Source organism: Pectobacterium brasiliense (genome assembly GCF_013449685.1).
GTDB lineage: Bacteria > Pseudomonadota > Gammaproteobacteria > Enterobacterales > Enterobacteriaceae > Pectobacterium > Pectobacterium brasiliense_A.
Genome location: NZ_JACDSF010000050.1, coordinates 1 through 57,671 on the forward strand (window position 1 = coordinate 1; position 57,671 = coordinate 57,671).

Below are 57,671 nucleotides of genomic sequence, written 5' to 3' on the forward strand. Positions count from 1 at the left end.
TCATGTTCCTGATTGTACAAAAAATAGTTACGGGACACAGCCTAGACCCAGAACGAGGCCTGCACCACGTCATGCTATTGATCGATGGCAATAAAGGCCAGCATCGTTTCGCTGCCGTCCAGAATATCGGATTGGATGGCCTGTCGAGCGGCGCTGACATCGCGCTGCTGTAGCGCCGCGAAGACCTCTTCGTGATGTTCGATCGCCATTTGCACAGAAAAATGCGCATAGGCCTGCGCAATCAGCGGGCCGGTGCGCATCCACAGGCTACCGATAAACTGCGTCAGCAGCGGCATACGCGCCGCCTGCGCCAGAAACAGGTGAAATTCGCTATTTAACCGCAGCGCTTCGCGTAGATTTTTCTCGTCAATCGCCAGACGATTCTGGCGAATATTCTCTTCGATCTGCTCCAGCATCTTCGGCGTAATGTGCGCAGCAGCCTGCTCGGCTCCCGTACCTTCCAGCGCCAGCCGCAATGTGCGGATCTCGATAAACTGGGCTTCGGTCAATTGAGGGACGCGGATATCGCGCGGCGTCTTGAGCACCAGCGCCTGTTCTTTAGCCAGTTGCAGGATCGCATCTCGCACCGGCGTGACGCTGGTGCCCACCTGTGCGGCGAGTTCCCGTATTCTCAGGCGATCGTCCGGTTTGAGTTGGCCGGTAATTAATGCCTCACGCAGCATGGTATAAACGCTGGAACCCAGATAGCTGTGATTAATCTGCCCAATTGGATAATTCACTGTTCCCCCAGAGAGAAGCGCCACGCAACGTGATGAGATAAACATGAGTTCGCACCGCAACGACCCGCGGTGATGAGGCGTTAATATACAATATGATGCATCAACGAGGCTATGGGGTGAGATCTCGCATGGGTGAAGAATCGACAAGAAAAGGTCATGAAATACGCAGTAGGGTATGATAAGGCGTAAATTAAGCGGGTATGAACCTTCATTAGCTGAAAAGTTAGCTTTGTCACCTCAAGACATTAAATCTGATGTCTTTCAGTCAATGAGTGATAAATATAGTATTTCTATTGCGGTAGGTTATCCTGTCAAATTCAGCGATGGGATAAGAATAACCATGATTATCTTTCAGCCTGAAAAAGAGACGTTATTTTATTCAAAGCAGTTCTTCATCCTGATGAAATACCTTTTCCTGATGGCAAACGCGGTTGGTAAAGCCGATAATTTTATCTGTGCAGGACAATCGGCGATTTGGGATCGTGAGGGGAAACTTCTCATACAGGTTAATGCGACACAAGAAGCCTTGCTTGTTCTGGATACCGAGACCGGTAAGGTAATGATGATTGAAAAGGATCATTGTTCCCGATCTGAATAGTCACCATATGAATATTAACACTTATGTATTATTGCATTCGGTGGTTATTATGATTATTGATGATATTATTAAAATTCGAATGATTGCGATAAATAATCCAATCCTATATTTTTATATTGCATTTGTCCCCACATGAAAGCGTAATTTCATTTTAGCTATTCAATATTTTTAACTATATCGTTCACTTTTTCTTCCTATGTGTTTTTATTTAATTCTGTAAACTCGATGCGAATTATCCCAATGGAAACGGGGAGACGATCCTCTAACGTCGATCCAATCCTGCGCGTCGCTGACTTGCGATTCGCTGGCTACACCGTTGCCGTTTTAACGGCTGCTATCTGTCGTTTGTCGGTACGGGTTTTATTCATTAAGTGAAGGAAATCACAATGCAATACACTGGGAAGTACCTGAAGAAAACAGTGCTGATGCTAGCCATGATGGCCGGTCTCAGCGTCGGACAAAGTCAGGCGGGCGTCGAAATTGAGACGCGTTCGCTGGATCAAATCTATCAGAGTGCGTTGAGAGAAGGCGGTACGGTCACCGTGTATGCCGGTGGCGATGTGCAGTCACAGCAGGCTGGCTTCAAGCGGGCATTTGAGACGCGTTTTCCTGGCATGAAACTGAATGTGATTGTCGATTACAGCAAATACCATGATGCCCGTATCGATAACCAACTGGCGACCGGCACACTGATTCCTGATGTGGTGCAACTGCAAACGGTGCAGAACTTCCCGCGCTGGAAAAAAGAAGGCGTGTTGCTGAACTACAAAGCGCGTGGCTGGGACAAAATCTACCCGGAATTTCGTGATGCAGATGGTGCCTGGACTGGCGCCTATGTCATCGCATTCAGTAATTTGGTCAACACCCAGCTTCTCGATGAAAAATCTTGGCCGCGTGAGGTTAATGATTACCTTCGTCCCAATCTGAGAGGCAATTTGATTCTGGCTTATCCGAACGACGACGATGCGGTGCTGTTCTGGTACAAGCTGGCCGTGGATAAATACGGCTGGGATTTTGTTAAAAAATTGCAGGAGCAGGATCCCGTCTACGTGCGCGGCACCAACGTACCCGGTGCTGAGATCGCGACAGGAAAATATAGCGCGACGTTTACCAGTTCCGGTGCGCTCGTTCCAGCAGTTGATGCTGTGACCCGCTTTGTCCTGCCGAAGTCCGATCCTTTTGTTTCCTGGGCGCAACGTGCTGCTATCTTCAAACAGGCTAAACACCCGGAAAGCGCCAAGCTGTACCTAAGCTGGGTGCTGGATCCGCAAACGCAAACTCAGGTCTCACGTATGTGGTCGGTGCGTACCGATGTTGAGCCGCCAGTGGGCTACAAACATATCTGGGAATACCGTAACACGCGTCCTCAGGCTTTCGCTGATTTCATGTACGATCGCGGTACGGTCGAACGTTTTCGCGCACAGCTGAGTTTGTATGTAGGGGAAGCGAAAGGAGAACCAACGCCGGGCTGGCTCGGCGTGCACCCAGAGGTGCCTCTGGTTAACTAACGCTTGAAATTATTGCGTTACTCCATGCTGGTCACGTTCATCGTGGCCGGCATTACGTTCTGTAAGTTCCACATGTTAAGCACCATACGATTAAGAATCACGCCCGATAATGGCGGTCTTGTTCGGTGAATGGTTGAGCAGGATCACAAGAGGGGATTGCCAATGGCAGCGAACCACCATTGGCGTGTTGAGGAGTAATGCTTACTTCTTATTGTTGGGTTTCAAGGTTTCGCCAACGTTCAACAGGAAGATCTCGTTATCGCGAGTGGACACGCGGGTTGAGCCATCTTCCATGCGGTAGCCGCCTTCGGTGAAGCCCGCACCATTCAGGAACGGTGCAACGGATTGTGGTTTATTGCGTACCGCCGCTTCCAGCGCTAACAAAGCGTAAGGCTCGATGGTATCGACATCGGCATATTGTCGGTTGGGATCGGCCATGAAGAAACCGTTTTGATAACGCGTGCTGATAATGTTATCGCCCACTTTTTCCGCCAGCGACAAATAGTCTTTCACTTTACTCGCCTGATACAGATCCAGCAGCGCGAACAGGGCGTAAGGATCGTTGTTCTTGGTGGCGAGATCGACTTTGACATCTTTACCCGGTGCTGAACCTAACTCACCCAGCCCCTGTGCGCGAGCGATGCCGCGTGCGACACGCCACAGCTCGGCGTCCGGTAAAACGGTATAGGCACGAGAATACGAAAGCAGGAATGAATTATCCGCAGGATAAGGCTTGATCACGGTGCCTTTTTTGCCGTAGTAGCCATCACGCGGCAGCACATAATTGGAGAGATCTTTGCCGTTAGCGAGCATCGGGCGGAACGTGTTATCGGACTCGTTGTAGGCATATTTGGCAAAGGCTTTCAGGCCATCGGTTGTCCACGTCAGAAGTTCCTTGCCTTCCGCACCTAAATCTTTACCCAACTGGAGCTGCATGAGCGCATTTTCGGAATAGATCGTACTGGTGCGTCCTTTCAGCATCATATTGCCTTCCAGCGCGCTTGGACCAAACTCTGGGCCGAACTGACGCTGGGCGCGATCGCCGTATTTGGAATGCGTATCGGCATCGTCGGTGGTTTCATCGCGCTTCAGCGCCTGCGTAAACTGATACACGCCGAGTCCAGTCGCTTTATCCCGCGGCAGCACATACTGCTGTGCCAGACGTTTTGCCCAGACCAGCGCGCCGTCTTCTTTATTGTATTTGTACAGCAGCGAGGCGGAATAGATCAGATCGTTACCCGCATTCAGGAAGCTGAGGCCTTTGGTGGCGAAGAAGGGCGGCTGTTGCTCAAACGGGCTTTGCCAGAGCGCACCCATTTTTTGTCCGTATTTACCGTGGCGACTGGTTTCCATAATCTTCCAGTCATAAACGTGCGCATTCCAGAAACCGCGAATAAAGCGTGCGGTTGCATCTTTATCGACGCTGAACATCAAATCGTAGTAGGGATAGGCATTTTTCAGCTCATGCACCATCTCTTTTTCGCTCGGGCCTTCCGGCTGTAGCGTTTTTAGATCCACAAAACGGTGACCGCCCCAAATCAGCAGGCCGCTCTCATCCTGATAATGTTGAAAGTGATACTTCACTATCGCTTCGGCACGCTGCTTATAGCTAGGGTTGCCGCTCAGGTTGCTAAGCCCGACCAGTACGCGCATCAGGTTCTGTTGTGCGGAGAAGTTGGAGAGCACGGCCTGACGACCATCAGGGAAAATCCACTCCATCTGTTTGCCCGTACGCGGATCGACACCATCCGCAAGTAATGGCGTAGGCGACTGACCGTGATAGTGGTCGCCAGCTTTGGTCAGCACGTTATCAACATACTGATTGACGATGGTGAGACGGTCAGGCGTAGCGGCGCTGGCCTGTAAAGCAACCAGACCCGCAAGGAGCGATAGCGCAAATCTTTTCATGTTATCTACCTGTAACTGTAACGATGATTCATCCAGAGCTGTAATAAAGGGATCCCGCTTGATGAACAGGAGCCCCGAGAAAGATGGCATAACAGTAAGCTGTTGTTAGAAAGGTAAGCCGTGGTTAGAACGTATAGGTGAAGCCGACTTTTCCTTTCCCTTCACGCGATTTCACATCGCGTCCGCTGGCGACATCTTCAACGCCAACGTGTGCGGTCCAGTTGTCGTTGATGGTGTAAGACACGTCGAAATCCTGTTGGTAGTCATGCTTTTTGTTGTTTTGCAGCACGTAATCCGCGTGATAGTAATAAGCGGTGTACGCCAGCGTGAAATTGTCGAAACCTTTGTAGGCCACGCCCGCTTCATAGCGGTGACGGTGAGTGTCGTCATCCGTACTGGTACGTTTGCTGCGGGTAATTTTTCTGAGGTCATAGCGATATTGCGCATGAAGATCCGTCTTGTCAGTCACCGACCAGGTCAGTTTCAAACCTGGCGTATAGCGTGCACCGGAACTCTGGCTAGCGCCGATATCACCCACGGTACCTTCGCCGCTGGTGCCGCCAGAATAGAAGCGCGCTTCCAGATTCGGCGTCAGGGTTAACTCAGGCGTTAAGTTGTAAGCATAGCCGGTATAAAAAGCATAAGAATTCGAGACGACATCATCGATGGTCAGATCTTTATTCTTATTATAAAAATTCAGCTCAACGCCAACGTACAGGCCATTATCCATAAAATGCCGCATACCAATTTCATCACCGTGATAGCGATTCATTGTTCCCCAGCTATGTTCATAGCTGAGTTTGGTATCAGAGGCAGATGCGGAAATAGCATAAATTTGGGCAAAGAGAATACCGGCCACAAGGTAGCGTTTTTTCATTATGGGCACCATTAATATTGTTCGTTAATTATGAAAATTGTGCGCTGATAGACAAAATTCATTCATGAATTCATTTTTTTCATCAACACGGCACGAAATACGGTGTATTTCCTTTATAAAATTCTGTGTTTGTTAGAAAACGTAGTTAAAACCAACTTTGATTTTCCCCTGACGGCTTGATGATGTGCTGGATTGGCTAATATCATCATATTCAATGTAGGGAGTTAGCTTTTTGTTTAACTTATATTGAACTTTGAACTGATGTTCATAATCTGTTTTCCCATTATCGTAAACCGCGTATTCTCTTTCCGTGAATTCACCTTTGCTGTATTTGTACGATTTGGTGGTATTATCCCCAATATAGTAGTTGAACACGTAAGTCAGATTAATATTATCCAAGCCAGAATAGGTTACCCCTGCATCCAAGCGGTGGCGTCCAGTGTCCGATTTTGACAAATAAGATTCCCCTGCGTAACCATATTTGTCAGATGCGGAAATGGTCGAATAACGCGAACTGCGAGAGGGCTTTTTATATTCATAGCGGTAGCGGCCATAAGTGGACCAGTCGCTGTTAATTCGGTAGTTATATTTCAGCCCCGGCTGGTACATCATGGTTGAATTGCCGATGGAGAATTCGAAGCTCGGCGTTAAGGTGGCGGCTTTGCTTAACTTGAAGTCTTTACCGATCACCATGCCGCCAGAGCCGCCCTGCATATCGTCATAGGCAACGTCGTAGTTGCTGTTCCCGCCCGCTGACGTACTGAATTTGACTTCGTACGACCAGCCGTTAGTTTTCTTATGAATCAGCTTGATAGAGTCTGAGTGGCGGCGGTCTTCTGTCTTCCAGTTGTGTTCATATTGGAAGGTGGTTTTGCCGTCGGTTTGGGCCTGGACGAGGAACGGCGTGAATCCGGCACAAACGAGGAGTAGGTTACGTGTATCTATTTTCATTCTGTCTTTCTCTTTTTTGATGAATAAATAATATTATTGGCGAGCGCAGTCTCTATCTTTAAAACCAGACAGTTGATGTCATTTTTTGGGCGTAAAAATAGAATCACCAGAAATGATGATGACGCCATTTATAATGTCAGACAGGGCTTTCTCCCTGGTAAATCAGGTTGCTATCAATGCATTGATGACTCCTTATATACGACGTAGCTTATACGTATTTCAATCAGCGAAATGGATTATGCTGATGAGTAAATGTTGATAATTCACACCGCTTACTGGTTAATCTAATTATCAGTAGACTTGATAATTAGGATGAGTGGCATTATGGTGAAAAGGAAACATTGTTTCATTTATGCAGATCACACATTTGGTTACTTTTTGAAATTTTTTGTAATCATTTGATCTGATTATTGTAAGCGTCAGGAATAGACGTAACGGAGAAAGTAGCTGTCAGAAAAGGGGAGGTATCTCTTGAATGTTAATGATGATAGTGATATGTAATTTAGCAGCGATTAACCTGCGATCTGCCTTATTTCCCCACTATCATTCTGAGAATATTTTGTGGAAAGCGATTTCCATAAAAAATGAAGAGGTCGCTATAAATAGCTAATGGTCGTCAAACATCCCTGAGAATATTCAGGGAACGTCCGGTATCGTTATCCCCAAACGCTGATATGTCGGCATCAATTTCAACGCTTAAATCTCGAAGGCTTAAATTTCGAAGCCTGGGGCGACTTCTTTTACTGGTTTTTTACACGCTTCTGGCTTGGGTTGATTCGCCGAGAGGTTTTTACAGTCAGGCGCAAAAGGATTCAGCGCATCGCGATTCAGATAGAGTACAAACAGGATCAGAATGATAAGGGGGATCAGAATGCGTTTTCTTTTCATGGTTATCTTTAGTTGCGTTGCGGAACATGTGGATATGTTAAAAAAACAGGAAAAATTCTAACGCGTTGCGCGGCTTTTGTCTTTAGCCCGCTCGGTTTCCGCCTTATTGTAGTGGCTCGGCATGATGATATCGGCAGAGGTGAAGGTGAAAAAGATTCGATTTGCAGCGATTGGGTTAGCGCACAATCACATTTATGACATGTGTCGGCAACTGGTTGATGCGGGCGCGGAACTGGTCGGCGTGTTCGAGTCCGATCCCAATAATCGGGAAAAATTCATCTCACTGTTCCCCGCCGTTCCTTTTGCCGATTCTGCGGAACAGCTGATTGCTGACGCGTCTATCGATCTTATTGCCTGTGCGGTGGTTCCCTGTGACCGAGCCGAACTGGCGCTGCGCACGCTGGATGCGGGTAAAGACTTCTTCACCGCGAAACCGCCGCTGACCACGCTGGAGCAGTTGGATGCCGTCCAGCGTCGGGTTGCCGAAACCGGCCGCAAGTTTGCCGTGTACTTTAATGAGCGAATCAATGTGGATAGCGCGCTGTTTGCCGGTGAACGGGTGCAACGGGGCGAGATCGGGCGAGTGATTCAGACGATCGGCGTGGGTCCCCATCGTGAACGCGGCGCGCGACCCGACTGGTTTTATCAAAAGCGGCAGTACGGCGGGATCCTCTGCGATATCGGCATCCACCAGATCGAACAGTTTCTTTATTTTACCGGCAATACCAACGCGCGAGTGGTGGCCAGCCAGACGGCGAACTATCACCACCCGCACCAGCCAGAGTTTGAGGATTTTGGCGATGCCATGCTGCTGGGCGACAATGGGGCAACCGGCTATTTCCGCTGTGACTGGTTTACGCCGGATGGGCTGAGCGTTTGGGGCGATGGTCGCCTGACGATACTGGGGACGGAAGGCTATATCGAAATCAGGAAATATGTCGATCTGACGCGCGACGAAAGCAACGTTGTTTATCTGGTGAATGGCGAGGGCGAACAGCGCTTTACTCCCGCAGGCAGCGTCGAACGCACCTTTTTCTCGGATTTCCTTCGTGACTGTCGTGAACGTACCGAAAGCGCGATGTCGCAAGCGCATATCTTCAAAGCGACGGAACTGTCGATTCTGGCGCAGCAGGCCGCGAAGAAGATCGTTTAAACGAACGCTGCCCCTGCGCATTAACCACAGCAACCGTGCTCCGCGATGGCGCACGGTTGTTCCTTTTTTGTGCATGGAAATTGAGCGTCTCAGCCTAATTTCATAAAAATCAACAGGGTAAAAGCTGGCATGGTTTTCGCTTTAGTGAATTCAATCTTGTATACCAGATGGGATTCACATCATGCCAAGAATGACAGGACTCACGCTTCAGGAATGGAAACAGCATTATCAACAGCAGGCCGATCGCGTTGGTGAAACACTAGGCGCGTTGCTCGCCAGCTTGTCGCCGGACGATCCCGCATGGATCGCACTAGCGACACCTGAACTGCTTCAGGCTCAGATTGCGGCGCTATTGCCTCGGTATCGTGACAATCCAGACGCACTGCCGCTGTTCGGCATTCCTTTTGCCGTCAAAGACAATATTGATGTCGCGGGCTTTCCAACAAGTGCGGCGTGTCCGGCATTTACCTATCTGGCTGATAAGGACGCGACTGCCGTTGCCAAACTGAAAGCGGCGGGGGCGATTGTCATTGGTAAAACCAACCTCGACCAGTTTGCGACCGGTCTGGTCGGCACGCGCTCACCGTTCGGTGCGGTGCCAAACACCTTTAATGCGGAATACATCAGCGGCGGTTCCAGTTCAGGTTCGGCTTCGGTACTGGCGCGTGGGCTGGTTGCTTTCGCGCTGGGAACCGATACCGCCGGATCGGGGCGCGTTCCTGCTGGGTTTAACAATATTGTCGGCCTGAAGCCGACGAAAGGGTGGCTATCGGCAAGCGGTGTCGTACCGGCCTGTCGCCTGAATGATACGATTTCCGTGTTTGCGCTGGCCGTCGACGATGCATTTACCGTCGCTGAACTGGCTGGCGGGTACGATGCAACGGATGCCTACTCGCGCAGCCATCCTGCCAGTACGCCTGCGGCGCTGCCAGCGAATCCGCGTTTTGCTATTCCCAGCGATCCCACTTTCTTTTCTGATGCTGTCGCGCAGGTGGCATGGCAGCACGCGCTGGTTGAATTGGAAGCAGCGGGCGCGACGCTGCACCCGATCGATTTCAGTATCTTCACGCAGCTAGCCGATCAACTTTATCAAGGCCCTTGGGTAGCGGAACGTACCGTTGCGGTGGGCGACATGCTGCGGCAACCCGAAAACATGGATCCTGTGGTGCACGGTATTGTGGCGAGCGGCGAACGCTTCAGTGCGGTAGAGGCGTTTAAAGCCGAGTACCTGCGTGCTGAACTGGCGCGTCAGATTCAGCAGACGCTGGCGTCGTTTGATGCGTTAGTCGTGCCGACGTCGCCGACCATCCACACGCGTGAAGCGATGAAACAGGAACCGGTGCGCTACAACTCCCAGTTGGGAGCCTACACCAACTTTACCAATCTGGCCGATCTCTCGGCACTGGCGCTGCCAGCCCCTTTCCGCACGGATGGTCTGCCTGCGGGAATCACACTGATTGCACCCGCCTGGCACGACCGTGCATTAGCGAGCTTCGGCTTGCGCTGGCAGGCACAGCTGGCGCTCACGCTGGGAGCAACAGGAAAAACGCTGCCTGCGGGACCGGCCACCTTACCGCCTTCCGCATTACACGTTCGTCTTGCCGTCGTCGGTGCGCACCTGACGGGCATGCCGTTGAACTATCAGCTGACCCACCGTGATGCCGTACGGGTGGAAGAGACGCGCACGGCGGAAAACTATCGTCTTTATGCGCTGGCGAATACGCAACCGGCGAAACCCAGTTTAGCGAAAAGCACCGATGGCGCGGCGATTATCGTCGAGCTGTGGGACATCCCGCTGGCGCGTTTTGGTGAGTTTGTCGCAGAGATTCCGGCGCCGCTGGGTATTGGCACGCTGACGTTAGCCGACGGACGGCAGGTTAAAGGCTTTATCTGCGAACCGGCTGCGCTGAGCGACGCCGTGGATATCACGGAATTCGGCGGCTGGCGCAACTGGCTTGCCCGTCAGGAGGCGTCTCATGTTTAAGACCGTACTGATCGCTAACCGCGGTGAAATTGCCTGCCGCGCCATACGCACGCTGAAGCGTTTGGGGATAACCAGCGTAGCGATTTATTCCGATGCGGATAAAAACGCACAGCATGTGAAAGAGGCAGACATTGCCGTATCCATTGGCGGCGAGAAAGCCAGCGACAGCTATCTGTGTATCGATAAGGTACTGGCCGCCGCACAGCAGACAGGGGCCGAGGCTATCTGGCCGGGCTACGGTTTTCTGTCAGAAAGCCTGCCGTTTGCCGCCGCGTGTGAAAAGGCTGGCATCGCGTTTGTCGGGCCAACCGCGCAGCAAATTGGCGAGTTTGGCCTGAAACACCGCGCCCGTGAATTGGCCGCTGCGGCTGGTGTGCCGATGACGCCAGGAACGCCGCTGCTGGCCTCACTGGAGGACGCGCTGGTCGCCGCCGAAGACATCGGCTATCCGGTCATGCTGAAAAGTACCGCGGGGGGCGGCGGCATTGGCCTGACGCGCTGCGCGGATGCAGAAGCACTACAGGCTGCCTGGGAAAGCGTGCGCCGATTGGGCGAACAATTCTTTAGCGATGCAGGCGTTTTTCTTGAACGCTGCATCGATCGGGCGCGTCACGTCGAAGTACAAATTTTTGGCGATGGTAAAGGCCGCGTGGTCGCGCTGGGCGAACGCGATTGTTCACTGCAACGCCGTAACCAGAAAGTCGTGGAAGAAACCCCCGCACCGCATTTGCCGGACGCTACGCGAGCAGCGCTGCTGGACTCGGCGGTGAAACTGGGCGAACTGGTTAATTACCGCAGTGCGGGAACGGTGGAGTTTATCTACGACGCCGAGCGCGATGCGTTCTTTTTCCTGGAAGTGAATACCCGTTTGCAGGTTGAACATCCGGTGACGGAGTGCGTCACCGGGCTGGATTTGGTCGAATGCATGCTGCGTGTCGCGGCGGATGAACCCTTAGACTGGGCGCAACTGATGCAGGCTCCGCGTGGCGCCGCGATTGAGGTGCGTATTTACGCGGAAGATCCGCTGAAAAATTTCCAGCCTAGCCCCGGCGTGCTGACCGAAGTAGCGTTTCCCGATGGCGTGCGGGTTGACGGCTGGGTGAGCACCGGCACCGAAGTATCGGCGTATTACGATCCGATGATCGCCAAACTGATCGTTCACGCGGAAACCCGTGAACTGGCGCTGGAGAAGATGCAGCAGGCGCTGAGTGCCACGCGTTTGCACGGTATTGCCACCAATCTGGATTATCTGCGTCAAATTATCGCTACCGATGCGTTCCGCAGCGGAACGGTGTGGACGCGGATGCTCGACAGCTTTACGCCGTCTGCGTCAGTGGTTGAAGTCATCCAACCCGGCACCTGGAGCAGCGTGCAGGACTATCCCGGACGCCTTGGCTATTGGGATATCGGCGTGCCGCCGTCTGGCCCGATGGACGACTTCGCGTTTCGGCTGGCGAACCGTATTGTCGGTAACGATGAAGCCGCGGCAGGGCTGGAGTTTACGCTGCAAGGCCCGACGCTGCGTTTTCACCGCGAGGCGGTGATTGCACTGACGGGCGCTGACTGTCCGGCGACGCTGGATGGCGAAACGGTGCCATATTGGCAGCCCGTGACGGTAACCGCGGGACAAACGCTGACGCTGGGGCGCGCGCAGTCCGGCTGTCGTACCTATCTGGCGGTGCGTAACGGTATCGATGTACCGCAATATCTCGGCAGCCGCTCGACGTTCGCGCTGGGGGAGTTTGGCGGTCACGCCGGACGAACGCTGCGCGTGGCGGATATGCTGGCGATTTCTCAACCCGACTTGCCCGCCTGCACCACGCCTGCGCCGGTGAGCGCCCCGCAGGCCGTGGACGCCGCACTGATTCCGCAGTACGGCGATGAGTGGCGGATTGGCGTGCTCTATGGCCCGCACGGTGCACCGGATTTCTTTACCCATGCGGCAATTGATGAATTCTTCGCAGCGGAATGGCAGGTGCACTACAACTCTAACCGGCTGGGCGTGCGTCTGGTCGGGCCGAAACCCACCTGGACGCGGGCTAACGGTGGCGAGGCGGGTCTGCATCCTTCCAACGTTCACGACTGTGAATACGCCATTGGCGCCGTGAATTTTACTGGCGATTTCCCGGTGATCCTCACGCGGGATGGGCCGAGTCTGGGCGGGTTTGTTTGTCCGGTCACCATCGCCAAAGCGGAACTGTGGAAAGTCGGTCAGGTTAAGCCGGGCGACCGTATCCGTTTCCATCCCATTAGCGCGGACGAAGCGCTGGCGCTGGAACAGGCGCAGTCTGCCTGCGTGTCCACGCTGGGTACGGCGCATTCGCCCACGTTTGATGTGCCTTCGTTGGCGACAACGGAGTACGGCTCTGCCACGGTGCTGGCTGCGGTACCCGCTATGGCGACGATACCCGCTGCCGTGTATCGTCAGGCGGGGGATAACTACGTTCTGATCGAATACGGCGAGAATGTGCTGGATCTGGCACTGCGACTGCGCGTTCACCTGCTAATGGCGGCGATCCGCGCTTCAGAGACTGCGGGGATCGAAGAACTGTCGCCCGGCGTACGTTCGCTACAGGTGCGCTATGACAGTCGGGTTCTCCGTCAACGTGCGCTGCTGGACGTATTGCTGCATCTGGAAAGCCAACTGGGTGACGTCAGCCAGATGACAGTGCCGTCGCGTATCGTCCATTTACCGATGGCGTTTGAAGATAGCGCCACGCTCGGCGCGGTGGAACGTTACTGTGAAACCGTACGCGCCAGCGCGCCCTGGCTGCCGAATAATGTCGATTTTATTCAACGCATTAATGGCTTGGCGAGCCGTGACGAGGTGCGCGACATCATTTTTGATGCCAGCTACCTGATTCTGGGGCTGGGTGACGTTTATCTCGGCGCGCCCTGTGCGGTGCCAGTCGATCCGCGTCACCGCTTATTGAGTTCCAAATACAATCCGGCACGCACCTTCACTGCCGAAGGCACGGTCGGCATCGGCGGCATGTACATGTGCATCTATGGCATGGATTCGCCGGGCGGCTATCAACTGGTGGGGCGCACGCTGCCGATCTGGAACAAATTCCTCAAAAACGATCAGTTCATTACGGGTGAACCCTGGCTGCTGCGTTTCTTCGATCAGGTGCGGTTTTATCCAGTCAGCGAAGCCGAGCTGACGGCGCTGCGTGATGACTTCCGTGAAGGACGCGCCGCGATCCGCATCGAAGAAACCGAGTTTGATTTTGCTGAACACACCCGTTTTCTGGCGGAGCAGGCCGATGATATTACCGCTTTCCGTCAGCGTCAGGCCACGGCGTTTGAAACAGAAGTCGCGCTGTGGCAGCAGGAGGATGAGAGTACACCGCAGGAAATCGTTTCGGCCGCGCCTGTGGAGAACGACGAGAGCGCGTTTCAGGTGAGTGCGGATATGAACGGCAACATCTGGAAAGTGCTGGTGAACGAGGGAGATGCCATCGAAGCCGGACAGCCACTGATTATCGTCGAAGCCATGAAGATGGAACTGACGATTAGCGCGCCGCAGTCTGGCCGGGTGAAACGCATCGGCTGCCAGCCGGGTCGACCGGTCAGCCCTGGCGATGCCTTGCTATGGCTGGAGTAAAAGACAGGCAGCAATAAAGGGACGCGCCTGAACCAACGGACGAACGGGAATAACGACGAGGCAGAGAAAACGATGCGAGCAGGCACACAAAAGAGCAGCAAAGATCGCCCGGAAGCGCTAGCGGAGCGGGTCTATCAAACGCTGAAAAACGACATTTTCGACTTTCACCTGATGCCGGGCGATCGCTTTAGTGAAAATGAAATTGCCGAGCGGATGTCGGTCAGTCGCACGCCGGTGCGTCAGGCGCTGTTCTGGCTGGAGCGGGAAGGCTATGTCGAAGTCTATTTCCGCAGCGGCTGGCAGGTTCGTCCGTTTGATTTCGCCTATTTCGAGGAACTGTATGACTTCCGCATCGTACTGGAGCGGGAAGCCATTCGGCGACTGTGCGGGATGCCGCCGGGGCGCTGCGCCGAGCTATTGGCTGACCTGAAACGCTTCTGGATTGAGGAACCGCGTCTGGATGACGGCAAGACCGTTTCCCGCTACGACGAAGGGTTCCATCGGGGGCTGGTGACAGCGGCGGGCAACAGCGAAATGGCGCGAGTTCACGGTGAGCTGACGGAGAAAATCCGCATTATTCGTCGTCTTGATTTCACCCGTGAGGATCGTATCGACGCGACCTATAAAGAACACGCCCGCATCCTGCTGGCGATATTGCAACAGCACACGGAGGAGGCGCAGCGCATTCTGACCGACCACATTGCCGTCAGTAAGGCCGAGGTCAGGAAAATTACCTTACACATGTTACAGCAGGCGCGGCCTCAATCGGTTTCAACGCAACCTGTTTCAACGGAAGTGGTTCCACCTGACGCATCACACGATTCCATTCTCACTCAACACGACTTAAGGGCTAATAAATGAAAAGACGTTCATTGCTAAAAGTTTTTGCGCTTTCTGCGACGGTGGTTGGCATGGGGTTGACCTGGAGCGTGCAGGCGGCAGACACCATCAAAGTCGGCATTATGCATTCGCTGTCCGGCACGATGGCGATTTCAGAAACGCCGCTGAAGGATGTGGCGCTGATGACCATTGATGAAATCAATGCCAAAGGCGGCGTGTTGGGTAAAAAACTGGAACCGGTGGTGGTCGACCCCGCCTCGAACTGGCCGCTGTTTGCCGAGAAAGCACGCCAACTGCTGACGCAGGATAAAGCAGCGGTGGTGTTCGGCTGCTGGACATCGGTGTCGCGTAAATCGGTTCTGCCAGTATTTGAGGAACTGAACGGGTTGCTGTTCTACCCGGTGCAGTATGAAGGCGAAGAAATGTCACCAAATGTGTTCTACACCGGTGCGGCACCGAATCAGCAGGCGATCCCAGCGGTGGAATACCTGATGAGTGAAGACGGCGGGGCGGCGAAGCGTTTCTTCCTGCTCGGAACGGACTATGTGTATCCGCGTACCACCAACAAGATCCTGCGCGCGTTCCTGCATTCCAAAGGCGTTCAGGACAAAGATATCGAGGAAGTGTATACGCCGTTTGGCCACAGCGATTATCAGACCATCGTTTCCAATATCAAGAAATTCTCGACGGGAGGAAAGACCGCCGTCGTATCCACCATCAACGGTGATTCCAACGTGCCGTTCTATAAAGAGCTTGCGAATCAAGGCATCAAAGCCACCGATGTGCCGGTTGTCGCGTTTTCTGTCGGTGAAGAAGAGCTGCGCGGGATCGATACCAAACCGCTGGTCGGTCATTTAGCGGCATGGAACTACTTTGAATCGGTCGATAACCCAACCAATGCCGACTTCGTGGAAGCCTATAAAGCCTATGCCAAAGCGAAAAACCTGCCGAACGCGGGCACGGTGGTGACTAACGATCCGATGGAAGCCACGTATGTCGGCATTCATATGTGGGCGCAGGCGGTAGAGAAAGCGGGCACCACGGACGTAGATAAAGTCCGCGCCGCGATGGCCGGACAGACCTTTGCCGCACCGGATGGCTTTACGCTGACGATGGACAAGACCAACCACCACCTGCACAAGCCGGTGATGATTGGTGAGATTGAGGAAAACGGTCAGTTCAACGTGGTTTGGCAAACCGATCAGCCGGTTCGCGCCCAGCCGTGGAGCCCGTACATCGCCGGCAATGATAAGAAACCCGATCATCCAATCAAAGCTGCGCAGTAAGCATCGGTCCTATACGCCCCGTCCAGTATGTCGGACGGGGATATTCCCTCTCTTATATGGCGGACATTGCGATGATGAGTCATCGATTATCTACGTTTGTGCTGTCGCTGTGTCTGATGTTTCCCCTGTTCGCGCAGGCCGGACCTGCGGCCGATTTCGCCGCCGCCAGCCGCACACAGCAGGCTGAACTGCTGCAACAATGGGCCGCTGCGCCGGAACCCGCACGCTTGCCGCTATTACAGGCGCTGCGCGACGAGTCGGTCGTGCTGGATCGGAACCAGCAGCCGTTTATGGACGTGCAGGGTACGTTAACCCCGCTGGAAGGGAATGCGGAACCGGTGGGCGCGACCAAAAAATTGTTTATGAATAACCGTCTGCGTGGGCTGGTTGCTACCGCGCTGGCTTCGCATCAACTCGTCAGCGATGATGCCGCAACGCGCCTGAATGCTGTACGACAGCTACAGAGCGACAGCAGTGCGGAACAACTGCCGCTGTTGGTACAGCGTCTTGGCGTAGAGAAAGATGCGCAGGTACATGACGCGCTGAATACCGCTATTGCGACTCGGCAGTTAAGCGATCCCAATCCGTTGGTGCGTCTTGAAGCGGTCAAACGCTTAGGGCAGACCGGCGACCCGCAGATGCAGGCGCGTTTACAGCCGCTAACGCAGGCGCAGAACGAGCCGGATACCGGCGTGCGGGCGGCGGCGCAGGAGAGTCTGGATCAGATTAAACAAAGTTTGATCGTGGGCGATCTGCTGGGGCAGGCGTTTACCGGGCTATCGCTCGGCTCTATCCTGCTGCTGGCGGCGCTGGGACTGGCGATTACGTACGGGCTACTGGGCGTTATCAACATGGCGCACGGCGAAATGCTGATGCTGGGCGCGTACGCGACCTGGCTGGTGCAGTCGCTGTGCCAGCAGTTTGCGCCGAGCTGGCTGGCGTATTACCCGCTGCTGGCGCTGCCTGTCGCCTTCTTTATCACCGCCAGCGTCGGTATGGTTCTGGAGCGTACGGTGATTCGCCATCTTTATGGCCGACCGCTGGAAACGCTGCTGGCGACCTGGGGTATCAGCCTGATGCTGATCCAACTGGTGCGGATGCTGTTCGGTACGCAAAATCTGGAAGTTGCAAACCCCGCGTGGCTGTCTGGCGGGCTGCGCCTGTTGCCGAATCTGGTGCTGCCGTATAACCGCATCGCGGTGATTGTGTTCGTCCTCGGCGTGCTGCTGCTCACCTGGCTACTCCTCAATAAAACCCGTCTTGGTATGAATGTACGTGCGGTGACACAAAATCGAGCGATGGCGGATTGTTGCGGCGTGCCGACCGGGCGCGTCGATATGCTGGCTTTTGGGCTGGGATCAGGCATCGCCGGGCTGGGCGGCGTAGCGCTGTCGCAACTGGGCAACGTCGGGCCGGAATTGGGACAAGGTTACATCATTGATTCCTTCCTCGTCGTCGTGCTGGGCGGCGTTGGGCAACTGGCGGGGACGGTGGTCGCTGCGTTCAGCCTCGGCATTCTTAATAAAGTGCTCGAGCCGCAGATTGGTGCCGTGCTGGGAAAAATCGTCATTCTGATATTGATCGTGCTGTTTATTCAGAAACGGCCACAGGGGCTGTTTGCATTCAAAGGACGGGTGATTGACTGATGACGCAACCTATTACGCAATCTATTAAACAGCCCATGACAATAACCCTGACGCAGCGTGCGCCGCGGCTCATGCTTGGCCTTGGTTCGATCGTTTTTCTGGCTTTGCTGGTCCTGCCGTTTCTCGCGCTATTGCCCGCAGAGAATCCACTAGCGATCTCGACCTATACGCTGACGCTGATTGGCAAAATTCTGTGCTATGCGATTGTCGCCGTCGCGCTGGATCTGGTGTGGGGCTACGCTGGGCTTCTATCGCTCGGTCACGGCCTGTTTTTCGCGCTGGGCGGCTACGCGATGGGTATGTACCTGATGCGGCAGGCGGCGGGTGAGGGAATGCCTGCATTTATGTCATTTCTGTCATGGACGGAACTACCGTGGTTCTGGGCAGGAACTCAGTATTTCGTCTGGGCGCTGTGCTTGATCGTGCTGGTGCCGGGCGTGCTGGCGTTTGTGTTCGGCTGGTTTGCGTTCCGCTCCAAAATCAAAGGCGTGTATTTCTCAATCATGACGCAGGCGCTGACCTACGCTGGGATGCTGCTGTTCTTCCGCAACGAAACCGGCTTTGGCGGCAATAACGGATTTACCGGTTTTACGACGCTGCTCGGTTTCCCCATTACAGCCACTGGTACGCGCATTGGGCTGTTTGTCGCTACCGTGCTGCTGTTGATTGCCAGCCTGCTGGTGGGATTTGCGCTGGCGCGTAGTAAATTTGGCCGCGTACTCACGGCGGTGCGTGATGCGGAAAATCGTCTGATGTTCTGCGGCTATGATCCGAAAGGCTTCAAGCTGTTTGTCTGGACACTTTCCGCGGTGCTGTGCGGGCTGGCGGGCGCACTCTATGTGCCGCAGGTCGGCATTATCAATCCTGGTGAAATGTCGCCGACCAACTCCATCGAAGCCGCCATTTGGGTGGCGCTGGGTGGGCGCGGCACGCTGATTGGGCCGCTGCTCGGTGCGGGTATCGTCAACGGGGCGAAAAGCTGGTTTACCGTCGCCTTTCCCGAATACTGGCTGTTCTTTTTGGGGCTGATGTTTATTCTCGTCACGCTATTTTTGCCGCGCGGCGTGATTGGATTACTGACGAGGAAGAAACATGACTGAGTCTTTATCTGTGCCATCGGTTCCAGCACAAGCTATGTCTTCACAAAATGCGCCTTCACAAACCGCGCTTTCACAAACTGTCGTGGCTCAGCCCGCATTGATGGAGCCAAAATTCGCGCAACCGCATCCGTCGGATCGTCATCGGCATCAGACCGATCCGGTGCTGCAACTCGACAAGATTAACGTGAGTTTTGACGGCTTCCGTGCGCTGACCGATCTGTCGTTGCAGATTGGCGTGGGGGAACTGCGCTGCATCATCGGCCCAAACGGCGCGGGAAAAACGACGTTGATGGATGTCATCACCGGAAAAACGCGACCGGATAACGGTAAGGTGTTTTACGATCAGTTCACTGACCTGACGACGCTGTCGCCGGTAGACATTGCCCGTGCGGGAATTGGCCGGAAATTCCAAAAACCGACGGTATTTGAAGCGCTGACGGTGTTTGAAAACCTCGATATCGCATTGAAAACGGATAAATCGGTGTGGGCGAGTCTGCGTGCCAGACTGAACAGCGAGCAGCGTGACCGGATTGATGAGACGCTGGCGCTGCTGCGGCTCGGTCATGAACGTCAGCGACCTGCTGAGCTGTTGTCGCATGGGCAAAAGCAGTTTCTGGAGATTGGCATGCTGCTGGTACAAGAGCCGCATTTACTGCTGCTTGATGAACCTGCGGCGGGGATGACGGACGCCGAAACGGCCTATACCGCCGAGCTATTTCGCAGTCTGGCGGGCAAACACTCGCTGATGGTGGTGGAGCACGATATGGGCTTTGTCGAGAGCATCGCTGACCGCGTGACCGTGCTGCATCAAGGGCAGGTGCTGGCGGAGGGATCGCTGCGTGAAGTGCAGGCGAATGAGCAGGTGATTGACGTTTATCTGGGGCGCTAACATGTTAGAGATTGCTGAACTGAATCAATATTACGGCGGCAGCCACATTCTGCGCGGCCTGTCGTTTGAGGTAAAACCCGGCGAAATTACCTGTCTGTTAGGGCGCAACGGCGTGGGGAAAACCACGTTGCTGAAATGCCTGATGGGGTTGATTCCGGCGAAGTCCGGCACGATTCTCTGGCAGGGTGAAGCGATTAACTCGCGTAAACCCTATCAGCGCGTGCAGTCTGGCATTGCCTACGTGCCGCAGGGACGGGAGATTTTTCCTCGGCTGACGGTGGAAGAAAACCTGCTGATGGGGCTGTCACGCTTTCCGGGCAAACAGGCGCGGCAGGTGCCGGATGAAATCTATCAACTTTTTCCTGTGCTGGATGAAATGAAGCAGCGGCGTGGCGGCGATTTGTCCGGTGGGCAACAGCAACAGTTGGCGATCGGGCGGGCACTGGCCTGTAAACCGCAGTTGCTGATTCTGGATGAGCCGACGGAAGGCATACAGCCGTCGGTAATCAAAGAGATCGGCGCAGTCATCCGCCAACTGGCACAGCGTGGAGACATGGCGATTCTGCTGGTCGAGCAATTTTACGACTTCGCCGCCGAACTGGCCGACAGCTATCTGGTGATGTCACGCGGGGAAATCATACAGCGCGGGCGAGGTGAAACGATGGAACAGGACGGCGTGCGGGGCCTGGTCGCGATTTAATACGTGTTGCTTATTATTTTGTATAGAATAAGGGATAGGCTGCGTCTATCTATTCCAAATATTGCGGAATGGAGAGATGCAGCCTAATTTTATTTAGTAGAGTGATCGCTAACAGGCTAACTGTTTTCGTTATTCAAAACGTTAACGTATTGTCCATCATTTCGAATTATTTAGGATGTAAAATTATCAATTTTTCTTGATGTTTAAAATTAAATCTAAATCCGAAAAATAAGTTAATTGGAAGCGAGTTATTCTGCTTTTTGTATTAATAATGTTGCCTTCCCAGCATTATCATTACAATTATCGTCAACGATATAGGCTACAAACGGCGATGTTGTTGTATCCACAACCGTCGGATTGCTGGTCACAGAAACTCCCCAGCGTGCGTTTTTAAATCCACCTTGCAACATAACGCTATCGATAATGCAACTATTAGACGCGCCCATGCAATTCATCGTATTAGAAACGAGAGAAACAACATATCTCCCTTGATCTAAAGTAAATTTTACAGGTGTGCCTGTTAGGGTGTCAGTAAACGGGGCGCTCAAACAATTTCTTTGAGGATCAATCGTTATGTTCGTTGCGGCTTCTGCGGCGAAAGAAAAAAAGGCTAGCATAAATATGCTAAGGGATGTATTACGCATGATTAAATCTCCTGGGAAAATAATTTATTGGCAAGTTAATACACTCTTACAATGCATGTAATAATCAATAAACCGGTCCATTAAAAACCGGCGTTATCTTAACCCATAACACTAAAGAAATTACCAATGTTTTAATCTATCAATTAATTAATATTATCAAATATAATTTCTCTACTATTGGTTGCTTATGATTTCTTAAAATTTGTTTTTTTGGGAATATTTTATTCAATAAATTGATGTTGTATTAAATGTAATGCCTACGCTCAAACGTGGTTAATGCTGGATAAACCGATAGAAGTAATACAGCCGTCAATAATCAAAGAGATCGTCGCGGTCATCTGCCAACTGGCACCGCTTGACGACATGCCGATTCTGCTGGTTGAGCAAATTGTGTAAAATACCGCCTTAAGCAGATAATGCATTGTTTATCTTAGTTAAAAGGAAAGGGAGCTTAAGGATGAGTAAACCGCTGAAGATTTTTGCTGTTATCGGCATCATCGTTGTTGCGGCTGTGATCGGTACGATATGGCCGTATATCAACATGAATTTTGCCAGTAGCGCGCACTATAGCGAACAGGATGAAAGGGAATATGCGTTCTATACCCCCGACATTCTGAAAAACATGCCGCGTATTACCGCTCGCTATGACTTCAATTTTTCGAACGTAACTGGCCCGGAAGCTAAAGTATGGACGGTGAATTTTTATGGTACAGAAGATACCAGCAAGGTTCATACGTATCTGACGTCAATGGGTTATGAGAAGCAGGATCGTTGCGATGTTGAGGCTGAATGTTGGCGAGCAGCGGGCACGCATGATGTTGTGACGGTGGCGACGTTCGATAGAGATAAAAGCGTGGTGGTGCAGGTTTACAGCAGTCCGTATATTGAGTCATTGCCACTCAAATAATCATGTCAGGCGCAATGGCTCCATTGTACTTAAGTTTCAGCGTCATTCCTTTTGTTCCTTAACCACATTTTTGCATTAGAGGATTTTAATTTCAATACATATGAATTAACATATGTGTATATGGAGTGTATTGAGAGCCAAAAATGATACAGCCCGTCCAACTTTTCAAAATCCTTTCCGATGAGACTCGGCTATCCATCATCCTGCTGCTCAGAGAAGCGGGAGAATTGTGCGTCTGTGATATCTGCGCTGCCACCACGGAGTCTCAGCCTAAAATTTCCCGCCATATGGCAATATTACGTGAGTCAGGTTTAGTTCTTGATCGCCGTGAAGGGAAATGGATTCATTATCGATTGTCTCCACACATGCCTGCCTGGGCCGCAGAAACGATTAGCACCGCATGGCAATGCCTGCGTGATGACGTGCGTCGGTGTCTCGCTAAATCCGCTTCTTCTTCATGCTGAAATAGGAAGGGATATATTCTTTTTTCCATATATGATGAGGTTTGACATGTTATTGGCAGGAATCATATTTTTACTGACCTTGATCCTAGTGATTTGGCAACCCAGAGGTCTCAGTATCGGATGGAGTGCCAGCATCGGGGCCGTATTCGCGCTGTTCAGCGGGGTCATTCACCTCAATGATATTCCGGTTGTCTGGAATATTGTCTGGAACGCGACGGCGACGTTTATTGCGGTGATTGTCATCAGCCTATTGCTTGATGAATCGGGTTTTTTCGAATGGGCGGCATTGCACGTATCCCGATGGGGAAACGGGCGCGGGCGTCTGTTGTTTACCTGGATTGTTTTACTGGGCGCAGCCGTTTCTGCGTTGTTTGCCAACGACGGCGCTGCGCTGATCCTCACGCCGATTGTGATTGCGATGCTGTTGGCTTTGGGGTTCAGCACTGGTACGACGCTCGCATTCGTTATGGCTGCAGGATTTATTGCTGATACGGCTAGCCTGCCGCTGATTGTTTCTAATCTGGTTAACATTGTGTCTGCCGATTTTTTCAACCTTGGGTTTGCTGAATATGCATCGGTTATGGTTCCCGTCGATATTGCAGCGATTATCGCGACGTTGATTATGTTACACCTGTTTTTTCGGAAGGATATCCCTGCAACCTACGACGTATCTCGGCTGAAAGCACCGGCAAGTGCCATTAAAGATCTGGCAACGTTCAGAGCGGGTTGGATTGTTTTGGTGCTTTTACTTACCGGATTTTTCGTCCTCGAACCTTTGGGGATTCCCGTCAGTGCTATTGCGGCCGTGGGCGCAACTATTCTGCTCGCAGTGGCAAAAAAAGGTCATGCCATCAATACGGGTAAGGTACTGCGTGGTGCGCCATGGCAGATCGTAATTTTCTCACTCGGTATGTATTTAGTGGTCTATGGCCTGCGCAACGCGGGGTTAACGGAATATCTTTCCAGTATTCTGAATCTGTTTGCGGAGAAAGGACTGTGGACTGCCACACTTGGCACTGGCTTTATGGCTGCGCTGCTTTCCTCAATCATGAACAATATGCCCACCGTATTGATTGGTGCCTTATCTATCGACGGCAGCACCGCAACAGGCGTTATTAAAGAGGCAATGATTTATGCCAACGTGATTGGCTGCGATCTGGGGCCGAAAATTACACCTATTGGTAGCCTGGCGACACTGCTTTGGTTACATGTGTTATCACAGAAAAACATGACGATCAGTTGGGGATACTATTTCCGTATCGGAATTGTCATGACACTGCCTGTGCTGTTTGTCACGCTGGTTGCGTTGGCGCTGCGGCTATCCATCACGTTGTAATGAGATATTGATATGAGCAAAATAACGATTTATCACAACCCTGACTGTGGCACCTCGCGTAATACGCTGGAGATGATCCGTAATAGCGGCGCAGAACCCACGGTGATTTACTATCTTGATACGCCGCCTTCACGTGATGAACTGGTGGCGCTCATTGGTGACATGGGAATCACGGTTCGAGCCTTGCTGCGCAAAAACGTAGAACCTTATACACAACAGGGGCTTGCTGAAGAAAGATTTACTGACGAACAGCTCATTGATTTCATGTTGCAATATCCGATCCTGATAAACCGTCCGATTGTCGTTACTCCGTTGGGAACTCGACTATGTCGCCCATCAGAGCTGGTGCTGGATATTCTCCCCGATCCGCAGCAAGGCGAATTCACCAAAGAAGATGGTGAAAAAATCACTGATAAATTGGGTCAACGCGTAAAATAGAGCCAGAAGGGGTCATCTGGCTCAATGCGCTTTCTCACAGCACCTTATTCAAGAAGTTGATCGTCCGCGGGTGGCGAGGGTGGTTCAGCACCTGCCAGGAATCGCCGCTTTCGACAATTTTCCCGTCTACCATAAATACGACTTGGTCGGCCACTTCGCGCGCAAAGCCGATTTCATGTGTGACGACGACCAGCGTTACGCCGGATCGGGCGAGCGATTTGATGACATCCAACACTTCCCCAACCAGTTCAGGATCGAGCGCAGATGTCGGTTCATCAAACAACATCACTTTCGGCTTAAGTGCCAGCGCGCGGGCAATGGCGACGCGCTGCTGCTGGCCGCCAGACAGGTGACGGGGATAAGACTGTGCTTTGTGGCGCAGACCGACGCTTTCCAGCAGGGTAAAGGCGATGTCTTCGGCTTCCTGACGCGAATACAGCTTATGCGCCAACGGGGCTTCAATGATGTTTTCCAACACGGAAAGGTGCGGGAACAGATTGAAATTCTGGAACACATACCCGACGTTGATACGCTGGCGTAGTACGTCCTTTTCTTTCAATTCATAGAGCGTATTTCCTTTGCGCCGATAGCCGATGTAGTCGCCGTCGATGCGGATAAAACCTTCATCCACGCGCTCAAGGTGATTAATGGTACGCAGCAGCGTGGATTTGCCCGAACCGGACGGCCCCAGGATCACGGTGACAGAACCGGGTGCCAGCGTCAGATTGATATCCTCCAGCGCGTTGTGCTGACCAAAATGTTTCGCCACGTTGCGGATCTCAATCAGCCCGCGAGCGCTTTCTGCCTGTGGTTGTGCGGTGGTGCGCGCGTGAGCAAAGTAGTCGATAGCTTCAGACATGGTGACTCTCCAGAATCGGGTAGATTAACGTGCGTGCTTGCGCGTGAGGAAACGGATGAGTCTCTGGCGCGGTGTTGGCGGCATTTCACGCACGGCACCGCGGGACACATAGCGTTCCACGTAGTATTGGATGACGGATAGCACCGTGGTGATCAGCAGATACCAGATCGTAGCAACCATCAGTAGCGGAATAACCTGCTGCGTACGGTTGTAAATGACCTGCACGGTGTAAAACAGCTCTGGCAACGCCAGTACGTAAACGATCGACGTGCCTTTTGCCAGACTGATGATCTCATTGAAGCCAGTCGGCAGAATCGAACGCAGCGCCTGTGGCAGAATGATGCACACCGTACGGCGACTGCCGGGCAGACCGAGTGCAGCGGAGGCTTCAAACTGCCCAGCATCGACGCCAAGAATACCGCCGCGAATGATCTCTGCCGTATAGGCGGATTGCACCAGCGTCAGGCCAAGTACCGCGACGGAAAACTGATCCAGTAAATCGATGGTTGGATAGCGCAGGAAGACCACGGAGGTAAACGGAATTCCCAGCGCCAGCTCGTCATAGAGATACGAGAAATTGTAGAGAATGATCAGCACCAGAATCAGCGGCAGTGACCGGAATAGCCAGATATACAGCCACGATAGCGTGGACAGCAGATAAGACGGCGAAAGCCGAGCCAGCGCCAATGCGGTGCCGAAAATAATGCTGAATAACGTGCCCAACGCGGTCAACAGCAGCGTTTGCCCCAGACCGGCGAGAATGACTGGATTGAAAAACCACTCGGCAAAGACTGCCCATTCCCAGCGCGGGTTCAGCGCAATGGACTGAATAACTCCGGCAAAAATAAACAGGGAGAATAGTGCCCCGGCAACACGAAAGGGATAACGCGCGGGCACAACGTGCAACGGCGGTTCCTGTGTCTGGCCCAGCGGTGCTTGCTGAGAAGACGTGTGTAGAGATTGCGTCATAATCGATACCCTTTGAAGGTGATTCTGAAAAACGTCCTTTTGCTTTTAATCACCGCACAGGGTGAGTCTCGGTGTGCTGGGGTCAACACACTTTCAAATGGCGAGCCATAAGATCGACTTCCGTTTGGCGAGCAGCCTGAGGCGCTGCTACGTCAAACAGCGCTTTCTTAAACGGCAGCCGTCCATCGTAAGGCGGAATGCTGTAGGTTGCGGGATCGACGCGGATATCGAACTGAGGCGTATAACCGTGGCTCAGATAAAGGTTCACCGCTTCTGGCTGGCGGAAACCCGTGGTCAGAAAAAAGTGCTGATAGCCTAACCGACGGGCGTGCTGCTCCAGCTCCTGCATCACTTTTCCTGCCAGCCCCTGACGACGCAGTGAGCTATCCGTCCATACCCGCTTAATCTCGGCAGTGGTACTGTCGTAGCGTTTAAACGCGCCGGTAGCAATCGGTACGCCCCGACGCAGCAGTGCAATAAAAATGCCGTGCGGCTGCTGGTAGATTCCCGGTGGATCGCTTTCCCGCTCACCAAAAAAATCGCCATAGCGCTGTTCATATTCCGCGAACAGGCCGTCGATAATGGGGGCCACGATAGGGTCCTCGGGCTGGGTCACAATGAAGATGTCGTCGGACATGGGATGCTCCTAATTCGTTAACGTATTTCAGCTATCGGTAACCATTGCGTGTCGAGCGTGGCGTCCCGATAGCCATCGGCGATATTAATCGCCCAGTCCCGGCGGATTGATTTCTGAACGGTCAATACGTTCGATGCTTTCTCCCCAGCGGTTCAGCACCTTGTCGTATTCACCGCGTTTAATTACGCCGTTCAGCGCGGTATTAATCGGCTGCACCAGCCCGCTGCCTTTGCGCGTGGTGACCGCGATATGTGCGACGTTGGGATAGCCGCCGTTGACCGTCCCGACATGCTTAACCTTGCCAGTCAGCTCCGCTTTGTAGGCACCGATCACGTTGGGGCCGAAATAGGCATCGGAACGACCGGATTGCAGACTCAGGTTGGCGGCCGCATCGTCTGTGACATAAACCGGCTGAAAAGCGGGCAGGCCGTTAGCGCGATTCTGCTTATCCCACGCCAGCAGCACCGCTTCCTGATTGGTGCCGGAGCCGACAATAATCTTCAGTCCAGCGATGTCCTTCGCTTCCTTAATGGACTGAATCTTACTGGTGGATTTCACATAGAAGCCGAGCGAGTCGATGCGGTAGGTGGCGAAATCGAACTTTTCCTTACGCGCTTTGGTGACGGTAATGTTGATGATGGCGGCGTCATACTTGCCGGAAGCGACGCCGAGCGGCCAGTCTTCCCACGAGGTGGGGACGATATTCAGTTCCAGTCCGAGGCTGTCGGCCACCAGTCGGGCGATATCTGGCTCGCTGCCTACTACGGTTTTGTTGTCGTCGGCCAGAAACGCCAGCGGCGGTGACGATCCCAGCGCGGCAATCGCCACGGTGAATTTACCCGGTGTGACGAAGGTAAAGTCAGCCGGAATCTGTGCAATAGCGTCTGCATTCTTCGGGGCATGGATCGGCTGCTGATTGGCTTTCAGGTCAATATCCGCCTGTGCTGTCGTGACGGAAAATGTGCCGAGCAGCAGCGATCCCGTCAGTAGCCTTGTCAACAGCCATGGGCGTACGCGATGCGTCTTGGATGAATAGGCGATCTCTTTTTGCATTTGTCTTTCCCTTGCAGGTGAGTTGTTATAATTGTGACGCTGTCACTTTGTGGTGTGCCATTTTTACTTAATCGCCGATACCTGGCGGGTTCACGACGGACAGTGTGATTTTTTCATCGTCTTCGCCCCAGCGGTCCAGCACTTGCGCCTGCGCTACCAGCGTGGCGCTCAATAATGTCGCCAGACCGGTCACGGTGATAAAAGAGGAACGCTTCACGGTGAATCTCCTGTTGCGCGAATTAACGCGTGAATTGATTCACCGGATAATCCAGCGCCAGATTTTCCCGCAGCGTATAGCCGGGATATTCCTGATGGAGCAGGCCGCGCTGTTGCAGCAGGGGAACGACGCGATCGACAAAGTGGTTGAGTGTATCCGGCGTGCCGCCCTGAATGATGAAGCCGTCAGCGGCACCGTTTTCAAACCAGAGTTGTAAGCCATCCGCCACCTGTTCGGGCGTACCGCTGAAGACGGGGCGTGGCGATGCGGCTTCCAGCGCGACCTGCCGCAGCGTTAAGCCTTTTTCCTGCGCGTTGCGTTTGATTTCATCGGTGGTGCTGCGGAAGCTGTTTTTCCCCAGATCGCCGATATCGGGGAACGGTTCATCCAGCGGATGCTGTGAGAAGTCGTAGTGCTCAAAGTAGCGTCCCAGATAATTGAGGGCATCCTCAATGGTGACCAGCTGTGCGGTTTCCTGATACTGACGCTCGACGTCCTCCGCGTCGTTGCCGACAATCACGCTGACGCCCTGAAAAACATGTAGTTGATCGGCCCGGCGACCGTTTTCTTCCAGTTTCTGTTTTACCTCGCGGTAATAACGTTGCGATTCTTCCAGCGTGTGTTGATGGGTGAAGATGGCATCGGCGTGTTTGGCGGCCAATTTTTGGCCGTCTTCAGACGCACCGGCCTGAAACACAATAGGGCGACCCTGCGCGGATCGGCCAATATTCAGCGGCCCCTGTACCGAGAAGAACTCCCCTTTATGGTTCAGCGTGTGCAGCTTTTCGGGATCGAAGAACTGTCCGCTGGCTTTGTCACGAATAAAGGCATCGTCTTCCCAGGAATCCCACAGGCCTTTCGCCACCTGAAGGAATTCATCGGCAATGCGGTAGCGCAGCGCGTGTTCCGGATGCTGCGCACGGGAAAAGTTTTTCGCCGATCCTTCCAGTGGCGATGTCACCACGTTCCAGCCTGCGCGACCGTTGCTCAGGTGGTCAAGGCTGGCGAATTGCCGAGCAGTGGTGAAAGGCTCGGAATACGATGTCGAGAGCGTACCGACCAGACCAATATGGGTGGTGACGGTAGCCAGCGCAGACAGTAGCGTCAGCGGTTCAAAGCGATTGAGAAAATGAGGGATCGATTTTTCATTGATATACAGGCCGTCGGCCACGAAGACAAAATCAAATTTCCCTTGTTCGGCTTTTTTTACCGCATCCAGAACAAAACCAAAATTAATGCTGGCGTCGGGTACGACGTTTTTATGTCGCCACGCGGACATATTTCCTGCCGCACCTTGTAATAGTAAACCCAGTCTTAATTGTCGGTTTGAAGATGTTTGTTGTTTACTCATTATCAGGAACCTTTTATTAATTGAATGTGCTTGTTATTCGTTGAATATGTTTATTCTTAATTGGTCGTACTTCCATGAAAGTGAAAACAGTCCGTCAATAAACCGGCTATCAATCAACAAGCCATCAATAGGCATTCACGTATTCAATGAAAGGTTAATAGGGCGTTAATGGCGTGTTTTCACTATTGATGAGGCGCGATGTGATGTAAAACAACAAAAATGGATAATGAAATTCGAAAATTTCAGATGATGACGCGGCTTATTTTGTTAGTATAATGTTAATGATCGTGTCTCTCGCCGTATTTAAAGGAAGCATTTAATGTCTGATCTTGTTGCTGAACGACTCGTTACCGCGAATGACGCGGTTCTCTCTGTGGCGGTTGCCAGCGTTGACCAGCAGGCGTTTCGCGATGCGATGGCAAAGCTGAGCGCGGCGGTCAATGTCGTTACGACGGATGGCCCGGCAGGTAAGGCCGGATTTACGGCATCCGCCGTGTCCAGCGTCAGCGATTCGCCCGGTACGCTACTGGTGTGTCTGAATCGCGGGTCGTCGGTATATCCCACGTTTCAGGCGAATACGCATTTGTGCATCAATACGCTGGCTTCTCATCATGAAGCGCTGTCGTCGCTGTTTGGCAGCCGATCTTCTACCGAAGAACGGTTTGCCGCGGCGGAATGGGACGTGTTACACACGGGCTCGCCGGTGTTGCGGGATGCGCTAGTGGCGTTTGACTGCGTAGTTGAAGAGGTCGTGAGCGCAGCGACGCACGATATCTTCATTTGCCGGGTGTTAGCGATTAAGCAGGGCGAAAGCACCGATGGTCTGGTGTATTTCTCCCGCCGTTATCATGCGGTTCGTGGTTAATTTGTATAACTTTCTCTCCTAATGCCCTCATCGTAATTAATTAATTGATTTATAAAAATTGCTGCCTCCGTCAGGTCAATCTGACGGAGGTGATGAGTTGATTACGTCAGTCCGATATTAGGAGAGACACGGGGATGAGGTTCCCGCAGGGATGCCTCGTCCCGTGGTTGCTCCGAGTATCTCGCTCGTCAAACGATCGGCATTACCGCCTGTGGTGGGGTAACTTTCGTGGTACGCAGGCGATGTAGTGCGGCTTCCGCCAATTGAGCAAAATAGCGTGAGGCTGGCGCAATCGCGCTTTCATTCGGATTGAACTGAGGGTGATGCAAGCCAAATTCGCTGTTTGAGCCAATGCTGACGAACGTGCCCGGCACGTCCTGAAGATACAGGGCAAAATCCTCGCCGCTCATTTGCAGTTCGGCGTTTTCTACCTGATAGCCCGCGTCTCTGGCAATTTGCTTGCTGAAATCCGCCCATTCGCTGGTGTTCACAACCGCAGGCGGGCCGGGATACCATTTCAGCTCCGCTTTTGCGCCCAGCGCAAGGGCGATGCCGCCGATCAGTTGCTCAATTCGCTCCGGGATTTCCGCGCGAATCGCGGCATTGTAGGTGCGTACCGTGCCTTCCAATTCTACCGTTTGCGGCAGGACGTTCCAGGTGTTGCCGCCCTGAATGCGCGTGACGCTGATGACCAGCGACTCCAGTGAACTGAAACTACGGCTGGGCAGGGTTTGCAGCGCATTGACGGTATTGCAGGCGGTGACGATGCTGTCGATGCCCTGTTCGGGTTTGGCCGCATGTGCGCCTTTGCCCGTAATGTGAATAGCGAAGCGATCCACGTTGGCATAAAACGGGCCGCTGCGTGTCGCGAAAGTGCCAGCGGGAAGCTCAGGGGCGTTGTGCAGGCCGAAAACGGCAGCGACATCGGCGAGTGCGCCGGCGCGGATGAGTTGTTTAGCGCCGGTAGACACTTCTTCTGCGGGTTGGAAAAATAGCCTGATTTTACCCGGTAAGACAGATTCGCGTTTTTTCAGCAAACAGGCAGCACCCAACATCACGGCGGTGTGGAAATCGTGTCCGCAGGCATGCATGACGCCAGCGTGCTGAGAGCGAAATGGCACATCGACTAACTCTTCAATCGGCAGCGCATCAATATCGGCCCGCAGCGCAATCGTTGGACCACTACCGTGACCGATCTCGGCAACGACGCCCGTGGTTAAGGCAAGGGGCAACAGGCGGATGTCTTTCTCTTGTAGCCAGCGGGTAATGTGCGCGGTGGTTTGGTGTTCCTGATTGGACAGTTCTGGGTACTGATGCAAGTGCCGTCGCCAGTTAATTAGCTGCTGCTCGAATGACGTATCACAACAGGGGATAGATTCAGCCATATCAATACACCTCCTTAACAAAACTTAAACACGATAAAGGTAGCCGATAGCTACTCTACGGATAAATACCGTCTGGTTATATTTCATGCCTTTTTATCCCGTCATATTTCAAACGTCCCGTATTGTTACCTTTACGTTACTGGGTTAGCCGTGATGTCGCCAGCAAGGGCAGGGCGAGATCTAACTCACTTTGTGTGGTTATTATGCTCAAAATAGATACGATTTCAGTTCAAAGAATGCACGTCAGATACATAATTACCGATTGATAAAAGGTTATTAATATATGGTTATTATCAAATTTCTTGAATTGTATGCGTTTTAAGCAAAGTGGAATCCCGCCCTGCCAGCAAGGGACGCGAATGACCTAGTGATATCATTTATTTTATCCCGTGATGTTAATTTCGTCTTTATTAAAATATCTGCTAATAAAATCCATTATTGATATTTATATTTCACCCTGTTATGCAACATTCTTCTTATTCTGCTTTTGCACTGGCTGGTTTTATTGCTCCGTTTATTTAAACGGCGTTTTGAAATGACGGACTTTTACATGCATAGCCTTGCAATAAAATAAATAGCGCTAACGGATAGTCGCTGAAAATAAGGAAACATCGTGGGATATACGCTCAGTTTATTAGATCAAAGTCCGATCGCCGAAGGAAGGAATGCGGCGCAGGCGTTGGCGCAAACCGTGGCGCTGGCGAAAGTGGCAGAAGCGCTTGGCTATTACCGCTTTTGGGTTTCCGAGCATCATAATTCCGATGAATTAGCGGGATCGTCTCCCGAGGTCTTGATCACCTGGTTGTTGGCACACACGACAACGCTGCGCATTGGCTCCGGTGGCGTGATGTTACAGCATTACAGCCCGTATAAGGTCGCGGAGAATTTTCATGTGATCAGCGCTCTGGCGGGCGGGCGTGTGGATTTGGGGATCGGCAAAGCGCCAGGCGGACTGCCGCTGGCGACGCGGGCGTTACAGCAGGAGATCGGTGAGACGCAGCGGGTTGCCTTTACGGAGAAACTCCATCAGCTAAACCGCTTTCTCGACAGTCATGACGAGACGGGCGAGCGCTTGAATGCGACGCCATTACCTGAACATACGCCGCAGCGCTTTCTGCTGGGTGCCAGTCAGGAGAGTGCGCGGTTAGCTGCCTCGCTGGGCTGGAGTTTTGTCTTCGCCGGGTTCATCAATGCCAGTGAAACGCTGCTGACGGAATCTCTCTTGAGCTATCGGGAGTTGAAACCGGCCAACGCCCAGACACTGCTGTCGCTGTCGGTGATTGCCGCAGAACGCCATGAGGATGCGGAGGCGTTGGCCAGCACGCAGCATAACTATAAAGTTTACATTGAGAACAAACCGCCGCTGACGGTAGGTAGTCAGGAACAGGCTGATAGCTTCGTTCGGCAAGCGGGCGCGACGGATTTCCGTATTGTGCAGGAGCCGCGCAATGTGCTCTACGGTACGCCAGAGCACATTCATCAGCGTCTGGAAAGTTACCATCAGCGTTTTGGTGTAGATGAGTTCATCATCCATACACCCGTGACATCCCCCCGCGAGCGTGAGGCGTCGATTCGACTGCTGGCGCAGCGTTGAAAACGTGAGCGATGACGCGCTATGGTAGATACTGATACGGTAGCACCAGCGGTGTTTTTTCAGACAAAACCTTACATATTCCCCCTGTTTGACTGTTCTATACTCAGTAATAAGCAAGATAAATTTTACTGGCAGAGAAGATGAAATAGGGGGAAGAAAAATGATGGGTCTCAACCTAGTTTATCCAGTGTCATATAGCTCGATGCCTGACAAAACCGATCATGTTCAGGGCATTTCCCGCTCGTCGCAACTGTCTGGTTACCCTAATCAGGGCGCGTCTACCCGAAGTCGGACGACGTATGACAATAGCGCGTCGGTCTTTAAGCCACCGATAGCCGATGGGGTGAATCGTCCAACGGAAAATAACCAGCTTAACGTTTACGTTTAAGATGGTATCAGACAGATAAAAATGGGCAATCACGTGCTGTAAACGATCGTTTTCGGTGCGTAGGTTGCCTTCTTTTTTTGCATTAACGCTTCTTCAAAAAGCATCTTCTACAGTAGTCATACGCTAGGTATTGCGGGGTTAATCGCGTATTTTTAGCGTGTACGGCCCGTTCTGAATGGAATCTCTGACCTGCAACTCCGACAAGAATAGATTGTCTTTTGATAAATAGCCGCCGTCCAGCATCGCGATCAGGCGGTTAATCACTTCGTTGATCATATCGCTCACCGGATCTTTGACGCTGGAGAGTGACGGTTTCAAAAACGGGGCGGTGGGAATATCGTCGAACCCGACGACAGAAACGTCGTGCGGTACGGCAACACCAGCGTCATCCAACGCTTTTATCGCGCCAATTGCCATATCGTCATTGCTGGCGAGAACGGCGCTGAACGATACCCGGTTATCGCGCAGGGCGTTAATGGCGAGCGAACCACTGCGCGGCGTCCATTTTCCTTTCACAATCAATTCATCCCGTACCGCGATATTGGCCGCCGTCAGGGCATCTTTATAGCCGGAAAGACGTTCGATAGCGGTCGGCGAATCCAGCGAACCGGTGATAAACGCGATATCTCTGTGGCCGCGCGCAATCAGATGTTGCGTGGCGTTATAGCTGGAACCTTTGTGATCGCAACAGATACAGTGGCTCTGGTGTTTCCGCAGTTTACGGTTAACCACCATGATCGGCTGTTTGTGCTTCTCGATGATGTCGTCCATTTCATCCACGGTGAGAAAACGGGGATAGATGATGATCGCATCACAGCGTAACCCCAACAGGAATTGAATCGCGGCGCGCTCTTCATCGGCGCTGTGTTTGCCATCGACCAGAATTAGCTGGCGCCCGTTGTCTTCCAATTTCTTGGCGGCCTGTGACAGCAGCTCGTTAAAATAGCTGCCGTTATAGAGCGTGTTGGTTACCACCAAACCAATACAGGCGGATTTGCTGGTCGCCAGATTCCGCGCCAGTAAATTTGGCCGATATCCCGTCTCCTCAATGGCCTGATAGACCAGCGTTTTGGTTTCTTCACTGGTATAGCCTTTGCCCGATAGCACGCGCGACACCGTCGCTTTCGATACGCCTGCTTTCTTCGCCACTTCCTGCATTGTCGACATGGGACATCCTGAGACGTTGAGTACTCCCATCATTTTACACACTTTATATCCGTCATACTTCAAGTTGCATGTGCGTTGGCTGCGCTTAGTCACCCGAATCACTTACTTGAGTAAGCTCATCGGGATGCCTTCGTTTGCCGCCTGCCTGAAACTCGAATTATTTAGGATATGGACCAGTAGCAGGGTGATGAGTGCAGAACCGAAGCGATCGAGGGGAGTAACACGCTATTCATGACGATCGCGATCACATAAGAAAAATATTCATAACAAAATTATTGAAATTACATTCATATATAAACACTATCATGTGGAACCGGTTACCCATCGGCGTTTCATCACGTTGCATGGAGCAGGGATACCGGCATGAATACTTTCATAACTGTATGAAATTGAATAATAAATATGCGCACATCAAGTGATATTCCCGTTTGGGACGTGTTGAACGGTGTGTTGAATTGGGTGTAGCGCGCGCGATTACGAGAGATTGTCTATCCATGTCAAAGAATTATGCGGCTGTATCCCGTTCTATCGTCGATGCCATCGGTGGTGCTGATAACATCGCTGCCGTGACACACTGTATGACTCGTCTGCGCTTTGTGCTGAAAGATAATGATGCGGCGAATGTGGCCGAATTGAAGGCGATAAGCGGCGTGTTGGGCGTCGTGAAAAATGATAACCAGTGTCAGGTCATCATCGGCAACACCGTTTCTCAGGCCTACACCGAAGTGGTGAAACTGCTGCCAGAAAGCGCGGGAGCTGAAAAAGCCGTACCGGTGAACAATAAAATTACGCTGAGACGCATCGGCGCGGGGATTCTGGATGCGCTGATTGGCACGATGTCTCCGCTCATTCCAGCGATTATCGGCGGCTCGATGGTGAAACTGCTCGCCATGATCCTCGACATGACCGGGGTGTTTGAGAAGGGTGCATCGACGATAACGATTCTGAACGTGATTGGTGATGGCGCGTTCTTCTTCCTGCCGATCATGGTGGCGGCCTCTGCAGCGGTAAAATTCAAAACCAATATGTCGCTGGCGATTGCTATCGCCGGGGTGCTGGTCCATCCGACGTTTATCGATCTGATGGCAAAAGCAGCGCAGGGTCAGCAGGTGGTGTTTATGGGGCTGACCGTCACGGCGGTGAAGTATACCTACACCGTGATTCCGGCGCTGTGTATGACCTGGATTCTGTCTTACATTGAAAAATGGGTAGACCGCATTACGCCAGCGGTGACCAAAAACTTCCTGAAACCGATGTTAATCGTGCTGATTGCCTCCCCGATTGCCATTATGCTGATCGGCCCGATTGGGATCTGGATCGGTAGCGGTATTTCTGCGGTGGTGTACACGGTGCATGACTATCTGGGCTGGCTGTCCGTTGCGATCATGGGCGCTATTTGGCCGCTGCTGGTAATGACCGGTATGCACCGCGTGTTTACCCCGACTATCATTCAAACCATCGCTGAAACGGGTAAAGAAGGCATGGTAATGCCGTCTGAAATCGGCGCAAACCTGTCGCTGGGTGGTTCTTCACTGGCGGTTGCCTGGCGCACCAAAAACCCGGAACTGCGCCAGACGGCACTGGCGGCGGCGGCTTCGGCCATTATTGCCGGGATCTCTGAACCGGCGCTGTACGGTGTGGCTTTGCGTCTGAAGCGTCCGCTGATCGCCTGTTTAATTACTGGTTTTATCTGTGGTGCCGTTGCGGGTATCGGTGGGCTGGCAAGCCATTCAATGGCCTCGCCGGGGCTGTTTACCAGCGTGCAGTTCTTTGACCCGACCAACCCGATGAGCATTGCCTGGGTATTCGGTGTCATGCTTCTGTCCGTCGTGATTTCCTTCTTTGTCACCTTGCTGTTGGGCTTTGAAGACATCCCAGTCGAAGAAAAACCGGAAGAGAAACGCGTACAGGGCGATGAGGTTTCCGCGCCGCAGCACGCAGTGAACACGAATTAAATTAAGCACTAATTAGCTGAAGTACGAAGGAGAAGAGCGTATGTCTGCATCAACATTTCCCAATGGGTTCTTATGGGGGGGCGCGATTGCGGCCAATCAGGCAGAAGGCGCGTACCTTGAAGGCGGTAAAGGGCTGACGACGGTAGATATGATTCCCCATGGCGTGAATCGTCTGCCGGTGAAACTGGGGCAAGAACCACGTTTCGCGCTGCGCGAGGATGAGTTTTATCCCAGCCATCAGGCGATCGATTTCTATCATCGCTATAAAGAAGATATCGCGCTGATGGCGGAAATGGGGTTCACGGTGTTCCGTACTTCCATCGCCTGGAGTCGACTCTATCCGAACGGCGATGAGCTGACGCCCAACGCGGACGGCATCGCCTTTTATCGCGATGTGTTTGCCGAGTGCAAGAAGTACAACATCGAGCCGCTGGTGACGCTGTGCCATTTCGATGTGCCGATGCATCTGGTCACCGAGTACGGTTCATGGCGCAACCGCAAAATGGTGGAGTTTTTCGCCCGCTATGCTCGCACCTGTTTTGAAGCCTTTGACGGGCTGGTGAAATACTGGCTGACGTTCAATGAAATCAATATCTTGCTGCATAGCCCGTTTTCTGGCGCGGGGCTGGTCTTTGCCGAAGGGGAAAACCAGGAGCAGGTGAAATACCAGGCGGCGCACCATGAACTGGTGGCGAGTGCGCTGGCGACGAAGATTGCGCATGAGATTAACCCAGAAAATCAGGTCGGCTGTATGCTGGCCGGTGGCAATTTCTATCCGTGGTCGTGCAAACCGGAAGATGTTTGGGCGGCGCTGAATAAAGATCGGGAAAACCTGTTCTTTATCGATGTGCAGGCACGTGGCACCTATCCGGCGTATACCGGCCGTTTGTTTAAAGAGAAGGGCATCACGATTACCTCTGAGCCGGGCGATGATGAGATTCTCAAGAACACGGTAGACTTTGTGTCCTTCAGCTATTACGCCTCCCGCTGCGCCTCGGCGGATATGAACGAGCACAACAGCAGCGCGGCGAACATCGTTAAATCGTTAAAGAACCCGCATATCAAGGCGAGTGAATGGGGTTGGGGAATCGACCCGCTGGGCCTGCGCATCACCATGAATATGATGTATGACCGCTATCAGAAACCGCTATTTCTGGTCGAGAACGGGCTGGGTGCGAAGGACGAGATTAACGCACGGGGCGAGATTGATGATGACTATCGTATCAGCTACCTGCGCGAGCACATCAGCGCGATGGCGGACGCTATCGGCGACGGTATTCCGGTCATCGGCTATACCTCATGGGGCTGTATCGATTTGGTCTCTGCCTCCACCGGCGAAATGAGCAAACGCTACGGTTTCATCTATGTCGATCGCGATGACCAAGGTGAAGGCACATTAGCCAGAAAGAAAAAGAAATCGTTCTACTGGTATAAGAAGGTGATTGCCAGCAACGGTGCCGACCTGAGCTAAAGCCAATAAGGTTACTGCTATAGCCCTCTGACGGAGACGTCTGGGGGCTATTTTTTGGTTCACGCTAATCCGCGATGAACCTTATTTTTCGCTCTCCATCGACGGGAAAGCACTGGACGATCGTGTTTTCGGCAAGGACATGCTGTGGTCGCCGGATTCGCGTTATCTGGCAGTGCAAGAGTGGCTCTCCACGTCGGAGCGCGACGGCCCACAAACGGCTTCATCATTGCTTACCCAAGGATATTCATCCGAAATACACTGCGCCACGGGCTGTAAAAGACACGTGATATCGTGTGATGAAAGCAATGGTGAGACGACTTGATAATTTTTACTTACTGAACCACGTGCCATTTTTCGCTCCTTAAGTAATGGCTTAGCTTTCACAATAAACCGCATTAATCTCTGTCTACGGCAAACGCTAGTTGCGCCTATCTTAACATTCTCACCAAGTAGCTCGATTGCCCAGTTAGATAAAGTTCGAACAGTTAGAGAAAGAAACGCAGGTGCGATGGGGGTTGTGTTTCTGTCAATTGATGGCATATCAGCGAAAAGGGTACTGCAATTAGACATGAATCACTGAACGTGATGTCACATTCTGGCGTCGGGTCAGAAGGCATAGCCTGAAAACGGACCATGCCTTCTGATAAGGGATTCAACGTCTGTTAATGATGCAGCAGCTCATCAACAACCTGATCGCTGGTGAGCTGATAGGGGTAATACGTTGGCCAGTTGTCCATTTCTTTGAGAATCTCTTCTTGCGACGTATTTCCCATAAAAATATGGAAATGAGCGGATTTACGCGGCGCAATGGTGTGATCGCTGAACTGAACGTATTTCGGTGCTTTTGACTGGGCATCTTTACATTCAAACAGATAACGAACGCCTTTTTTACCCGATACATAGGTCAGGATCTTATGCCCAGAATAGTCGTAATGGCATGAGGTCACTTCGCCATCTTTGTAGAACGTCATTACGCCATTGTCGATTTTTATTTCTGAAACATTGGTGGCGTAACCTTTGCGGTAATAATCTTTAACCTGTTCAAATGTTTTACTTTTATCGCTTTCAGCTTTCTTTTTGAACACGGGATCCATCTCACCCGATAGCATAATCGGGTAGACCGATTGCCACATTCCTTCCCAGTCGGTAAGCGCTCTGTCTTTTACATCGCTGTCGTTGAAAACGCCATTGGATGCTTTCTTTTCAATGTCGCTCATGGGCGCACCATGTGAATGAGCGTGAGTATGGCCATGAGAATGGTTATGCGAATGATCGCCATGCGCGGCGACCTGACCGGTTACGAAGAGTGCCCCCAAGGCGAGTACAAGTTTCTTAATATTATTAGACAAAATCAAACCCTCAATGATTTTCCATGATTGAATTGTTATGTTATAACATAACAAATAACGCATAAAAAGATTATCGCAATGCGTGTTTAAAAGCGAAACATTCGTGGTGATGAATCATTCCGAAGCAGAAAAGTAACAATGCAAATCATTAGAGAGTGTGAAATATGGCTGACGTTGTAGCTCGACAGAAAGCAGATGCAAGACTACCTGTGACCGTACTATCCGGCTTTCTCGGCGCGGGAAAGACCACGTTACTTAACCATATTCTGAATAATCGTGCTGGCCGCCGCGTCGCGGTGATCGTTAACGATATGTCAGAAGTGAATATTGATGCTGCGCTGGTGAGGGCGGGCGGCGCTGAGCTTTCACGGACGGACGAAAAGCTGGTTGAAATGAGTAACGGCTGTATCTGTTGCACGCTGCGTGAAGATCTCCTGATCGAGGTTAATCGGCTGGCGAAAGAAGGGCGTTTTGATCAGTTGGTCATTGAATCAACCGGTATTGCGGAACCGCTTCCGGTCGCGGAGACATTCACGTTTGCGGGTGACGATGGGGAAAGCCTCTCTGAAGTGGCTCGGCTGGATACGATGGTGACCGTTGTCGACGGATATAACTTCTTAAAAGATTACACGTCGGTGGACAGCATCCATTCACGCGGAGAATCGTTAGGAGAGGGTGACGAGCGCAGCGTTGTGGATTTGCTGATCGACCAGATCGAGTTCTGCAATGTCATTATCCTCAACAAAACCGACCTGATTGATACGGCGCAACAGCAGAAGCTGGTCGCGATTATTCGTTCACTGAATCCGGGAGCAAAAATACTTCATGCACAATTTGGCGCTGTGCCGCTGAACGAGGTGCTCGACACGGGACTGTTTGATTTCGACAAAGCGGCGCAGGCTCCCGGATGGTTGAAAGAGCTACGCGGCGAGCATACGCCTGAAACTGAGGAATATGGCATCACCAGTTTTGTTTTCCGCGCGCGTCGGCCGTTTCATCCTGCCCGTTTCGCGCAGGTCATGGAAAATTCGCTCACCGGGGTTGTCAGATCTAAAGGCTATTTTTGGTTAGCAAGTCGCCCGGAATATGCCGGATCGTGGTCTCAGGCAGGTGGCGTAGCGCGTCAAGGACTGGCTGGTTCATGGTGGGTCAGTGCGCCGAAAGAAAGATGGCCAACAGATAACGAATCGCTGGATTACATTCGTTCCATTTGGGTGGATGGCGTGGGCGATGCGCGGCAGGAACTGGTGTTTATCGGTATCGATATGGATGAACAGGCGCTGCGAGCCCGCCTGGATGCTGCACTGCTGACGGACAAAGAAATGACCGAAGGTCTGGCGATGTGGGTATCTTATCCTGATCCAATAGATCCCTGGTTTGCGTCATAAACGTATGGGGAATTTGGAAAAGGCCTGATTTTTCAGGTGGTGGAAAGATTTAAAATCCCTCGGCGTTCGTGCTGTGTGAATTCAAATCTCACTCCGGCTATCATGGGAAAGACAAGAATAATTAAAGTAATAAGCAGTATCGTGAAACCACCTCCGGGTGGTTTTTTTGTGCCTGTAATTCACGCCCTGTGCATATCCTGTGATCACGGGGCGCAATGAAGTGCAATCTCCAGCCTGGCAATGTCGAATCGAACGTGTCACCTCTAACATAGAGAACTTGGCCGTTTCGCCCGATTTCCGGTACTTCTCCGGGAAGGCAAGTTCAGAATGCCTACTGAGTAATCTGTAATACACTAGTCGCCATCAGTGCAAAGTTGCTTAATTCGTGCAATCACCTCATATCTGTACTTCTGGTGTCCACGCATAGCCCTTGGATGGGCTATTCTGAAACAGATTGCATTACCTACTTTAAACTCCCATAGCTTCCCCGGAATGACGGAAGAAGTCTCATAGCCGCCTAGCTCAGTAAGCACCTGCTTGATGATGTAGTCTGTTCTCCGGGCTCCGGATGCAAAGATAATGAAATCGGGCTCAAGGTGTTTAATTTGTGCATCCAACAATTTCACTGAGGCAGATATCACTTCCTGAACTTCACTTTCAGGGCGAATGAGTGGTGTCAGGCGATCATAATCCCACGCCAGTAGATTGGCATATACGATAGCCTGAGGAGGGATATTCAACTCATGAGCCAACCGGAAATAATATTGTGTGAATCGGCTACGTGATTTGAGGTTTAGTGTTCCATCTTTTTTAGTTGGTAGATGCTGCTTGTAACGTTCGAAAGCCTCTTCAACCACCTGCTCTATGCTGATATCAGGTATAAGGCCCAGCACCCGAGACATCCTATTCTTCCCATTCAGCGTATTCCAGCCAGATGTTTCACGGCCAACCAGCATGATTTTTACCGGGGAATGCCAGTATTCATCAAACGGGACAGGTAAGAAGACACCTGAGTATTTATCCTCTTCTAGGTTAAATGACTGGGCGTTAAGTCCCTGTAGTATTTGCTTATACGCGTTTATTAGTGCTTCCATGCTTTGTTCCACTCCGAAATGAAAAATACTTCAAATATATATTATTCACATGAGATCAGTCGGGTATATGAAGATAACTATGCAGAAAATACTTCCGGTTTACCAACGCCACTGTCCCTACGTACAATTTATCGTCCCCGTGCGTTTCGAGGACGATAAATTGATCTATGAAAAACAGTATCTTAGTGCAGAAAGACGCGGTGTTACCGCATACGATGCTTCGTTTACCGCGCTGTGGCTGCATTAAGGTTCATAGCGAACAACATGTGCTTCCGTCGGTGCGGGAAGCTCCCATTTTGTCAGCATACCTTGCAGCGTTTTATTGCTCAGTGTGGTGTCCCGTTTCCCGTTGCGGCGCAGTAATTCCTGACGCGGGCGCTCCAGATAGACAATCTCCACTTCTGCGCCGTAGGCGTAGCACAGATCCAACGTGCGGGTGCGCATTTGCTGGCTCAGGTGTGTGGCGTTCCACACGAACGGTTCATGCGTTCGCAGCAGTGAACGCGCTTTGTCGGTCGCCCAATGCACCGCTTTCCCTTCATTTTCGCCATGTTTCAGTCCCAGCTCTGTTCGCGCATCGTCGAAAGAAACTGCGGGTAAATCGTGCCGATGCGTCCGCACCCAGGTGTCTTTTCCCGATGCGGGCAAACCGCACATCACGGTGACTTTCGAACCCGGCTCCTGAAACAGTGGATAATCTGGATGCACATCGGCTCCGCGAAAATAGCTCAAGCGCGTGTGAGCATCGACAAACGATCTCGGTTGGCCGTAACAGCCTTCTTCCCGCGCCAGCTCGCGGAACAGCTCAATACTGTCGAGCACGCGCGCTTGATCCTGACAGATGCGCCCGCGCATATCGGCTTCCGCCAGCGTTGCCAGCAGCGGAATACTCAATTGCCAAGAGAGTTCGCGAATCGTAAAGATCGGCGACATCCGACGGCGTTCATCCTCAAGGCAGTAAAATGGCACCTGATGCACCGAAATTAAGCGACAAATCGCTTCCCGAATCGCAAACGGAACGCCTGCATCCCACAGCAGCACCCGGGCGTCGATAGCACCTTTGCGCGAGTGTCCCGGCTGACCAATCTGACCCGTTACTGGGTCAATCACTGTCGTGCGATATTTTGCAACGTCATGCAGCAACGCGGCAAAAAACAAAATTTCCTGCTGCTCGCGCGTGGCTGTCTGGTAATCGTGAAGCTGCAAGAGCGACTCGACCACCATGATGGTGTGTGTCCAGACATCACCTTCACCGTGATAGCGCGGTTCCTGCGGCGTCTCTTTAGCGCGTTGAAGTACTGGAAACGCGTCCAGACAATCAGCAAAATCTGGCTGTGCGCCAGAGGTGGGGACCAATCCCCTGATGATATTCCAATCCATGATAATCATACTCCTTACTTATCGGGCATCGCGGCGACGAGCGCGTCTAAAGAACGCAGCGTATTCAGCCCCAGCATTTCCCAAGATACGGTTGGACAGGGCGCGTACAGATCAACGCCGTCAGCCAGTTGGTTCGGCAAAATCGGGCGCCGGGAATGATGCGAGCCGCTGTCCAAAATGGTCTGGATGAAGTCATGGCGTACCAGCTTGTAACGTGCCAGTACCTGTTCATCATCTTCAACTTTTAAATAAAGGCCTTCCGAACGGTCCGATTTATCGGTTTGCTGCCAGCACAGCGCGAGCGGCAAACCTTCACGCTGCACGGTGGATTCAAACGCGGTCTTCCAGTTCTGGCTTTTCGCCAGCGAACGGAACACCAGCTTCCACAGCAATGCCGGATTTGTTGGCATCTCCCCGGCGTAAAGCACCGGAACGGACAACACGGGCGAACCGGCCAGCATCGCGTGCCGGCGCGCTGTCGATAAAAAAATGCCCTCACGACGATCGTAAATATCAAATTCGTGAAAGTAGTGCGGCAACCGGTCGTAAAACACGGAATGCTTGCTGTACGCCCATTCGCCGTACATCACGAAACGGTCTTCCAGCAGCTCAAGAAAACGCATTTCGTGCGCAGTAGCCCAGAACTTGAACGAGTTGAACTGCCGTTCCCGTGAGCCACCAGCCAGATAGTGGCCGCGCGACTGGAGCAGGAGTTCCGCCGTTTCATTGAAAGACACGCCGCTGTTCGCGCCGTCGATCTTTTCTTCGATCACGACGTAACGGCCTGCCAGCGCTTTCAGTGCAATTTGGTCCGACGCATCATCGCCAGACTGTAAACGCGAACCTTCCAGATGCGGGGTACGTGGATACTTTAATAATGGTATTGAATGTAAATACATGTTTTTCGCCTGCTGCGTTATTGGCACAGCCAGGCCCATCTACGGTAAAAAAGAGGGCCGACGAACGTGTTCTGGCGCGAGTCAATAGCTGGCCGCTGGCATTCCAGAGGTCAGAGTCGCGGGGGAGGAAGCGGGAGGTTCATTTTCTGCTCCGCACAATAGCGGGGAAAACAGGAAACTCGTACCGCAGCCAACGCTGGCGCAGACTGCGCCGAATCGAGGCTGCTTAATGCAGTCGTCGGCGGTTAGTGGGGGGCTGACGTACAGGGCACTTTAGGGCTCCAAATGACACATTGGGGGTGAGTAAACGGCGCGATTCTAGCGAAGGAATTCTCCGACAACAAGTTTTTGTATAAAAAATGCTATTCTTTCCTGTAGTTGTAGAATGCGCTGTCACGTGTAAACGTGGTAAAAAGGCCAGAGGTTATCGACGTTAGCGTGATAAGAATGGCGCGTGGTGGGATAGGGGAGTGCATACAATGAATAGCAGGGGAATATGATGAAAATCAGTGTGATAAAGAAAGGGATTGCGGTTCTGTTACTGGTGCTGCCGCTGTACGGTGTCGCAGAGACAAAGGATCCAGATTTGTTCGCTGGCTATACCACGCAGGATCTCACCGCGGCATTACCTGCGCGACTGTTGAACATGGTTCAGCGAGAGAAAGTGGTCGATGCGGCAAACCACATGGTGCAGACCGAGTATGTTGACCCTACGACAGGCAATAAGGCGCTGGTTTCATTGTTTATGCTGCCGCCTGATAAAGATGGCAATGTTCCGATTGCCTCCAAGCCCAGCGATCTGGATGCAGTGATTGCGAGTACCGAAAAAGAGATGCTGCGCCAGCGTATTAAGCCCGACCAGCGTGCGGGAAACATTGACGGTGCGACGCCTTTTCGCTGCTTACAAACGATTCTGAATAACAAGGTTCTGCATTCGCTGTGTTCGACGCTGGTTAAAGGGCGCGTGCTGGAAGTACAGGCGATCAACACGGTCGATAATATTCAGGATGAAGTCGGGCTGAATAAGGTCATCGGGCAACAAAATGAATTTGTTATCGGGATGGGAAAAACGCTGCTGGCGCTTAAAAAGTAATCAGCACTGACGTAGCAGGCAAACGTCAGCGGTGACAGACCGCCACGGTTTCTCATCAACATTCCTGAGCGAAGGCGAGCACCTTCGCTTTTTTTGCACCAAAACGCCCCTAGTTCTCCCTTGCTTCAGCACTGGAACACACTCTATGAACTTATCTTGGTAGTGCAGTAGCGCGCAATCTTCCATGATTCAGCTGCGTGCTTATGTAGCAGAAACAACTCCTGATAAGCCGCTGGAGTGACGATGCCCGTCGCTTTGTCTGTTTCTGTTCCCTCGGTAGCACTTCGAACGAATGCCCAGTCTGGGCTGATTTGCTCCACTTCCTTTATTTCATATTTCATACTGAAGCCGATTGTTTCAAATACGCTATTATAGGCAAGCTCAAGCTCATCCTTGCCTATTGATGCTGGTCTGCCCGGTCCCATAAGCACGCCATCATTAGTATATGTTTCGATTACAGCAGGGATGTCGGCACGATTGAAAGCTGTCAGATAAGCGACGGCTACTGCTTCAATTTTCACCAGTTCTTCATTCAATGTCTTACTCATTATTATTCCTCACTAAGCGTGTTGCGTGGTTTCGGTATCCAGATAAGACAGACCGGGCAACCATATTCCCGGAATCCTGATTCTGGCAGCCATTAGTGTTGGCGACCTAAAACTTGCTGGACACGATACTTGATAAGTTTTTGACCCGGCAGGGCCAGAAAACAATGCATTTGCTTAACATAATGCGTATTGATTAAGTAGACTAGATGTATAAAAATAATTAGCCTTATCATTTAAATGATAAATGGTGTAAGGAGAAAGCTTTGCGTCGCGACGAAATTGCAGATCTGACAGCGTTCGTAGTTGTTGCTGAAGAACGCAGTTTTACCAAAGCTGCTCTCCGCCTGGGAATGGCGCAATCAGCCCTGAGCCAGATAATTCGCCGTGTTGAGGAACGCCTGGGTTTACGATTACTCGCGCGCACGACACGGAGTGTCTCGCCAACAGAGGCTGGGAAACGCCTGCTTGAGAAGCTAGGTCCGATGTTTCATGAGCTTGACCTTGTGATTAGCTCTCTCGATGAGCTGCGCGACCGGCCTTCTGGAACTATTCGGCTCACGACGGTGGAACATGCGGCAAAGACCATACTCATGCCCGCCATTGAGAGATTACTACCAGAAAACCCCGATATTCATATTGAAATCAACGTTGATCATGCGCTGGTAGACGTTGTAGCCAATCAGTTTGATGCTGGCATTCGCCTTGGGGGAGAGATCGACAGGGACATGATTGCTATGCGAATTGGTCCAGATATCCCGATGGCAATCGTTGCCAGTCCGGCCTATCTGACAAGATTTCCGGCACCCAAAGTACCCACTGAGCTAATCGATCATAACGTCGTCAACTTCCGGCTGCCAACATCTGGCACAGTAATAGGATGGCGCCTTATGAGTGACGGACGTGAAATAGAAGTTAGAGGTAAAGGACAACTGGTCGTGAATACTATTGAGCTACTGGTCAATGCAGTACTTGATGGTCATGGTCTGGGATATATCCATCTTGATCAGGTGCAGGGATTTATTGACAACGGAGAACTTATCCAGGTACTCGATGAATTCACACCGGACATACCGGGTTATCATCTTTACTATCCTAACCGCAGGCACCACTCTTCTGCGTTCTCTTTACTCGTAGAAACCCTCCGATATTGCCACTAATCTGTTATATATTCTGCGATGGAAAATAATTTCCGAATTCCAAGCGGCCCCTTCATTACGAAATATATTCATTACGAAACGACACTGGATAAACGCTATGCTTTTGTTACTCGTTTTGGCTGTGATAGCAGTCGCCGTTTACGGCTGGTTAAAACAGCCGCAGTATGTATCACCAGAGGTCAAGCCCCAGCCGGAAAACCCACTCTTTCTCGATGGCGCATTTCATAACCCAGTGGCTCGACCGACGGTCGATAGCCAGAACCGATTCACGCTGCTGTATCGCTTTCTTTTTGAGAAAGACGCTGGCGCGTTACCAGATACCCTATTGCCGACGGAAAAAACCGATCTGCACCAGTTGAGTAAAACGGATAACGTCATCATCTGGATGGGCCATTCCAGCTATTTCATTCAACTGGAAGGGAAAACGTTCCTTCTGGATCCGGTATTTAGCGACAACGCTTCGCCGGTGCCACGCACCAACGTCGCCTTCAAGGGCAGCAATGTGTATGCACCGGATGATGTTCCCACCATCGACTATCTGCTGATCACCCACGATCACTGGGATCATCTGGATTATCCTACGCTGAATGCGTTACGCGGGAAAATCCGCCGCATCGTCACGCCAACGGGCGTGGGTTCCTATTTTGTAAAATGGGGTTTCCCGCAGAAAGACATTACGGAAGGCGGCTGGTTCAGTTGTCTGAAAGAGAATGGTATCGACATCCATGTGCTTCCGACACAGCATTTTTCTGGCCGGCTCCTTAAGCATAATCAAACGCTGTGGGGTTCATTTGCGCTGATCACGGAACAACATCGTCTGTATCTCGGCGGGGACAGCGGCTATGGTGCGCATTACAAAGCGATCGCTGAGCGTCTAGGCGGATTCGATATCGCGATACTGGAATGCGGGCAATACGATCGGGACTGGCCCCACGTTCACATGACGCCGGAAGAAAGTGCGCAGGCGGCCAGTGATTTGCAGGCAAAAGCGGTACTACCGAGCCATAACAGCAAATTTAAGCTGGCGCACCACCGCTGGAACGATCCGCTGGAACGCATTTCGCAGGCTAGCCAAGATCAGGCCTGGCGGCTGATGACGCCCCGTATTGGTGAACGCGTTCAGGTCGATAACCCGCAGCAGACGTTTAGTCAGTGGTGGAATTTCAGTTCTATGAAGTGATGCTGCATATCTCAACGAATCTATGCTGTGTCCCTTAACTATTTATTGTTCAACTCAGCATGGGTAATAACTGTGCAAAAAAGCTTTTAAACGATAAAAATCGCTCCAGAAACGCTTAATATTCAACCAAAAATCACATTTCGGAAAGGGCACCTACAGTACTTTTTGGTATGTGAGGAGGTTAAGGGACACACTCTAGCTAACGATCCTCTGAATCAATAAAAGCCTGCCCGATGTGATCAGGCAGGCATAATGCTATGCGCGCCAGAAGAAACGTGAAAAAAGCATCAAAATAGGGTAAATCTCCAAGCGTCCCATTATCATCGCTGCACACATTAAATATTTAGCCTCATCTTTGAGAGTACCAAACGTTGAGGCTGTTTCACCAAACCCTAATCCCATATTGTTAATGCATGCCGCGACGGTAGCAAACGAGGTGAGTAAATCATATCCCATCATATTCAGTACCCAGATGAAAAAGATTGTGAAAAGCATATAAAGGAAGAAGAAACTCCATACAGAATGCATGACACGATCATTCACCGTACTGCCACCTACTTTTATATTCATTAATGCACGTGGATGAGCCAGTTGATGTAATTCATGCCGACTTTGCTTCAGCAAAATCAAAAAACGTAATGTTTTAATGCCACCACATGTTGAACCAACACACCCCCCAAAAAAACTCATAAATAACAAAAACACAATAGTGTGAGTTGGCCAGTTCGCATAATCAGCGGTTGCCAGACCGTTATCAGTCATCATGGAACTTGCAAGGAAAAAGGCATGGATGAAACTATCAAACATGTTATACATCCCCGCGTGCCATACTTGCCAGGTAGTGAGGAGAACAACAATACATGTCACCAGCAGAAAGAAACGAAGTTCGGCATTACGCTGAAAAGGTTTCAGGGTACGTTTAGTGATAGCGATATACCATAAGGTAAAATTAAATGCGGAAAGCAGCGAAAATAAACCCGCAACGAATTCAATAGCATGGTTGTTGTAAAAACCGATACTTTCCGTTTGGGTCGAGAAACCGCCTAGTGATACAGTTGATAAACCATGACACAGTGCGTCAAAAGCAGGCATCCCCGCAAGCATGTAAGAAAAAGTACAGGCTAATCCGAGCAGTGAATATGTTAACCAGAGACTGCGTGATGTATCTGCCAGTCGAGGCGTCAGTTTTTCTTCTTTAAAAGGACCTGGCATTTCCGACTGATAAAGTTTTGCTCCACCAATACCTAATAAAGGGAGTACTGCAACGGCAAGGACAATAACCCCCAAACCGCCAATAAAATTCAGTTGAGCTCGATAATAAAGATAGGCATGTGGCAGTGAACTAACATCAGCTACAACGGTAGCGCCAGTTGTGGTTATACCGGAAACGCCTTCAAATAATGCATCGGCAAAGCTTAAGTTCAGTGCGTCATCCTGCCATATCGGAATGGCGCTAATAAGAGAAAATAATATCCAAAACAGGACGATAATGATAAATCCATCTCGGGTTCGTAGTTGTATTCCTGCTCGCCGGGTCAGAACCCAGGCGATGCCTCCGAGAGAAAAAAAAGTAATGAACGTACTGAGAAAAACAAAAAAACTCTTCTCTTTGTTCAGCAATGCAATAACCATCGGTGGCAGCATGGAAAAACTGTATAAAAAAACTAAAAAACCACAGATATGTGTTACTACACGAATTTGGGATGAATTAATAGAATAATAGTTTTTCAAACGAAAGCTCCCAAATTAAAAATGAAAATCCACGCAACTGCGTGGATTTTATGAGGTTTGTTAGTCTGCATACAATGCTGTGATATCGCATGAGACAACAGAAGTAATTTAGACGTTGAACAGGAAGTTCATCACATCGCCATCTTTAACGATGTATTCCTTGCCTTCTGAACGCATTTTTCCGGCTTCTTTTGCGCCTTGTTCACCCTTGTAGGTGATGAAGTCTTCATAGGCGATAGTCTGGGCGCGGATGAAGCCTTTTTCGAAGTCGGTGTGAATCTTACCGGCGGCCTGCGGGGCGGTAGCGCCGACAGGGATGGTCCAGGCACGAACTTCTTTCACGCCAGCGGTGAAGTAAGTTTGCAGGTTCAGCAGCTCATAGCCCGCACGGATTACGCGGTTCAGACCCGGCTCTTCTAACCCTAATTCAGCCATGAACTCTTCACGGTCAGCATCGTCCAGCTCGGCAATATCCGATTCAACGGCGGCGCAGACGGCCACAACGACAGAGCCTTCAGCGGCTGCGATTTCACGCACTTTATCGAGGTATGGATTGTTTTCGAAACCGTCTTCGTTAACGTTAGCGATGTACATCGTTGGTTTCAGCGTCAGGAAACTCAGGTAGCGGATGGCCGCTTTATCTTCATCGCTTAAATCCAGCGAACGCAGCATGCCAGCGTTTTCCAATTGTGGTAAACACTTCTCCAGCGCGGCCAGCTCAGCTTTAGCATCTTTATCGCCGCCTTTGGCTCTCTTCTGCACGCGATGAATCGCGCGTTCACAGGTGTCGAGGTCAGACAGTGCTAATTCAGTGTTGATGACTTCGATATCATCAGCCGGATCAACTTTGTTGTTTACGTGGATAATGTTGTCGTTTTCGAAGCAGCGTACAACGTGGCCGATGGCTTCCGTTTCACGAATGTTGGTCAGGAACTGGTTACCCAAACCTTCACCTTTGGACGCGCCTTTTACCAGACCAGCGATATCAACAAATTCCATGGTGGTAGGGAGGATACGCTGTGGCTTAACGATTTCAGCCAGCTTGTCCAGACGTGGATCGGGCATTGGCACTACGCCAGTGTTCGGCTCGATGGTACAAAACGGGAAGTTGGCCGCTTCGATGCCGGCTTTGGTCAACGCATTGAACAGAGTGGATTTACCGACGTTAGGCAGCCCAACGATACCGCATTTGAATCCCATGTTTATATCACCTTAAATAACTTATTAATCAGGCAATTACTATCTATTGCCTGTCAGAATGGAAATATTTCGGCAGATTATACACGGAATGGCGATTTATCTCGATCTGCCATCCGCATTCTGACTAGATTATGCCGCTTTGAAGGCATGCAAGCGGTTCATCGCTTTGATCATGTCTTCTTTCATCAGGATTTCTGTGCAGCGTACGGCTTCGTCAATGGCATCGTCGATCAGCGTCTGTTCGCTCGTCGGCGGTTTGCCCAGCACAAAGCCAGTCACTTTGCTTTTATCACCCGGATGGCCGATACCGATGCGTAAACGATGGAAATTCGGGTTGTTACCCAATTTACTGATGATGTCTTTCAGACCGTTATGGCCGCCGTGTCCGCCGCCTAGCTTAAGTTTGGCAATTCCCGGTAATAAATCCAGTTCATCGTGTGCAACCAGAATTTCATCAGGCTGGATACGGTAGAAGGTGGCCATTGCCGCGACGGCTTTGCCGCTCAGGTTCATGAACGTGGTGGGAACCAGCAGACGGACATCTTGCCCAGCCAGATTAAGGCGGGAGGTGTAACCAAAAAATTTGCTTTCTTCTTTCAGCGGCTGACGGTAAGCGTCCGCCAGACGATCGACAAACCAGGCTCCCGCATTATGGCGGGTGGCGGCGTATTCAGCGCCGGGATTCGCTAGGCCGACAATTAATTTAATGCTGCTCACGGTATATTCCAGATTACGTGCTTAAACTGACGCAGGGTAGCGTGATAAACGAAAGCGCTAGTTTACACACCGCATGAGGTATAGCCAAATATCGGTGTTGGAATGTAAAAATAATGTTATTTGTTTAGTGATGTGATTATTCGGATTTTTGTCTATTTGTTTGTTTAAACGTAAAAAAATATTAATCATCCCCCTTATCTGTGATCCCTCCCGCAATCATCTAAGTACATTATTGCCTATAATTACATCAATAATAAGAGAGTAAACAGTAATGGCACTCCGATTCATCCACAGAATTAATCTGGAGGTGGCAGATGAAACGCAAGAACGTGACAGTACTAGGTAATGTATTGATGGGTATCGGGATGATCATGATGATTGGCGGCATCGGTTTTTCTATCGCCAGCCAGTTCCCGAAACTGAATGTTCCTGAATATATGACTTACATTGATCTGGTCAGTATTTTTTCTGGCGCAATATTTTGGTTGGCGGGGGCGCGTATTAGCGGGCGTGAAGAAGTCGCGGATCGTTACTGGTGGGTTAAGCACTTTGATAAGCGTTGTCGCCGCCAACGTCACCCATAACCGTTAAGGCGCCATAGGCGTGAATGAAAATTGAACATGAGAGCCGCTGTAGCTTTGCTATGGCGGTTTTTTGTTTTTATAGCGATAGCGTTTTTACAGTGATGAAAATAAGAAAGCCACCTTGTTACAGGTGGCTCCCTCATTATCGTTTTTGAACGGGGTTACCCGATCAGCAGCGATTAATGTTCAAACATTGCAGAAATGGATTCTTCGTTGCTGATACGACGAATCGCTTCGGCCAACATACCGGACAGCGTCAGCGTACGAACATTCGGCAGTGAACGAATGTTTTCCGCCAGCGGAATGGTATCGCAGACAATCACTTCATCAATGACAGAGTTCTTGATGTTCTCGTAAGCGTTGCCTGAGAAAATCGGGTGTGTGGCATAAGCGAATACACGTTTAGCCCCACGTTCCTTCAGTGCTTCCGCCGCTTTGCACAGCGTGCCGCCAGTGTCGATCATATCGTCAACCAGTACACAGTCACGGCCAGCGACGTCACCGATGATATGCATCACCTGAGAAACGTTGGCACGCGGACGGCGCTTGTCGATGATCGCCATATCGGTATCGTTCAGCAGTTTAGCGATTGCGCGAGCACGCACAACGCCACCGATATCTGGAGAAACCACGATCGGGTTTTCCAGATTTTGTTGCAACATGTCTTCCAGCAGGATCGGGCTACCGAATACGTTATCTACCGGGACATCGAAGAAACCCTGAATCTGCTCAGCGTGCAGATCTACAGTCAGAACACGGTCAACACCCACGCTGGACAGGAAGTCAGCAACGACTTTCGCGGTGATTGGCACACGTGCGGAACGCACGCGACGATCCTGACGGGCATAGCCGAAGTAGGGGATAACGGCGGTAATACGTCCCGCGGAAGCGCGACGCAGAGCATCAACCATCACAACCAGTTCCATCAGGTTGTCATTGGTGGGTGCACAGGTGGACTGGATGATGAAAATATCACCACCGCGTACATTTTCATTGATTTGCACGCTGACTTCGCCATCGCTAAAACGACCGACAGCGGCGTCGCCAAGGCTAGTGTACAAACGGTTGGCAATACGTTGTGCTAGTTCCGGGATGGCGTTACCAGCAAAAAGCTTCATATCAGGCACGAGAAGAACCTCAGGCTTGCGTCCAGAGAAATATTGCACCTGCCAAGCAAGGAAAAACAACAGGTACAACATGCATACGGGTGTATGAATTAAGTTTGCTACAGACTGGCCGCGTGGCAGCCGGTGTGTGGCAAAACCTAACGTTGCCCAGAAAGCGTACGGTGTAGCGGAGAGATATTAACACCTCTCGCGACGAAACCGTTTAACCATTCCGGGGCCTGGTCAAGCACCTGACGGGCTGCGAACTCGGTGTCAAACTCTGCAAACACACAAGCCCCCGTTCCAGTCAGGCGCGCCGGGGCATATTCTAGCAGCCATGAAAGTAGCTGTTCAACCTCACGAAAACGTTTTCTTGCGATAGCTTCACAATCATTGACGAAGGTCTGGTTTAATAAAGTTTCTAAATCACGAATTGGCGAATTCCGCGTCAACTCAGGATCGCTGAAAATCAACGGCGTGGCAATACTCACGCCAGGATGAGCGACCAGATACCATTTTTCTGGCGGATTTGCGGGGGTTAACTGTTCGCCAATGCCTTCGGCAAAGGCAGAATGCCCACGAACAAAGACGGGAACATCTGCACCCAATTGCAGCCCCAGTTCGGCCAATGTATCCACGCTCAGCCCGCTTTGCCACAAATGGTTGAGGGCGACCAACACGGTCGCTGCATTGGATGAACCACCGCCCAGCCCGCCGCCCATCGGCAGACATTTCTCAATACTGATGTCTGCGCCGAACTGAGCAGGGCGAATATCGTGGCGTTCGCAGTGCTGCTGTAATAAACGTGCGGCGCGGACGATCAGGTTTTGCTCGTTCTCTACACCGTCGACAGGGGTAAGCAGGTTAATCTGCTCGTCATCACGCGGCCGAATCGTCAAGGTGTCACCGTAATCCAGAAACTGGAATAGCGTTTGCAGCAGGTGATACCCGTCTTTTCTCTGGCCGGTAATATAAAGAAACAGGTTCAGTTTGGCGGGGGCAGGCCATGTCTCGATAACCGTCGGTTGCATCGCTTATTTAACCATCCAGTTATTCATCTTCAGCTTAATACGCTGTTCACCCTGAACCAGCTCCAGACTGGTTGGCAGCGGAGGCGTTAACTCGGTGTTGTAGCTCTGATAGCTGACATTCCAGTTTTGGTTGCCCTGACGATAGGTGATGGTTTTCAGCAGATAGCGTTCATCCAGCGTGAATTCGGTGGCGTCACCTGGGATGCCGAGGATCCACTGGCGCAAATTATTTAGCGGGATCGCCATACCGGTCAGTTGCTGAATCATGTATTCGGCATCTTTACCCACGTAACGCTTACCCTGATTGTCGGTGATTTGCACGCCGTCAGGCTGGGCACGCAGTTCTAATTCGGTGCTGCCGAGCGGGTTGGTCAGCAGCAGTCGATAACGTTGCGGCGGTGTGTCCTGCCAGAAGAAATTGGCTGATACTCTTTTACTATCGGAGATATAGGCAAAAGCGCCGCGTATCTGATATTGGCTGAGCTGCTGGACCTTTTGCTGATGCTGTTGCCACTCTGGCGAGGTAGGGCTTTTACCCGTTTGGGTCGGTTGATTAATGCTACAGGCGGCAAGCAATACGCTGGCTAAAGGCAGTAAACGCAGGCATCGGACGGTTTTGGTTGGCATGTCGGTCGTATCCTGTAAATGAACGAAGTCCGTGAAATACGTCACGCTAACGGGCTTACCGCTCAGCGTCAATGATTGTTATTCGTTAATGGCGTTTATTGTTTTTTGTCAAAAAGTGACTACCTCAGACGAGGTGTATCGCGTGCTGTCGCTTTTCTTGCACTCCTGCATCAAGTAGAATGCGGTTCAAACGAAATCCATACTAAGACCGGTATTACTCAGAAACAGCCTAATGACCCTGCTTGCGCTTGGTATTAATCACAAAACCGCACCGGTTTCTCTGCGTGAACGTGTTGTGTTCTCACCAGATAAACTCGGGGTGGCCCTCGACAGTCTGCTACAGCAACCGCTGGTGCAGGGCGGCGTTGTGCTGTCTACGTGCAATCGCACGGAACTCTATCTTAGCGTTGACGAACAGGAAAACCAGCGGGAGCAGCTGATTCGCTGGCTGTGTGAATATCATCAACTGCGCCCGGAAGACGTCAACGGCAGCCTGTACTGGCATCAGGATAATGCTGCCGTTAGCCATTTGATGCGTGTTGCCAGCGGTCTGGATTCTCTGGTGTTAGGCGAACCGCAGATTTTGGGGCAGGTGAAGAAGGCGTTTGCCGAATCACAGCGTGGTCATTCCTTGTCCAGCGAACTGGAGCGGCTATTCCAGAAATCTTTTACTGTGGCCAAGCGTGTTCGTACGGAAACGGATATCGGTGCCAGCGCGGTGTCGGTGGCATTTGCTGCCTGTACGCTGGCGCGGCAGATTTTTGAATCACTGGCGGATGTCACGGTGCTGCTGGTCGGTGCCGGAGAAACTATTGACCTGGTCGCTCGTTATCTTCGCGAGCACAAAGTGCAGAAAATGGTGATCGCGAACCGCACCCGTGAACGTGCGCAGGCGCTGGCAGCAGAAGTGGGCGCAGACGTCATCACGCTGGCAGAGCTGGACGAACAGCTCGTTCAGGCCGATATCGTGATCAGTTCAACGGCAAGTACGTTGCCGATTATCGGAAAAGGGATGATGGAACGGACGCTGAAGGCGAGACGGAATCAGCCAATGCTGATGGTGGATATTGCGGTTCCGCGTGATATTGAGCCGGAAGTCGGCAAATTACCGAACGTTTATCTCTACAGCGTGGACGATCTGCACGCGATTATTCAGCATAACCTTGCGCAGCGCAAAGCGGCGGCGGTGCAGGCTGAATCTATCGTGCAGCAGGAAAGCTCTGACTTCATGGCGTGGCTGCGTGCGCAGTCCGCGGTGGAGACCATTCGTGATTATCGTGCTCAGGCCGATGAATTGCGTGCGGAAATGACGGCCAAGGCGCTGGCTGCCATCCAACAAGGCAATGATGTTGAAGCGGTGATTCAGGAACTGACCCACCGTTTGACCAACCGTCTGATTCACGCGCCGACCAAGTCCCTTCAGCAAGCCGCTCGTGACGGCGACCAACACCGGTTACAAATTTTACGTGACAGCCTTGGGCTGGACTAGCATTCATCTCTACTATTTATTTCTACTACAGGATTTAACCGCCCGCATGAAGCCTTCTATTGTTGCTAAACTGGAAGCGTTACAAGAACGCCATGAAGAAGTCCAGGCGTTACTCGGTGAGCCCAGCGTCATCGCTGATATGGATCGCTTTCGCGCGTTGTCGCGAGAATATGCGCAGCTCACTGATATTACCCGCTGTTTCCAGCAATGGCAGCAGGCGCAAGAGGATCAGCAAACCGCAGAAATGATGCTGGACGATCCTGAAATGCGCGATATGGCGCAGGAAGAGTTGAAAGAAAGCAAAGCGACTATTGAAGCACTGGAGCAGCAGCTTCAGGTGCTGTTGTTGCCGAAAGATCCCGACGATGAGCGCGGCTGTTTTCTGGAAGTGCGCGCCGGAACGGGCGGCGACGAAGCGGCGATCTTTGCCGGCGATCTGTTCCGCATGTATAGCCGTTATGCTGAATCACGCCGCTGGCGCGTTGAGGTGGTGAGCGCCAGCGATGGTGAACATGGCGGCTATAAAGAAGTTATCGCCAAAATCTCTGGTGATGGTGTGTACGGTCAGCTCAAGTTTGAATCCGGCGGTCATCGCGTTCAGCGCGTTCCCGCGACGGAATCTCAAGGGCGCATTCACACCTCGGCCTGTACGGTCGCCGTGATGGCGGAAGTGCCAGAAGCGGAGATGCCGGACATCAACCCAGCGGATTTACGCATCGATAC

General features: G+C 51.6%; 52 protein-coding genes (1 of these 52 running past the window's edge). 27 read left to right on the forward strand and 25 right to left on the reverse strand.

From position 1 onward, the window contains the following. Positions 1-74: 74 nt before the first annotated feature. Positions 75-740 carry a GntR family transcriptional regulator gene (locus tag H0248_RS17910; RefSeq protein ID WP_180786941.1) on the reverse strand — a complete coding sequence of 222 codons (666 nt, stop codon included), beginning with the start codon at positions 738-740 and terminating at the stop codon, positions 75-77. A gap of 175 nt (positions 741-915) precedes the next feature. Between H0248_RS17910 and H0248_RS17915 the strand changes: the two genes are divergently transcribed. Next, entirely contained in the window at positions 916-1,338 is a 423-nt protein-coding gene (locus H0248_RS17915; RefSeq protein WP_180786942.1) for a hypothetical protein, read from the forward strand. A 386-nt stretch (positions 1,339-1,724) separates the two neighbouring features. Then, entirely contained in the window at positions 1,725-2,846 is a 1,122-nt protein-coding gene (locus H0248_RS17920) for an ABC transporter substrate-binding protein (RefSeq protein ID WP_180786943.1), read from the forward strand. Positions 2,847-3,047: 201 nt separating this feature from the next. Here H0248_RS17920 and H0248_RS17925 read toward each other — a convergent pair whose 3' ends face one another. The 4 genes from H0248_RS17925 to H0248_RS17940 form a co-directional block, all read right to left on the reverse strand. Further along, complete coding sequence (locus tag H0248_RS17925; RefSeq protein WP_180786944.1) at positions 3,048-4,754, reverse strand: pectate lyase; 1,707 nt, start codon at positions 4,752-4,754, stop codon at positions 3,048-3,050. Positions 4,755-4,878: 124 nt separating this feature from the next. Further along, positions 4,879-5,631 carry an oligogalacturonate-specific porin KdgM family protein gene (locus H0248_RS17930; RefSeq protein ID WP_039550541.1) on the reverse strand — a complete coding sequence of 251 codons (753 nt, stop codon included), beginning with the start codon at positions 5,629-5,631 and terminating at the stop codon, positions 4,879-4,881. Between the two features lie 132 nt (positions 5,632-5,763). Then, entirely contained in the window at positions 5,764-6,582 is an 819-nt protein-coding gene (locus H0248_RS17935; protein WP_180786945.1) for an oligogalacturonate-specific porin KdgM family protein, read from the reverse strand. Between the two features lie 711 nt (positions 6,583-7,293). After that, positions 7,294-7,470 (reverse strand): hypothetical protein, encoded by a 177-nt coding sequence (locus H0248_RS17940; protein ID WP_180786946.1) that lies wholly within the window; start codon positions 7,468-7,470, stop codon positions 7,294-7,296. Positions 7,471-7,615: 145 nt separating this feature from the next. On the opposite strand from H0248_RS17940, the gene H0248_RS17945 reads away from it, so the two are divergent. The 9 genes from H0248_RS17945 to urtE all read left to right on the forward strand — a co-directional run bounded on the left by H0248_RS17945 (position 7,616) and on the right by urtE (position 20,675). Beyond that, complete coding sequence (locus tag H0248_RS17945) at positions 7,616-8,623, forward strand: Gfo/Idh/MocA family protein (RefSeq protein WP_180786947.1); 1,008 nt, start codon at positions 7,616-7,618, stop codon at positions 8,621-8,623. A gap of 181 nt (positions 8,624-8,804) precedes the next feature. Beyond that, positions 8,805-10,607 (forward strand): allophanate hydrolase, encoded by a 1,803-nt coding sequence (gene atzF / locus H0248_RS17950; protein WP_180786948.1) that lies wholly within the window; start codon positions 8,805-8,807, stop codon positions 10,605-10,607. Further along, positions 10,600-14,214, forward strand: a complete 3,615-nt coding sequence (gene uca / locus H0248_RS17955) for an urea carboxylase (RefSeq protein ID WP_180786949.1) — start codon at positions 10,600-10,602, stop codon at positions 14,212-14,214. Before atzF ends, uca begins: the two co-directional genes overlap by 8 nt. A gap of 72 nt (positions 14,215-14,286) precedes the next feature. After that, complete coding sequence (locus H0248_RS17960) at positions 14,287-15,075, forward strand: GntR family transcriptional regulator (protein WP_180786950.1); 789 nt, start codon at positions 14,287-14,289, stop codon at positions 15,073-15,075. Beyond that, positions 15,072-16,340, forward strand: coding sequence for an urea ABC transporter substrate-binding protein (gene urtA / locus H0248_RS17965; RefSeq protein WP_039286352.1), 1,269 nt, complete (start codon positions 15,072-15,074; stop codon positions 16,338-16,340). Before H0248_RS17960 ends, urtA begins: the two co-directional genes overlap by 4 nt. A gap of 56 nt (positions 16,341-16,396) precedes the next feature. Further along, positions 16,397-17,986, forward strand: coding sequence for an urea ABC transporter permease subunit UrtB (gene urtB, locus H0248_RS17970; protein WP_180786951.1), 1,590 nt, complete (start codon positions 16,397-16,399; stop codon positions 17,984-17,986). 23 nt (positions 17,987-18,009) lie between these two features. Then, positions 18,010-19,086, forward strand: coding sequence for an urea ABC transporter permease subunit UrtC (gene urtC, locus H0248_RS17975; RefSeq protein WP_039512141.1), 1,077 nt, complete (start codon positions 18,010-18,012; stop codon positions 19,084-19,086). A gap of 100 nt (positions 19,087-19,186) precedes the next feature. After that, positions 19,187-19,975, forward strand: a complete 789-nt coding sequence (urtD, locus tag H0248_RS17980; RefSeq protein WP_180786998.1) for an urea ABC transporter ATP-binding protein UrtD — start codon at positions 19,187-19,189, stop codon at positions 19,973-19,975. A gap of 1 nt (position 19,976) precedes the next feature. Further along, the gene (urtE, locus tag H0248_RS17985) at positions 19,977-20,675 is read left to right on the forward strand and encodes an urea ABC transporter ATP-binding subunit UrtE (protein WP_180786952.1); all 699 of its coding nucleotides are present in this window, start codon (positions 19,977-19,979) and stop codon (positions 20,673-20,675) included. A gap of 248 nt (positions 20,676-20,923) precedes the next feature. Here the strand turns inward: urtE and H0248_RS17990 are convergent, their stop codons facing one another. Then, positions 20,924-21,319: a hypothetical protein gene (locus tag H0248_RS17990; RefSeq protein ID WP_048256898.1), complete on the reverse strand. Its 396-nt coding sequence runs from the start codon at positions 21,317-21,319 to the stop codon at positions 20,924-20,926. A 457-nt stretch (positions 21,320-21,776) separates the two neighbouring features. Between H0248_RS17990 and H0248_RS18000 the strand changes: the two genes are divergently transcribed. The 4 genes from H0248_RS18000 (at position 21,777) to arsC (ending at position 24,464) form a co-directional block, all read left to right on the forward strand. Further along, positions 21,777-22,226 (forward strand): hypothetical protein, encoded by a 450-nt coding sequence (locus tag H0248_RS18000; protein ID WP_180786953.1) that lies wholly within the window; start codon positions 21,777-21,779, stop codon positions 22,224-22,226. Between the two features lie 143 nt (positions 22,227-22,369). Next, on the forward strand, positions 22,370-22,690 hold the full coding sequence (locus tag H0248_RS18005) for a metalloregulator ArsR/SmtB family transcription factor (protein ID WP_180786954.1): 321 nt from the start codon (positions 22,370-22,372) through the stop codon (positions 22,688-22,690). A 46-nt stretch (positions 22,691-22,736) separates the two neighbouring features. Next, positions 22,737-24,026, forward strand: coding sequence for an arsenic transporter (locus H0248_RS18010; RefSeq protein WP_180786955.1), 1,290 nt, complete (start codon positions 22,737-22,739; stop codon positions 24,024-24,026). Between the two features lie 12 nt (positions 24,027-24,038). Then, the gene (gene arsC / locus H0248_RS18015; RefSeq protein WP_180786956.1) at positions 24,039-24,464 is read left to right on the forward strand and encodes a glutaredoxin-dependent arsenate reductase; all 426 of its coding nucleotides are present in this window, start codon (positions 24,039-24,041) and stop codon (positions 24,462-24,464) included. Between the two features lie 34 nt (positions 24,465-24,498). On the opposite strand, the gene H0248_RS18020 is transcribed toward arsC, so the two are convergent. From H0248_RS18020 to H0248_RS18045, 6 genes are all read right to left on the reverse strand, one after another. Then, complete coding sequence (locus H0248_RS18020) at positions 24,499-25,323, reverse strand: amino acid ABC transporter ATP-binding protein (protein ID WP_180786957.1); 825 nt, start codon at positions 25,321-25,323, stop codon at positions 24,499-24,501. 24 nt (positions 25,324-25,347) lie between these two features. Further along, positions 25,348-26,292, reverse strand: coding sequence for an amino acid ABC transporter permease (locus tag H0248_RS18025; RefSeq protein WP_180786958.1), 945 nt, complete (start codon positions 26,290-26,292; stop codon positions 25,348-25,350). Between the two features lie 82 nt (positions 26,293-26,374). After that, positions 26,375-26,929: a GNAT family N-acetyltransferase gene (locus tag H0248_RS18030; RefSeq protein ID WP_180786959.1), complete on the reverse strand. Its 555-nt coding sequence runs from the start codon at positions 26,927-26,929 to the stop codon at positions 26,375-26,377. 84 nt (positions 26,930-27,013) lie between these two features. After that, positions 27,014-27,982 carry an ABC transporter substrate-binding protein gene (locus tag H0248_RS18035; protein ID WP_180786960.1) on the reverse strand — a complete coding sequence of 323 codons (969 nt, stop codon included), beginning with the start codon at positions 27,980-27,982 and terminating at the stop codon, positions 27,014-27,016. Positions 27,983-28,049: 67 nt separating this feature from the next. Continuing rightward, a complete protein-coding gene (locus tag H0248_RS18040) occupies positions 28,050-28,199 on the reverse strand; it encodes a hypothetical protein (RefSeq protein ID WP_180786940.1) in 150 nt (49 codons plus the stop codon). Positions 28,200-28,221: 22 nt separating this feature from the next. Continuing rightward, a complete protein-coding gene (locus H0248_RS18045; RefSeq protein ID WP_180786961.1) occupies positions 28,222-29,550 on the reverse strand; it encodes an LLM class flavin-dependent oxidoreductase in 1,329 nt (442 codons plus the stop codon). 319 nt (positions 29,551-29,869) lie between these two features. Between H0248_RS18045 and H0248_RS18050 the strand changes: the two genes are divergently transcribed. Beyond that, positions 29,870-30,415, forward strand: a complete 546-nt coding sequence (locus H0248_RS18050; RefSeq protein ID WP_180786962.1) for a flavin reductase — start codon at positions 29,870-29,872, stop codon at positions 30,413-30,415. A 188-nt stretch (positions 30,416-30,603) separates the two neighbouring features. Here H0248_RS18050 and H0248_RS18055 read toward each other — a convergent pair whose 3' ends face one another. Beyond that, positions 30,604-31,800 carry a M20 peptidase aminoacylase family protein gene (locus H0248_RS18055; RefSeq protein WP_180786963.1) on the reverse strand — a complete coding sequence of 399 codons (1,197 nt, stop codon included), beginning with the start codon at positions 31,798-31,800 and terminating at the stop codon, positions 30,604-30,606. Between the two features lie 613 nt (positions 31,801-32,413). Between H0248_RS18055 and H0248_RS18060 the strand changes: the two genes are divergently transcribed. Beyond that, entirely contained in the window at positions 32,414-33,394 is a 981-nt protein-coding gene (locus H0248_RS18060) for an LLM class flavin-dependent oxidoreductase (RefSeq protein WP_180786964.1), read from the forward strand. A gap of 160 nt (positions 33,395-33,554) precedes the next feature. Next, complete coding sequence (locus H0248_RS18065) at positions 33,555-33,782, forward strand: hypothetical protein (protein ID WP_180786965.1); 228 nt, start codon at positions 33,555-33,557, stop codon at positions 33,780-33,782. 138 nt (positions 33,783-33,920) lie between these two features. Here the strand turns inward: H0248_RS18065 and H0248_RS18070 are convergent, their stop codons facing one another. Beyond that, positions 33,921-34,949, reverse strand: a complete 1,029-nt coding sequence (locus H0248_RS18070; RefSeq protein ID WP_180786966.1) for a LacI family DNA-binding transcriptional regulator — start codon at positions 34,947-34,949, stop codon at positions 33,921-33,923. A 494-nt stretch (positions 34,950-35,443) separates the two neighbouring features. Between H0248_RS18070 and ascF the strand changes: the two genes are divergently transcribed. Together ascF and H0248_RS18080 are read left to right on the forward strand one after the other, a co-directional pair. Then, complete coding sequence (gene ascF / locus H0248_RS18075; protein ID WP_180786967.1) at positions 35,444-36,904, forward strand: PTS cellobiose/arbutin/salicin transporter subunit IIBC; 1,461 nt, start codon at positions 35,444-35,446, stop codon at positions 36,902-36,904. A 40-nt stretch (positions 36,905-36,944) separates the two neighbouring features. Beyond that, the gene (locus tag H0248_RS18080; RefSeq protein ID WP_180786968.1) at positions 36,945-38,375 is read left to right on the forward strand and encodes a 6-phospho-beta-glucosidase; all 1,431 of its coding nucleotides are present in this window, start codon (positions 36,945-36,947) and stop codon (positions 38,373-38,375) included. A 662-nt stretch (positions 38,376-39,037) separates the two neighbouring features. On the opposite strand, the gene zinT is transcribed toward H0248_RS18080, so the two are convergent. Further along, positions 39,038-39,724 carry a metal-binding protein ZinT gene (zinT, locus tag H0248_RS18085; protein WP_180786999.1) on the reverse strand — a complete coding sequence of 229 codons (687 nt, stop codon included), beginning with the start codon at positions 39,722-39,724 and terminating at the stop codon, positions 39,038-39,040. 164 nt (positions 39,725-39,888) lie between these two features. Here zinT and zigA point away from each other — a divergent pair, with 164 nt between their 5' ends. Continuing rightward, the gene (zigA, locus tag H0248_RS18090) at positions 39,889-41,112 is read left to right on the forward strand and encodes a zinc metallochaperone GTPase ZigA (protein WP_180786969.1); all 1,224 of its coding nucleotides are present in this window, start codon (positions 39,889-39,891) and stop codon (positions 41,110-41,112) included. A gap of 353 nt (positions 41,113-41,465) precedes the next feature. On the opposite strand, the gene H0248_RS18095 is transcribed toward zigA, so the two are convergent. From H0248_RS18095 to H0248_RS18105, 3 genes are all read right to left on the reverse strand, one after another. Then, the gene (locus H0248_RS18095) at positions 41,466-42,206 is read right to left on the reverse strand and encodes a hypothetical protein (RefSeq protein ID WP_180786970.1); all 741 of its coding nucleotides are present in this window, start codon (positions 42,204-42,206) and stop codon (positions 41,466-41,468) included. 243 nt (positions 42,207-42,449) lie between these two features. Beyond that, positions 42,450-43,595, reverse strand: a complete 1,146-nt coding sequence (locus H0248_RS18100; protein WP_205558075.1) for an AAA family ATPase — start codon at positions 43,593-43,595, stop codon at positions 42,450-42,452. Between the two features lie 5 nt (positions 43,596-43,600). Further along, entirely contained in the window at positions 43,601-44,485 is an 885-nt protein-coding gene (locus H0248_RS18105; RefSeq protein WP_180786972.1) for an RNA ligase family protein, read from the reverse strand. A gap of 499 nt (positions 44,486-44,984) precedes the next feature. On the opposite strand from H0248_RS18105, the gene H0248_RS18110 reads away from it, so the two are divergent. Then, the gene (locus H0248_RS18110; RefSeq protein ID WP_180787000.1) at positions 44,985-45,578 is read left to right on the forward strand and encodes a hypothetical protein; all 594 of its coding nucleotides are present in this window, start codon (positions 44,985-44,987) and stop codon (positions 45,576-45,578) included. A gap of 143 nt (positions 45,579-45,721) precedes the next feature. Here the strand turns inward: H0248_RS18110 and H0248_RS18115 are convergent, their stop codons facing one another. Beyond that, on the reverse strand, positions 45,722-46,126 hold the full coding sequence (locus H0248_RS18115; RefSeq protein ID WP_180786973.1) for a YybH family protein: 405 nt from the start codon (positions 46,124-46,126) through the stop codon (positions 45,722-45,724). Positions 46,127-46,389: 263 nt separating this feature from the next. Here H0248_RS18115 and H0248_RS18120 point away from each other — a divergent pair, with 263 nt between their 5' ends. After that, a complete protein-coding gene (locus tag H0248_RS18120) occupies positions 46,390-47,283 on the forward strand; it encodes a LysR family transcriptional regulator (RefSeq protein WP_180786974.1) in 894 nt (297 codons plus the stop codon). Between the two features lie 97 nt (positions 47,284-47,380). Continuing rightward, on the forward strand, positions 47,381-48,463 hold the full coding sequence (locus H0248_RS18125; RefSeq protein WP_180786975.1) for an MBL fold metallo-hydrolase: 1,083 nt from the start codon (positions 47,381-47,383) through the stop codon (positions 48,461-48,463). A 255-nt stretch (positions 48,464-48,718) separates the two neighbouring features. Here H0248_RS18125 and H0248_RS18130 read toward each other — a convergent pair whose 3' ends face one another. From H0248_RS18130 to pth, 3 genes are all read right to left on the reverse strand, one after another. Next, entirely contained in the window at positions 48,719-50,176 is a 1,458-nt protein-coding gene (locus H0248_RS18130) for a TrkH family potassium uptake protein (RefSeq protein ID WP_102116539.1), read from the reverse strand. Between the two features lie 126 nt (positions 50,177-50,302). After that, positions 50,303-51,394 (reverse strand): redox-regulated ATPase YchF, encoded by a 1,092-nt coding sequence (gene ychF, locus H0248_RS18135; RefSeq protein ID WP_039275079.1) that lies wholly within the window; start codon positions 51,392-51,394, stop codon positions 50,303-50,305. 129 nt (positions 51,395-51,523) lie between these two features. Continuing rightward, a complete protein-coding gene (gene pth / locus H0248_RS18140) occupies positions 51,524-52,111 on the reverse strand; it encodes an aminoacyl-tRNA hydrolase (protein ID WP_010274897.1) in 588 nt (195 codons plus the stop codon). Positions 52,112-52,425: 314 nt separating this feature from the next. On the opposite strand from pth, the gene ychH reads away from it, so the two are divergent. Next, the gene (gene ychH, locus H0248_RS18145) at positions 52,426-52,695 is read left to right on the forward strand and encodes a stress-induced protein YchH (RefSeq protein WP_029368994.1); all 270 of its coding nucleotides are present in this window, start codon (positions 52,426-52,428) and stop codon (positions 52,693-52,695) included. A gap of 179 nt (positions 52,696-52,874) precedes the next feature. Here the strand turns inward: ychH and prs are convergent, their stop codons facing one another. From prs to lolB, 3 genes are all read right to left on the reverse strand, one after another. After that, positions 52,875-53,822 (reverse strand): ribose-phosphate diphosphokinase, encoded by a 948-nt coding sequence (prs, locus tag H0248_RS18150; protein ID WP_010274915.1) that lies wholly within the window; start codon positions 53,820-53,822, stop codon positions 52,875-52,877. Positions 53,823-53,959: 137 nt separating this feature from the next. Beyond that, positions 53,960-54,832, reverse strand: a complete 873-nt coding sequence (ispE, locus tag H0248_RS18155; protein ID WP_180786976.1) for a 4-(cytidine 5'-diphospho)-2-C-methyl-D-erythritol kinase — start codon at positions 54,830-54,832, stop codon at positions 53,960-53,962. 3 nt (positions 54,833-54,835) lie between these two features. Continuing rightward, on the reverse strand, positions 54,836-55,459 hold the full coding sequence (lolB, locus tag H0248_RS18160; RefSeq protein ID WP_180786977.1) for a lipoprotein insertase outer membrane protein LolB: 624 nt from the start codon (positions 55,457-55,459) through the stop codon (positions 54,836-54,838). Between the two features lie 232 nt (positions 55,460-55,691). Between lolB and hemA the strand changes: the two genes are divergently transcribed. Next, complete coding sequence (gene hemA, locus H0248_RS18165) at positions 55,692-56,948, forward strand: glutamyl-tRNA reductase (protein ID WP_180786978.1); 1,257 nt, start codon at positions 55,692-55,694, stop codon at positions 56,946-56,948. A 46-nt stretch (positions 56,949-56,994) separates the two neighbouring features. Continuing rightward, positions 56,995-57,671: the 5' portion of a peptide chain release factor 1 gene (gene prfA, locus H0248_RS18170; protein ID WP_095699512.1), read on the forward strand. 406 nt of this gene lie beyond the right edge of the window; 677 of the gene's 1,083 nt are visible here — the first part of the coding sequence; its start codon is at positions 56,995-56,997; the stop codon falls past the right edge of the window.

Excerpts from the sequence above, each read along its gene's own strand:
- H0248_RS17920 (WP_180786943.1), top strand. The coding sequence starts at position 1,725 with ATGCAATACACTGGGAAGTACCTGAAGAAAACAGTGCTGATGCTAGCC.
- zigA (WP_180786969.1), top strand. The coding sequence starts at position 39,889 with ATGGCTGACGTTGTAGCTCGACAGAAAGCAGATGCAAGACTACCTGTG.
- urtE (WP_180786952.1), top strand. The coding sequence starts at position 19,977 with ATGTTAGAGATTGCTGAACTGAATCAATATTACGGCGGCAGCCACATT.
- H0248_RS18110 (WP_180787000.1), top strand. The coding sequence starts at position 44,985 with ATGAAAATCAGTGTGATAAAGAAAGGGATTGCGGTTCTGTTACTGGTG.
- atzF (WP_180786948.1), top strand. The coding sequence starts at position 8,805 with ATGCCAAGAATGACAGGACTCACGCTTCAGGAATGGAAACAGCATTAT.
- H0248_RS18100 (WP_205558075.1), bottom strand. The coding sequence starts at position 43,595 with ATGATTATCATGGATTGGAATATCATCAGGGGATTGGTCCCCACCTCT.
- H0248_RS18025 (WP_180786958.1), bottom strand. The coding sequence starts at position 26,292 with ATGACGCAATCTCTACACACGTCTTCTCAGCAAGCACCGCTGGGCCAG.
- H0248_RS17990 (WP_048256898.1), bottom strand. The coding sequence starts at position 21,319 with ATGCGTAATACATCCCTTAGCATATTTATGCTAGCCTTTTTTTCTTTC.
- H0248_RS17940 (WP_180786946.1), bottom strand. The coding sequence starts at position 7,470 with ATGAAAAGAAAACGCATTCTGATCCCCCTTATCATTCTGATCCTGTTT.
- H0248_RS17960 (WP_180786950.1), top strand. The coding sequence starts at position 14,287 with ATGCGAGCAGGCACACAAAAGAGCAGCAAAGATCGCCCGGAAGCGCTA.
- H0248_RS17915 (WP_180786942.1), top strand. The coding sequence starts at position 916 with ATGATAAGGCGTAAATTAAGCGGGTATGAACCTTCATTAGCTGAAAAG.
- arsC (WP_180786956.1), top strand. The coding sequence starts at position 24,039 with ATGAGCAAAATAACGATTTATCACAACCCTGACTGTGGCACCTCGCGT.
- H0248_RS18055 (WP_180786963.1), bottom strand. The coding sequence starts at position 31,800 with ATGGCTGAATCTATCCCCTGTTGTGATACGTCATTCGAGCAGCAGCTA.
- ychF (WP_039275079.1), bottom strand. The coding sequence starts at position 51,394 with ATGGGATTCAAATGCGGTATCGTTGGGCTGCCTAACGTCGGTAAATCC.
- H0248_RS18035 (WP_180786960.1), bottom strand. The coding sequence starts at position 27,982 with ATGCAAAAAGAGATCGCCTATTCATCCAAGACGCATCGCGTACGCCCA.
- H0248_RS18000 (WP_180786953.1), top strand. The coding sequence starts at position 21,777 with ATGAGTAAACCGCTGAAGATTTTTGCTGTTATCGGCATCATCGTTGTT.
- hemA (WP_180786978.1), top strand. The coding sequence starts at position 55,692 with ATGACCCTGCTTGCGCTTGGTATTAATCACAAAACCGCACCGGTTTCT.
- H0248_RS18020 (WP_180786957.1), bottom strand. The coding sequence starts at position 25,323 with ATGTCTGAAGCTATCGACTACTTTGCTCACGCGCGCACCACCGCACAA.
- H0248_RS18115 (WP_180786973.1), bottom strand. The coding sequence starts at position 46,126 with ATGAGTAAGACATTGAATGAAGAACTGGTGAAAATTGAAGCAGTAGCC.
- H0248_RS17925 (WP_180786944.1), bottom strand. The coding sequence starts at position 4,754 with ATGAAAAGATTTGCGCTATCGCTCCTTGCGGGTCTGGTTGCTTTACAG.
- H0248_RS18125 (WP_180786975.1), top strand. The coding sequence starts at position 47,381 with ATGCTTTTGTTACTCGTTTTGGCTGTGATAGCAGTCGCCGTTTACGGC.
- H0248_RS17930 (WP_039550541.1), bottom strand. The coding sequence starts at position 5,631 with ATGAAAAAACGCTACCTTGTGGCCGGTATTCTCTTTGCCCAAATTTAT.
- H0248_RS18070 (WP_180786966.1), bottom strand. The coding sequence starts at position 34,949 with ATGTCGACAATGCAGGAAGTGGCGAAGAAAGCAGGCGTATCGAAAGCG.
- uca (WP_180786949.1), top strand. The coding sequence starts at position 10,600 with ATGTTTAAGACCGTACTGATCGCTAACCGCGGTGAAATTGCCTGCCGC.
- H0248_RS18095 (WP_180786970.1), bottom strand. The coding sequence starts at position 42,206 with ATGGAAGCACTAATAAACGCGTATAAGCAAATACTACAGGGACTTAAC.
- H0248_RS18030 (WP_180786959.1), bottom strand. The coding sequence starts at position 26,929 with ATGTCCGACGACATCTTCATTGTGACCCAGCCCGAGGACCCTATCGTG.
- urtA (WP_039286352.1), top strand. The coding sequence starts at position 15,072 with ATGAAAAGACGTTCATTGCTAAAAGTTTTTGCGCTTTCTGCGACGGTG.
- H0248_RS18050 (WP_180786962.1), top strand. The coding sequence starts at position 29,870 with ATGTCTGATCTTGTTGCTGAACGACTCGTTACCGCGAATGACGCGGTT.
- H0248_RS17935 (WP_180786945.1), bottom strand. The coding sequence starts at position 6,582 with ATGAAAATAGATACACGTAACCTACTCCTCGTTTGTGCCGGATTCACG.
- ascF (WP_180786967.1), top strand. The coding sequence starts at position 35,444 with ATGTCAAAGAATTATGCGGCTGTATCCCGTTCTATCGTCGATGCCATC.
- urtD (WP_180786998.1), top strand. The coding sequence starts at position 19,187 with ATGGAGCCAAAATTCGCGCAACCGCATCCGTCGGATCGTCATCGGCAT.
- H0248_RS18010 (WP_180786955.1), top strand. The coding sequence starts at position 22,737 with ATGTTATTGGCAGGAATCATATTTTTACTGACCTTGATCCTAGTGATT.
- urtB (WP_180786951.1), top strand. The coding sequence starts at position 16,397 with ATGGCGGACATTGCGATGATGAGTCATCGATTATCTACGTTTGTGCTG.
- ychH (WP_029368994.1), top strand. The coding sequence starts at position 52,426 with ATGAAACGCAAGAACGTGACAGTACTAGGTAATGTATTGATGGGTATC.
- H0248_RS18005 (WP_180786954.1), top strand. The coding sequence starts at position 22,370 with ATGATACAGCCCGTCCAACTTTTCAAAATCCTTTCCGATGAGACTCGG.
- H0248_RS18045 (WP_180786961.1), bottom strand. The coding sequence starts at position 29,550 with ATGAGTAAACAACAAACATCTTCAAACCGACAATTAAGACTGGGTTTA.
- H0248_RS18065 (WP_180786965.1), top strand. The coding sequence starts at position 33,555 with ATGATGGGTCTCAACCTAGTTTATCCAGTGTCATATAGCTCGATGCCT.
- ispE (WP_180786976.1), bottom strand. The coding sequence starts at position 54,832 with ATGCAACCGACGGTTATCGAGACATGGCCTGCCCCCGCCAAACTGAAC.
- lolB (WP_180786977.1), bottom strand. The coding sequence starts at position 55,459 with ATGCCAACCAAAACCGTCCGATGCCTGCGTTTACTGCCTTTAGCCAGC.
- H0248_RS18080 (WP_180786968.1), top strand. The coding sequence starts at position 36,945 with ATGTCTGCATCAACATTTCCCAATGGGTTCTTATGGGGGGGCGCGATT.
- H0248_RS18105 (WP_180786972.1), bottom strand. The coding sequence starts at position 44,485 with ATGTATTTACATTCAATACCATTATTAAAGTATCCACGTACCCCGCAT.